This is a genomic window from Mycobacterium sp. (genome assembly GCF_965277065.1).
Taxonomy (GTDB): domain Bacteria; phylum Actinomycetota; class Actinomycetes; order Mycobacteriales; family Mycobacteriaceae; genus Mycobacterium.
Window position 1 is genome coordinate 1 of record NZ_CBDIBT010000015.1, and the last position, 57,671, is coordinate 57,671.

The 57,671-nt window shown below is 66.0% G+C and carries 48 protein-coding genes and 4 riboswitches (1 of these 52 running past the window's edge); of the genes, 39 read left to right on the forward strand and 9 right to left on the reverse strand.

The features are described from left to right. On the reverse strand, positions 1 to 864 hold an 864-nt coding region (locus tag ACQY5A_RS04155), incomplete at its 3' end, for an LLM class F420-dependent oxidoreductase (RefSeq protein ID WP_428339397.1). A 21-nt stretch (positions 865 to 885) separates the two neighbouring features. Continuing rightward, complete coding sequence (malQ, locus tag ACQY5A_RS04160) at positions 886 to 3,045, reverse strand: 4-alpha-glucanotransferase (protein WP_428339125.1); 2,160 nt, start codon at positions 3,043 to 3,045, stop codon at positions 886 to 888. 303 nt (positions 3,046 to 3,348) lie between these two features. Between malQ and eccB the strand changes: the two genes are divergently transcribed. The 8 genes from eccB (at position 3,349) to ACQY5A_RS04200 (ending at position 15,287) form a co-directional block, all read left to right on the forward strand. Then, positions 3,349 to 4,863, forward strand: a complete 1,515-nt coding sequence (eccB, locus tag ACQY5A_RS04165) for a type VII secretion protein EccB (RefSeq protein WP_428338427.1) — start codon at positions 3,349 to 3,351, stop codon at positions 4,861 to 4,863. Continuing rightward, the gene (gene eccCa, locus ACQY5A_RS04170) at positions 4,860 to 9,035 is read left to right on the forward strand and encodes a type VII secretion protein EccCa (protein WP_428339126.1); all 4,176 of its coding nucleotides are present in this window, start codon (positions 4,860 to 4,862) and stop codon (positions 9,033 to 9,035) included. Before eccB ends, eccCa begins: the two co-directional genes overlap by 4 nt. Positions 9,036 to 9,236: 201 nt before the next feature. Beyond that, complete coding sequence (locus ACQY5A_RS04175; RefSeq protein ID WP_428339127.1) at positions 9,237 to 9,536, forward strand: PE family protein; 300 nt, start codon at positions 9,237 to 9,239, stop codon at positions 9,534 to 9,536. A 14-nt stretch (positions 9,537 to 9,550) separates the two neighbouring features. Continuing rightward, positions 9,551 to 10,750 carry a PPE family protein gene (locus ACQY5A_RS04180; protein WP_428339398.1) on the forward strand — a complete coding sequence of 400 codons (1,200 nt, stop codon included), beginning with the start codon at positions 9,551 to 9,553 and terminating at the stop codon, positions 10,748 to 10,750. A 379-nt stretch (positions 10,751 to 11,129) separates the two neighbouring features. After that, a complete protein-coding gene (locus ACQY5A_RS04185; protein ID WP_428339128.1) occupies positions 11,130 to 12,410 on the forward strand; it encodes a PPE family protein in 1,281 nt (426 codons plus the stop codon). Positions 12,411 to 13,127: 717 nt separating this feature from the next. Continuing rightward, positions 13,128 to 13,427, forward strand: a complete 300-nt coding sequence (locus ACQY5A_RS04190) for a PE family protein (RefSeq protein WP_428338423.1) — start codon at positions 13,128 to 13,130, stop codon at positions 13,425 to 13,427. Positions 13,428 to 13,442: 15 nt separating this feature from the next. Continuing rightward, a complete protein-coding gene (locus tag ACQY5A_RS04195; RefSeq protein ID WP_428338502.1) occupies positions 13,443 to 14,687 on the forward strand; it encodes a PPE family protein, SVP subgroup in 1,245 nt (414 codons plus the stop codon). A gap of 447 nt (positions 14,688 to 15,134) precedes the next feature. Beyond that, positions 15,135 to 15,287, forward strand: coding sequence for a hypothetical protein (locus ACQY5A_RS04200; protein ID WP_428339129.1), 153 nt, complete (start codon positions 15,135 to 15,137; stop codon positions 15,285 to 15,287). A 27-nt stretch (positions 15,288 to 15,314) separates the two neighbouring features. Here the strand turns inward: ACQY5A_RS04200 and ACQY5A_RS04205 are convergent, their stop codons facing one another. After that, on the reverse strand, positions 15,315 to 15,509 hold the full coding sequence (locus ACQY5A_RS04205; protein ID WP_428338421.1) for a ferredoxin: 195 nt from the start codon (positions 15,507 to 15,509) through the stop codon (positions 15,315 to 15,317). Positions 15,510 to 15,653: 144 nt separating this feature from the next. On the opposite strand from ACQY5A_RS04205, the gene ACQY5A_RS04210 reads away from it, so the two are divergent. The 16 genes from ACQY5A_RS04210 (at position 15,654) to ACQY5A_RS04285 (ending at position 33,184) form a co-directional block, all read left to right on the forward strand. Beyond that, positions 15,654 to 16,835, forward strand: coding sequence for a cytochrome P450 (locus tag ACQY5A_RS04210; protein ID WP_428339130.1), 1,182 nt, complete (start codon positions 15,654 to 15,656; stop codon positions 16,833 to 16,835). Between the two features lie 461 nt (positions 16,836 to 17,296). Then, positions 17,297 to 17,596 carry a PE family protein gene (locus tag ACQY5A_RS04215; protein WP_428339131.1) on the forward strand — a complete coding sequence of 100 codons (300 nt, stop codon included), beginning with the start codon at positions 17,297 to 17,299 and terminating at the stop codon, positions 17,594 to 17,596. Positions 17,597 to 17,764: 168 nt separating this feature from the next. Beyond that, positions 17,765 to 18,061 carry a WXG100 family type VII secretion target gene (locus tag ACQY5A_RS04220; protein WP_428339132.1) on the forward strand — a complete coding sequence of 99 codons (297 nt, stop codon included), beginning with the start codon at positions 17,765 to 17,767 and terminating at the stop codon, positions 18,059 to 18,061. 43 nt (positions 18,062 to 18,104) lie between these two features. After that, positions 18,105 to 18,389 carry a WXG100 family type VII secretion target gene (locus tag ACQY5A_RS04225; RefSeq protein WP_428338374.1) on the forward strand — a complete coding sequence of 95 codons (285 nt, stop codon included), beginning with the start codon at positions 18,105 to 18,107 and terminating at the stop codon, positions 18,387 to 18,389. Positions 18,390 to 18,479: 90 nt separating this feature from the next. Next, on the forward strand, positions 18,480 to 19,391 hold the full coding sequence (locus ACQY5A_RS04230) for an ESX secretion-associated protein EspG (protein ID WP_428339133.1): 912 nt from the start codon (positions 18,480 to 18,482) through the stop codon (positions 19,389 to 19,391). Between the two features lie 175 nt (positions 19,392 to 19,566). Next, positions 19,567 to 21,081 (forward strand): type VII secretion integral membrane protein EccD, encoded by a 1,515-nt coding sequence (eccD, locus tag ACQY5A_RS04235; protein WP_428339134.1) that lies wholly within the window; start codon positions 19,567 to 19,569, stop codon positions 21,079 to 21,081. Then, a complete protein-coding gene (gene mycP, locus ACQY5A_RS04240; RefSeq protein WP_428339135.1) occupies positions 21,059 to 22,825 on the forward strand; it encodes a type VII secretion-associated serine protease mycosin in 1,767 nt (588 codons plus the stop codon). The genes eccD and mycP overlap by 23 nt, the downstream gene beginning before the upstream one ends. Beyond that, on the forward strand, positions 22,822 to 23,994 hold the full coding sequence (eccE, locus tag ACQY5A_RS04245; RefSeq protein WP_428339136.1) for a type VII secretion protein EccE: 1,173 nt from the start codon (positions 22,822 to 22,824) through the stop codon (positions 23,992 to 23,994). The genes mycP and eccE overlap by 4 nt, the downstream gene beginning before the upstream one ends. 4 nt (positions 23,995 to 23,998) lie before the next feature. Continuing rightward, on the forward strand, positions 23,999 to 25,831 hold the full coding sequence (gene eccA, locus ACQY5A_RS04250) for a type VII secretion AAA-ATPase EccA (RefSeq protein ID WP_428339137.1): 1,833 nt from the start codon (positions 23,999 to 24,001) through the stop codon (positions 25,829 to 25,831). Positions 25,832 to 25,937: 106 nt separating this feature from the next. Next, positions 25,938 to 26,122, forward strand: a riboswitch (M-box (ykoK) riboswitch). A gap of 197 nt (positions 26,123 to 26,319) precedes the next feature. Beyond that, positions 26,320 to 27,504: a PPE family protein gene (locus ACQY5A_RS04255; RefSeq protein WP_428339138.1), complete on the forward strand. Its 1,185-nt coding sequence runs from the start codon at positions 26,320 to 26,322 to the stop codon at positions 27,502 to 27,504. Between the two features lie 269 nt (positions 27,505 to 27,773). Continuing rightward, a riboswitch (M-box (ykoK) riboswitch) is annotated at positions 27,774 to 27,958 on the forward strand. A 281-nt stretch (positions 27,959 to 28,239) separates the two neighbouring features. Further along, entirely contained in the window at positions 28,240 to 28,539 is a 300-nt protein-coding gene (locus ACQY5A_RS04260) for a PE family protein (protein ID WP_428339139.1), read from the forward strand. Positions 28,540 to 28,552: 13 nt separating this feature from the next. Next, the gene (locus ACQY5A_RS04265; protein ID WP_428339140.1) at positions 28,553 to 29,806 is read left to right on the forward strand and encodes a PPE family protein; all 1,254 of its coding nucleotides are present in this window, start codon (positions 28,553 to 28,555) and stop codon (positions 29,804 to 29,806) included. Between the two features lie 94 nt (positions 29,807 to 29,900). Then, the gene (locus ACQY5A_RS04270; protein WP_428339141.1) at positions 29,901 to 30,638 is read left to right on the forward strand and encodes an MgtC/SapB family protein; all 738 of its coding nucleotides are present in this window, start codon (positions 29,901 to 29,903) and stop codon (positions 30,636 to 30,638) included. A 47-nt stretch (positions 30,639 to 30,685) separates the two neighbouring features. Further along, the gene (locus ACQY5A_RS04275) at positions 30,686 to 31,633 is read left to right on the forward strand and encodes a sterol desaturase family protein (RefSeq protein ID WP_428339142.1); all 948 of its coding nucleotides are present in this window, start codon (positions 30,686 to 30,688) and stop codon (positions 31,631 to 31,633) included. Between the two features lie 139 nt (positions 31,634 to 31,772). Continuing rightward, positions 31,773 to 32,369, forward strand: coding sequence for a LysM peptidoglycan-binding domain-containing protein (locus ACQY5A_RS04280; RefSeq protein WP_428339143.1), 597 nt, complete (start codon positions 31,773 to 31,775; stop codon positions 32,367 to 32,369). 143 nt (positions 32,370 to 32,512) lie between these two features. Beyond that, positions 32,513 to 33,184 carry a hypothetical protein gene (locus ACQY5A_RS04285; protein WP_428339144.1) on the forward strand — a complete coding sequence of 224 codons (672 nt, stop codon included), beginning with the start codon at positions 32,513 to 32,515 and terminating at the stop codon, positions 33,182 to 33,184. On the opposite strand, the gene ACQY5A_RS04290 is transcribed toward ACQY5A_RS04285, so the two are convergent. Further along, positions 33,181 to 33,627: a nitroreductase/quinone reductase family protein gene (locus ACQY5A_RS04290; protein ID WP_428339145.1), complete on the reverse strand. Its 447-nt coding sequence runs from the start codon at positions 33,625 to 33,627 to the stop codon at positions 33,181 to 33,183. The genes ACQY5A_RS04285 and ACQY5A_RS04290 overlap by 4 nt on opposite strands. Before the next feature lie 109 nt (positions 33,628 to 33,736). On the opposite strand from ACQY5A_RS04290, the gene ACQY5A_RS04295 reads away from it, so the two are divergent. From ACQY5A_RS04295 to ACQY5A_RS04305, 3 genes are all read left to right on the forward strand, one after another. Beyond that, positions 33,737 to 34,459, forward strand: a complete 723-nt coding sequence (locus ACQY5A_RS04295) for a TetR/AcrR family transcriptional regulator (RefSeq protein WP_428339146.1) — start codon at positions 33,737 to 33,739, stop codon at positions 34,457 to 34,459. A gap of 100 nt (positions 34,460 to 34,559) precedes the next feature. Further along, positions 34,560 to 35,063 (forward strand): VOC family protein, encoded by a 504-nt coding sequence (locus tag ACQY5A_RS04300; RefSeq protein ID WP_428339147.1) that lies wholly within the window; start codon positions 34,560 to 34,562, stop codon positions 35,061 to 35,063. 61 nt (positions 35,064 to 35,124) lie between these two features. Further along, positions 35,125 to 36,609: an FAD-binding protein gene (locus tag ACQY5A_RS04305; protein ID WP_428339148.1), complete on the forward strand. Its 1,485-nt coding sequence runs from the start codon at positions 35,125 to 35,127 to the stop codon at positions 36,607 to 36,609. On the opposite strand, the gene ACQY5A_RS04310 is transcribed toward ACQY5A_RS04305, so the two are convergent. Beyond that, entirely contained in the window at positions 36,606 to 38,525 is a 1,920-nt protein-coding gene (locus ACQY5A_RS04310; protein ID WP_428339149.1) for an ABC transporter ATP-binding protein/permease, read from the reverse strand. The two genes, ACQY5A_RS04305 and ACQY5A_RS04310, sit on opposite strands and share 4 nt — an antisense overlap. 91 nt (positions 38,526 to 38,616) lie before the next feature. Between ACQY5A_RS04310 and ACQY5A_RS04315 the strand changes: the two genes are divergently transcribed. From ACQY5A_RS04315 to gcvP, 12 genes are all read left to right on the forward strand, one after another. Then, the gene (locus ACQY5A_RS04315; protein ID WP_428339150.1) at positions 38,617 to 40,263 is read left to right on the forward strand and encodes an acetolactate synthase; all 1,647 of its coding nucleotides are present in this window, start codon (positions 38,617 to 38,619) and stop codon (positions 40,261 to 40,263) included. 16 nt (positions 40,264 to 40,279) lie between these two features. Continuing rightward, entirely contained in the window at positions 40,280 to 42,625 is a 2,346-nt protein-coding gene (gene secA2, locus ACQY5A_RS04320; protein WP_428339152.1) for an accessory Sec system translocase SecA2, read from the forward strand. Positions 42,626 to 42,636: 11 nt separating this feature from the next. After that, a complete protein-coding gene (locus ACQY5A_RS04325) occupies positions 42,637 to 43,233 on the forward strand; it encodes a CDP-alcohol phosphatidyltransferase family protein (protein ID WP_428339153.1) in 597 nt (198 codons plus the stop codon). Further along, positions 43,226 to 44,143: a DUF881 domain-containing protein gene (locus ACQY5A_RS04330; RefSeq protein ID WP_428339154.1), complete on the forward strand. Its 918-nt coding sequence runs from the start codon at positions 43,226 to 43,228 to the stop codon at positions 44,141 to 44,143. Before ACQY5A_RS04325 ends, ACQY5A_RS04330 begins: the two co-directional genes overlap by 8 nt. A gap of 79 nt (positions 44,144 to 44,222) precedes the next feature. Next, positions 44,223 to 44,555, forward strand: a complete 333-nt coding sequence (locus ACQY5A_RS04335; RefSeq protein WP_428339155.1) for a small basic family protein — start codon at positions 44,223 to 44,225, stop codon at positions 44,553 to 44,555. A gap of 16 nt (positions 44,556 to 44,571) precedes the next feature. Beyond that, on the forward strand, positions 44,572 to 45,450 hold the full coding sequence (locus tag ACQY5A_RS04340) for a DUF881 domain-containing protein (protein WP_428339156.1): 879 nt from the start codon (positions 44,572 to 44,574) through the stop codon (positions 45,448 to 45,450). A gap of 23 nt (positions 45,451 to 45,473) precedes the next feature. Further along, positions 45,474 to 45,869, forward strand: a complete 396-nt coding sequence (gcvH, locus tag ACQY5A_RS04345) for a glycine cleavage system protein GcvH (RefSeq protein ID WP_428339157.1) — start codon at positions 45,474 to 45,476, stop codon at positions 45,867 to 45,869. A 200-nt stretch (positions 45,870 to 46,069) separates the two neighbouring features. Further along, positions 46,070 to 46,540, forward strand: coding sequence for a glycogen accumulation regulator GarA (garA, locus tag ACQY5A_RS04350; protein WP_428339158.1), 471 nt, complete (start codon positions 46,070 to 46,072; stop codon positions 46,538 to 46,540). Continuing rightward, positions 46,540 to 47,277 carry a MerR family transcriptional regulator gene (locus ACQY5A_RS04355; RefSeq protein WP_428339159.1) on the forward strand — a complete coding sequence of 246 codons (738 nt, stop codon included), beginning with the start codon at positions 46,540 to 46,542 and terminating at the stop codon, positions 47,275 to 47,277. Before garA ends, ACQY5A_RS04355 begins: the two co-directional genes overlap by 1 nt. 108 nt (positions 47,278 to 47,385) lie before the next feature. Next, positions 47,386 to 47,877 carry a bifunctional nuclease family protein gene (locus ACQY5A_RS04360; protein WP_428339160.1) on the forward strand — a complete coding sequence of 164 codons (492 nt, stop codon included), beginning with the start codon at positions 47,386 to 47,388 and terminating at the stop codon, positions 47,875 to 47,877. Positions 47,878 to 48,204: 327 nt separating this feature from the next. Further along, complete coding sequence (locus ACQY5A_RS04365; protein ID WP_428339161.1) at positions 48,205 to 48,849, forward strand: MerR family transcriptional regulator; 645 nt, start codon at positions 48,205 to 48,207, stop codon at positions 48,847 to 48,849. Positions 48,850 to 48,917: 68 nt separating this feature from the next. After that, positions 48,918 to 49,015: riboswitch (glycine riboswitch) on the forward strand. Beyond that, positions 49,016 to 49,122, forward strand: a riboswitch (glycine riboswitch). Positions 49,123 to 49,152: 30 nt separating this feature from the next. Beyond that, on the forward strand, positions 49,153 to 51,984 hold the full coding sequence (gcvP, locus tag ACQY5A_RS04370) for an aminomethyl-transferring glycine dehydrogenase (RefSeq protein WP_428339162.1): 2,832 nt from the start codon (positions 49,153 to 49,155) through the stop codon (positions 51,982 to 51,984). A 192-nt stretch (positions 51,985 to 52,176) separates the two neighbouring features. Here the strand turns inward: gcvP and ACQY5A_RS04375 are convergent, their stop codons facing one another. From ACQY5A_RS04375 to ACQY5A_RS04390, 4 genes are all read right to left on the reverse strand, one after another. Then, complete coding sequence (locus ACQY5A_RS04375; protein WP_428339163.1) at positions 52,177 to 54,297, reverse strand: hypothetical protein; 2,121 nt, start codon at positions 54,295 to 54,297, stop codon at positions 52,177 to 52,179. Positions 54,298 to 54,376: 79 nt separating this feature from the next. Further along, complete coding sequence (locus ACQY5A_RS04380; RefSeq protein WP_428339164.1) at positions 54,377 to 56,620, reverse strand: malate synthase G; 2,244 nt, start codon at positions 56,618 to 56,620, stop codon at positions 54,377 to 54,379. 59 nt (positions 56,621 to 56,679) lie between these two features. Then, positions 56,680 to 57,573 carry a 3-methyladenine DNA glycosylase gene (locus ACQY5A_RS04385; RefSeq protein ID WP_428339165.1) on the reverse strand — a complete coding sequence of 298 codons (894 nt, stop codon included), beginning with the start codon at positions 57,571 to 57,573 and terminating at the stop codon, positions 56,680 to 56,682. Beyond that, positions 57,566 to 57,671, reverse strand: the 3' portion of a protein-coding gene (locus tag ACQY5A_RS04390; RefSeq protein WP_428339166.1) for a hemolysin family protein. 950 nt of this gene lie beyond the right edge of the window; only the last 106 of its 1,056 coding nucleotides appear in the window; its start codon lies beyond the right edge, outside the window; its stop codon occupies positions 57,566 to 57,568. Before ACQY5A_RS04390 ends, ACQY5A_RS04385 begins: the two co-directional genes overlap by 8 nt.

Genomic DNA, 57,671 nt, shown 5'->3' on the forward strand with positions numbered 1-57,671 from the left:
TCGTTGGGCGCAGGCCGACAGCTCATCCTTGGCCTGATCGAGATCGGCGATCGGCGGCATCGCCAAGGCCACCCGGTCCGCCCCATGGGCGGCGAGCCGCTCTGCCCGTTCGGGATCGATCTTGCTGACCGAATGACCCAGGGTCAGTTCGATATCGGCCGGATCACGTCCCGCAGCCGTCGCCTCGTCGCGCATCACGTTAAGCAGCTCTGCCAGCTGCGCGCCGGCCACGCCCAACGGCTGGAACCCGTCACCGATCCGCCCGGCCCGTCGAGCCGCCGCCTTGCTGTGCCCGCCGATGTGCAGCGGAAGATGCTTTCCCAGAGCAGGTTTGGGGCTGCAGACCATATCGTCGAACTGGAAGAACTCGCCGCGATGGGTGACGCCGTGGAATTGCTGATCCCACAGTGCCCGCAGAACCGTCAACTGTTCGTCAGCGCGGCGGCCCCGGCTGGTGAACTCGGTGCCACAGGCCTCGATTTCTTCTCGCAGCCAGCCGACCCCGATGCACAGCCGTAGCCTGCCGAGCGACAACGCATCCACCGTCGCTGCCCGTTTGGCGAGCACTACCGGATGATGATTGGGCAGCACCAGCACCCCGGTCGCCAACCCGAGCCGTTCGGTGTGAGCGGCCAGAAACGACAGCAGGTCAAGGGGATCGGGCACCGGACAGTCCGACCCCAACTCCACGCGCCCGGAAGGGTCGTAGGGGTAGACACTTTCGTACCGCGTCGCGAGAACGGTGTGCTCGACGGCGACGATCGACTCGAAACCGCAAGACTCGAGGTGCCGCGCGAAGGCCGCCATCCACAGCGGGTCCGCGGTGACGCCGGCGGCAACCGGCGCGACCACGCCGAACTTCAATGACGTCATGGCACGTCGAAGCTAACAGGTGGTCTCGCCGGCACCGCCGGCCGTCTGCGCTCGGAGCGCCTCGGCTAATGCGATCGCCCGGTGATCGGTGAACACATCTTCCAGCGGGATGGGTCGACCGTCGGGTCCACTGAGCGGGACCCGCCAGTTGGGATATTCATCGGTGGTCCCCGGCTGATTTTGGGTGCGCTTGTCGCCAACCGCGTCGGTGAGTGCCAATCCAAGCAGTCGCGACGGTGTGCGGCCCAGGTACTGGTGCAGGGCCAGCACGGTCTGCTCGTTCTCGTCGGAGTCGGCTGCCTCTGACAGCAGGCCGACCCGACGCAACTCGGCCAACCACGAGGCCCGCTCCGCCTCGGCGGCCGCGAATTGCTCGCCGACTGGACGTGTCAACAGTCCAAGCGAATCCCGTAGCCGCACATGCTCATTCGCCAGATACCCGGCGGTCGGGGGCAGGTCGTGGGTGGTCACCGATGACAGGCAGTATTCGCGCCACCGTTCGGCCGGCAGCGGGCCACCGGAACCGTCGCGGTCGAGTTCGAACCACAGAATCGAGGTGCCCAATACTCCACGCGCACGCAGATAGTCGCGGACCCACGGCTCGACCGTGCCGAGATCTTCGCCGACCACCAGTGCCGTCGCGCGATACGCCTCGAGCGCAACGATTCCGATCATCGCCTCATGGCTGTAGCGCACATAGGTGCCCTGGGTCGGCAACTCGCCCTGCGGAATCCACCACAGCCGGAACAAGCCGATGATGTGGTCGATCCGCACGCCGCCGGCGTGCCGCAGAACGCTGCGGATGAGGGCGCGAAACGGCCCGTACTCCAGCTCTTCCAGCCGATCCGGACGCCACGGCGGCTGCGACCAGTCCTGGCCCAACTGATTGAACTCGTCCGGCGGCGCACCCGCCGAAACGCCGGACGCCAGCGCGTCCTGTAGGGCCCAGGAATCGGCTCCATCGGGATGCACGCCGACGGCGAGATCATGCACGATGCCCAACGACATCCCGACCGACACCGCCTGGGTCTGCGCAGCAGCGAGTTGCTCATCGAGCTGCCATTGCAACCAGCAATGGAAATCAACTGCTGCCGAATGCTTTTCGACGAACTTCGGCACGCCGTCGGCGCCGGGATGGCGCACCGATTCGGGCCACTGATGCCAATCGCTGCCGTACTTTTCGGCCAACGCGCACCAGGTGGCGAAGTCATCGAGCGCTGAACCCTCCCGCGCGCGGTAGGCCGCAAACGCCAGGTCGCGACCCGCCGTGCGCGCGACGGCGTAAACCAGCTGCAGCGCTTCCCGTTTGGCCGCCCATGCGCCGTCGCGATCGATCGAGTCCAGCGAGGCCGACCGGTTCTGGACGCTGTCGCGCAGCCGCCGAACCCGGCCGCGTTTGGATAGTTGCGCGTACTCCGGGATGGCCTCTACTCGTAGGTACAACGGGTTGACGAACCGGCGCGACGTCGGCAGATAGGGCGACGGCTCCATCGGCGAGGTCGGCTCCGCCGCGTGCAACGGGTTGACCAGGATGTAGCCCGCTCCGTGCAGCGACGCCGACCAGACCGCGAGGTCGACGAGGTCGGTGAGGTCGCCGACGCCCCAGGACTGCCGCGAGCGGACGCTGTACAGCTGGGTGGCCAACCCCCAGGTTCGCCGGGCGCCGAGGCGTTCGGGCACCCCGAGCCAGGTCGGCGTCACGATCAGCGCGGCGCTGGCTTCGTCACCCCCGGAGCGCAGGTGCACCCGGTGATAGCCCAGCGGCAAATCGTCGGGCAGCACGAAGCTGGCCTCTCCTACTCGGCGTCCGTCCAGGTCGAACGGTGGGGTGAAGTTGTCGACCTGCCGCACTCCGGTGCGGACGGTTCCGTCTTCCAGCTCCACCGACACGTCGGCGGGCTGTCCATGCGTCACATGCACCCAGAACTTCGTCTGCGTGCCGGCTTGACCCACGATGGTCGGCGGCAGCGCGCGCGACCAGTGGGCCTGCTGGTACGCGGCCAGGGCCACATTGCGTTCGGCCTCGTCGGCGGCGGCGACGCCGAGTGCGGCCAAGACGGCCACCAGAGTGGTTTCCGGGACGTTGATCCGGCGACCACTCCAGTCGTCGTACGAGGTGGAGATCCCGAATCGACCCGCGAGTTCGACCAGGGACGTCGCCATGTGGCTCATGCCGTCATCTTGCTTGGCCAGAGGATGTGAATGCGACCCGACTGTCCACTTCGACGTCGTCGTTTCGGCGGGCTCGGTTAACTGGTGGCCGTACGATGCGCAGTGACGATTCTTCGAGTCTCCCCACTATCTAATCGGCAGGTGACAGCACTGTGGCGCAAACCACAGCTGGCGCGGACGTGAACTCCGGCCGTGCTCGAACGTTCGCGTGGCGCGGTCGCGCGGGGTGCCCTACCGTTAGCGCTGTGAATAGTGGGACTACACCGCAGCTTGTCGCTGCGTCTGCCTGGAGTGTGACCAAACATGGCCGGTGACCAGCAGCGGGGTTCGGGCTACGGCCTCGGGCTGTCCACCCGGACCCAGGTAACGGGGTATCAGTTCCTGGCCCGCCGTACCGCGATGGCGTTGACTCGCTGGCGGGTGCGGATGGAGATCGAACCCGGTCGTCGCCAAACGCTGGCCGTGGTGGCTTCGGTCTCCGCCGCCCTGGTGTGCTGCCTCGGCGCGTTGCTCTACTCATTCATCAGCCCATCGGGCCAGCTCAACGAGTCGCCCATCATCGCCGACCGGGATTCCGGCGCGTTGTACGTCAAAGTCGGCGACAAGATCTATCCCGCGCTCAACCTGGCGTCGGCGCGACTGATCGCCGGACGCGCGGATAACCCGCACAAGGTGCGCGGAAGCCAGATCGCCCAGCAGCCGCACGGGCCGCTGGTGGGCATCCCGGGCGCACCCTCGGAGTTTTCCCCGTCCACACCGGCGACGTCGTCGTGGCTGGTGTGCGACTCCGTGACGCCGACGGCCGGCGTGGGCGTGGTCTCGCCGGTAACGGTCACCGTCATCGATGGCACGCCCGACCTCTCCAACCGCCGCCGGGTGCTCAACGGCTCCGACGCCGTGGTGCTCAGATACGAGAAGGACACCTACATAATCCGGCAGAGCCGTCGGTCGCGGATCGATGCGTCGAACCGCGCGGTGTTGCTGCCGCTGGGCTTGACCCCGGAGAACGTGAGCCAGGCGCATCCGATGAGCCGGGCGCTGTACGACTCGTTGCCCGTCGGTCCCGAGCTGACGGTGCCGAGGGTGCCGGACGCCGGCAAGCCCGCCGAGTTCGCTGGTGCACCCGGTCCGGTCGGAACCGTGATCGTGACTCCACAAATCAGCGGGCCGCAACAGTATTCAGTGGTGTTGGGCGACGGTGTGCAGACGGTCAACCCGGTGGTCGCCCAGATTCTGCAGAACGCCGGCACCCCGGCGGGCAACTCACCGGTGGTGGTGGCCCCCGCGTCGCTGGCGAAGATGCCGGTGGTCAATGGCCTGGACCTGTCGGCCTACCCCGACGCGCCGCTGAGCCCGGTGGATCTGAAGGAGAATCCCGCGACGTGCTGGTGGTGGCAGAAGACCGCCGGTGAGGAACGCGCCCGCATTCAGGTGATCTCCGGGCCGACCATCCCGGTTCCCACCGGCTCTGCCGACAAGGTCGTGTCGCTGGTGAAGTCCGACACGTCCGGCCGGGAAGCCGACCACGTCTTTTTCGGCCCTGAGTCCGGCAACTGGGTCGTCGTCACCGGCAACGACCCCGGATCCAGCACCGCCGAATCGCTGTGGTGGCTCACCAGTTCCGGTGCGCGCTTCGGCGTCGAGAACACTCGCGATTCCCGTTCGGCACTGGGGCTGACCACCGAGCCCTCTCCGGCCCCGTGGGTTGCCCTGCGTCTGCTGGCGCCGGGTCCCGCGCTGTCCCGCGCAGATGCGCTGGTGCGTCACGACACCCTTCCGACCGATATGAACCCCGCAGAGTTAGTGGTGCCCAAGTGAAGCAAGGTTTCGCACGCCCGACGCCCGAGCGGGCACCTGCCGTCAGGCCGGAGAACATCGTCCTTCCGACACCGCTGAGTGTCCCGCCGCCCGAAGGCAAGCCGTGGTGGCTGATCGTGGTCGGCGTTTTGGTCGTCGGACTGCTGGTCGGTATGGTCGGCATGACCGTGGCCAACGGCTCGCGGATGTTCCTGGGCGCCGGTTCGATCTTCCCGATCTTCATGATCGGCGGCGTGGCCATGATGATGTTCGGTGGCCGTTTCGGTGGTCAGCAGCAGATGAGCCGGCCGAAGCTGGACGCGATGCGCGCCCAGTTCATGCTGATGCTGGACATGCTGCGGGAGACCGCGAACGAGTCCGCCGACAGCATGGACGCCAACTACCGGTGGTTCCACCCGTCGCCGACGACGCTCGCTGCCGCGGTCGGCTCGCCCCGGATGTGGGAGCGCAAGCCGGACGGCAAGGATCTCAACTTCGGTATCGCCCGTATCGGCGTCGGCATGACCCGCCCCGAGGTGACCTGGGGCGAGCCGCAGAACATGCCGACCGACATCGAGCTCGAGCCGGTAACCGGTAAGGCGCTGCAGGAATTCGGCCGCTACCAGAGCGTCGTCTACAACCTGCCCAAGATGGTGTCGCTGCTCGTCGAGCCGTGGTACGCGCTCATCGGTAACCGCGAGCAGACGCTGGGCATGATGCGGGCCCTCATCTTGCAGCTGGCTTTCTCGCACGGCCCCGACCACCTGCAGATGATCGTGGTCACGTCCGACATGAGTAAGTGGGACTGGGTCAAGTGGCTGCCCCACTTCGGCGACCCGCGGCGCCGCGACGCCGCCGGCAACGCGCGGATGGTCTACGGGTCGGTGCGTGAGTTCGCCGCCGACCAGGCTGAATTGTTCGCTGGCCGTGGATCTTTCACGCCTCGCCACGCAAGCTCGTCGGCCGAGACGCCGACACCACATCACGTGATCATCGCCGACGTCGACGACCCGCAGTGGGAGTACGTCATCAGCGTCGACGGTGTCGACGGTGTGACGTTCTTCGACCTGACCGGTTCTGCGCTGTGGACCGGCAACCCCGAGCGGGTGCTGAAGTTCACCAACGACATCGGCGTGATCGAGGCGTTGCCCCGCGACCGCGACACCTGGATGGTGATCGATGACAACCGGTGGTTCTTCGCTCTCGCCGACGAAGTCACCGAGGTCGAGGCCGAGCAGTTCGCGCAGCGGGTGGCCCGTTGGCGTTTGGCTGAGGCCTACGAGGAGATCGGGCAGCGGGTCGCCCAGATCGGTGCGCGAGACATCCTGTCCTACTACGGAATCGACGATCCTTCGGAGATCGATTTCGAGAGCCTCTGGAGTAGCCGGCGCGACGCGCTGACCAGCCGCTCCCGGCTGCGGATCCCGTTCGGTAACCGCTCCGACAACGGCGAACTGCTGTTCCTGGACATGAAGTCCCTCGACGAAGGCGGCGACGGCCCCCACGGCGTCATGTCGGGAACGACCGGTTCCGGTAAGTCGACCCTGGTGCGTACCGTGCTCGAGTCGCTGATGTTGTCGCATCCGCCGGACGAGCTGCAATTCGTGCTGGCCGACCTCAAGGGTGGTTCGGCGGTCAAGCCGTTCTCCGGTGTGCCGCACGTGTCGCGGATCATCACTGACCTCGAGGAAGACCAGGCGCTCATGGAGCGATTCCTGGACGCGCTGTGGGGTGAGATCGCGCGGCGAAAGACCGTCTGCGACAACGCCGGTGTTGACGACGCCAAGGAATACAACGAGATGCGCTCCCGGATGCGCGCACGGGGTCAGGACATTCCGCCGCTGCCGATGCTGGTGGTCGTCATCGACGAGTTCTACGAGTGGTTCCGCATCATGCCGACCGCGGTCGACGTGCTGGACTCCATCGGCCGGCAGGGTCGTGCCTACTGGATCCACCTGATGATGGCTTCGCAGACTATCGAGAGCCGGGCCGAGAAACTCATGGAGAACATGGGATACCGGCTGGTGCTGAAGGCCCGTACCGCCGGTGCGGCACAGGCCGCCGGTGTGCCCAATGCCGTCAACCTGCCTGCGCAGGCCGGTCTGGGCTACTTCCGGAAGAGCCTCGACGAGATCGTCCGATTCCAGGCTGAGTTCCTGTGGCGTGACTACCGTCGCGGCGTCTCGCTCGACGACACCGGGCCGGCGATGCTGACCCACTCCGTCGATTACATTCGGCCGCAACTGTTTACGACCGGATTCACGCCGATCGAGGTCGCCGTGACCGGGCCGGACGATTTCGACGCCCTGACCAACGGTGACAACGGCGAGGCCTTCACCGGCTTCGCCGACGTGGTGGAGGAAGAAGAGGAAGAACAAGCGATCAGGACGCCGAAGGTCGGCACCGTGATCATCGATCAGCTCCGACGGATCGATTTCCAGCCGTACCGGTTGTGGCAGCCTCCGCTGGAGAAGCCGGTGTCGATCGAGGACCTGGTCAACCGCTTCCTGGATCACCCGTGGCAGGAGCAGTACGGCACGAGAACCGACCTGGTGTTCCCGGTCGGGATCATCGACCGGCCGTTCAAGCACGACCAGCCGCCGTGGACGGTCGACACCTCGGGAGCCGGTTCCAACGTGTTGATTCTGGGTGCCGGTGGATCGGGCAAGACCACCGCACTGCAGACGCTGATCACCTCGGCCGCCCTGACCCACACGCCGGAGCAGGTGCAGTTCTACGTGCTGGCCTACAGCAGCACCGCGCTGACGACGGTGTCCGCTCTGCCGCACGTCGGTGAGGTCGTCGGTCCGACCGACCCGTATGGCGTTCGCCGCACGGTGGCCGAGCTGCTGGCGCTGCTCCGCGAACGCAAGCACACCTTCCTCGAGTTCGACGTGCCGTCGATGGAGGTTTTCCGGCGACGCAAATTCGGTGGGGAAGCGGGCCGCGTACCCAACGACGGCTTCGGCGACGTCTTCTTGGTGATCGACAACTACCGGGCGCTCGCCGAAGAAAACGAAGTGCTGATCGAGCAGATCAACCTGATCATCAACCAGGGTCCGTCGTTCGGCATCCACGTGATGGCCACCGCCGACCGCGAATCGGAATTGCGGCCGCCGGTGCGTAGCGGTTTCGGATCCCGGATCGAGCTGCGCCTGGCCGCGGTCGAAGACGCCAAGCTGGTGCGTTCACGATTCGCCAAGGATGTTCCGGTCAAGCCGGGGCGCGGCATGGTCGCGGTGAACTATGTGCGACTGGACAGCGACCCGCAATCCGGCCTGCACACCTTGGTGGCCAGGCCGGCGTTGGCCGACACCCCGGACAACGTCTTCTCCTCGGACAGCCTGGCGGCGGCGATCAGCCAGATCGCGGTCGGCCACGCACCTCCGGTGCGCCGCCTTCCCGCGAAGTTCGGCCTGGAACAGGTGCGGACGCTGGCGCAGGCAGATCGGCGCCAGAACGTCGGAGCCGGTGGAATTGCGTGGGCCATCAACGAATTGGACCTGCAACCGGTGTACCTCAACTTCGCCGAGAACGCGCACCTGATGGTGACCGGTCGACGCGAATGTGGTCGTACCACCACGCTGGCAACAGTCATGGCCGAAATCGGGCGGGTATACGAGCCGGGAGCGAGCATTGCACAGCCGACCACACGGCCGTCGGCGCAGGTATGGCTCGTCGACCCGCGTCGCCAACTGCTGACCACGCTGGGCACCGACTATGTCGAGAAGTTCGCCTACAACCTCGACGGCGTCTCAGCGATGATGAACGAGCTGGGCCAGGTGCTGACCCAGCGTGAGCCACCGCCGGGCTTGTCGGCCGAAGAGCTGCTGTCCCGTGCTTGGTGGACCGGGCCGGAGATCTTCCTGATCATCGACGACGTTCAGCAACTGCCGCCGGGCTTCGATTCGCCGCTGCAGAAGGCCGCGCCGTGGGTGACCAGGGCTGCCGACGTCGGCCTGCACGTGATCGTCACCCGCACCTTCGGTGGATGGTCTTCGGCGGGCAGCGACCCGATGCTGCGCGCGCTGGCCCAGGCCAACGCACCACTGCTGGTGATGGACGCGGACCCCGACGAGGGCTTCATCCGCGGCAAGATGAAGGGTGGACCGCTGCCCCGCGGTCGTGGTCTGCTGATGGCCGAGGACACCGGCGTATTCGTCCAAGTGGCCGCCACAGAGCTGCGTCGATAGCAGCATCTCGAAAAAGTCTCCCTCCCGATCTGGGCAGGGGGACTTTTTTGTGCCCGGGGGCGGCGCACGTTCGCGGGCCGCTCGAAGGCGCTGCCAGCCGTTTCATAGCGGGCGCATAGCTTCGGCATGCCAGCGGCCCATCTTTCCTAGTTAACGTCTCTAACTAGTGACAGGTGGGTCGGATTGTGAGGGGAGTGCCAAATGTCGTTTGTGAGTGCGCAGCCGGTCGAATTGACCTCGGCCGCAGATAATCTGCAGGTCATCGGTTCAAGTCTGGCGGCGCAGAATGCCGTCGCCGCCGCTCCGATCACGGGCGTGATGCCCGCGGCCGCGGACGAAGTCTCCGCGCTGACCGCTGCCCAGTTCACCACTCATGCCGAGATGTACCAGGCGATCAGCGCGCAAGCCGCGGCCATCCACGACATGTTCGTCAACGCGCTGGGCGTCAGCGCCAGCTCGTACGCGGCCACCGAGGCCGCGAACGCCGTCGCTACCGGTTAAGGCGTTGCACCATGTTGGATTTCGGAGCTTTACCACCAGAGATCAACTCGGCGCGCATGTACGCCGGCCCCGGGCCGGGCTCAATGTTGGCCGCCGCAGCAGCCTGGCAGTCGCTGGCCGACGAGCTGACCTACGCGGCATCCGGGTACGGCTCGGTCGTCTCGACCCTGGCCGGCAGGGCATGGACCGGTACTAGTTCGACGTCGATGGCCGCGGCCGCCGCCCCGTACGTCACGTGGCTCAGCGCTACCGGCGATCAGGCCCAGCAGACGGCCGCACAGGCCACCGCCGCAGCCAGCGCCTACGAAAGTGCCTTTGCCGCAACCGTTCCGCCGCCGATGATCGACGCCAACCGGAGCCTGCTGGCGGCGCTGGTGGCCACGAACGTCCTCGGGCAGAACACCCCGGCGATCGCTGCGACGGAGGCGCTCTACGCGGAGATGTGGGCGCAGGACGCCGCCGCGATGTACGGCTACGCCGGCACCTCGGCAACCGCATCGCAAGTGGACCCGTTCACCGCACCGCCGCAGACCACCAATTCCAGCGCAATGCTGAGCCAGTCGGTCACTGCCGCTCAGTCCGCCGGGACGTCCAGTGGAACCGACCTCGACACGATCATGTCCTCTGGCCCGCAAATGATTTCGGGCATGCCGCAGGCGCTGCAGTCCCTCGCTTCGCCGCAAGCCCTGGACAGCGTCGCCTCGACGACCGGTTCGTCGACGTCCTCGACGTCGGCAAGCTCGCTGCTCAACGAACTCAGCACGCCGATGAAGTTCGCGTCGATGCCGATGAGCATGCTGTCCAGGCTGTTCACGGCGGGCAGCACGGCCACCGCGGCCAAGGCCGCGACGACGGCCGCCAACGAGCTGGGCGCGGCCCACGCGGTCGGGCTCGTGTCGAGTCCCAGCGCGCTCGGTTCGACGGGCATCGGCGCCGGCCTCCCATCGCTCTCGGCGGGCATGGGGCAGGCCACCTCGGTCGGCCCGCTGTCGGTGCCGTCCGCCTGGACCGGTGCGATGCCATCGGCGACCAGCGCCGGAACGGCGATGCACCTCAGCGGCGCCCCGTCCCTCGCGGCCGCGCCGGCAGGTACTCAATCCGCCATGCCGCCGATGATGCCGGTCGCCAACATGGGTGGGCGCGGCGGCGCTGCGACACCGACGCGATTCGAGCTTCGCTCGACTGTGATCCCCTTCACGCCGGCCGCCGGATAGCGGCGCCATTGCGGCCATCCGGTAGCCCGGAACCGAACATTGGCTGAACAACAGTCGATCGCGGATGAACACTGCTTGATCAGGAATGAATAGTCGGCTTCGTCGTCGCGGATCGCCCGCGCGGCCATCTAATGTCTCAGCCAGCGACTGTTCAGTGATGAACATCGACGCTCAATGTTGTTGACGCTGAGGGTTACCGAGGAAAGAAAGCGCATTTCGTCTGTGGCCACACACCGCGTTCCGCACATCGACATCGATCAGGCGGTCATCCACCAGGGCCCGCCGATTGCTGACCAGTTCATGACCGCGCCGCGCACCGCCGCTTCCATGCGGCTGGTGCCAGGCAGACACAATCTTGGCATTTTGACGGAGGTTTCTAGTGCTTGACTTCGCCCTACTGCCGCCGGAGGTCAATTCGGGTCGGATGTACTCGGGCCCCGGACCCGGACCGCTGTTGGCCGCCTCTGAGGCCTGGGACAGCCTGGCTGCTGAGCTGGGCTTCGCGGCCAGCGGTTACGGATCGGCGCTCGCGGAGTTGACGAGCAATGCGTGGGTGGGCCCGACGTCGGTGGCGATGATGTCGGCCGTCACGCCGTACATCAACTGGTTGACCTCAACCGGCGCGCAAGCCGAGGAGACCGCCAACCACGCGCGCGCAGCCGTCGCCGCATACGAGGCGGCGTTCACGATGACGGTGCCGCCGCCGGTGATCGCGGCGAACCGGGCCTTGCTCGCCGCTTTGGTCGCCACCAACTTCTTCGGGCAGAACACCCCCGCGATCATGATCACCGAAGCCCTGTACGCCGAAATGTGGGCGCAGGATGCGGCCGCCATGTACGGCTACGCCGGGGCCACGCAGGTCGCTCTGCAAGTGACGCCGTTCGTGGTGCCTCCAAAGACGACCACCGATGACGGGACGAGTAGCCAGAGCAACGCGGTGGCCAACGCCGCTGCCACTCCGGCCAGCCAAGCCGCGTCAGCGGTCCAGAACGCGGTCGCGGCCGCGCCGTCGACCAGCTCTCAGACGACCGCGGCGGCACCGGCGGCGACCTCCGGTGCGACAACCGCCGCGACGCCGCCCACCTTCACCGGGCCGTTCGCCTGGATCGAGCAGCTGATCTACAACACCTACAACGCGTATCCCACCGGCGGTCTGGGTTTGGGCTTTTCGAACGCCAACCTGAACGCGTTGAGGCAGATCTTCCAGGCCTATTTCGCGGTCGGTCTCGCGAACTTCGGCTTCGGTATCGGCCAGCAGCTGATTACTCCCTCTCAGGCAGCGGCATTGTTCAACCCAGCTGGTGCCGCTGGTGCAGGCTTGATACCGACGCCGGCCCTTGCGCCCATTGGCGGCACTGCGGGCGTCAGCGGCGCACCGTTCACGGCCAGCAGCGTGTCGGCCAGTTTGGGCGATTCCGGCAGTCTCGGACGGCTATCGGTGCCCGCGAGTTGGCAAGGGGCATCGCCCGCGGTGGTCGAAGAGGCCAAGCTGGTCAGCGCCGCGCGCGCTACCGGGCCGGTGTCGAATGGAGTGCTCAACGGTGTTCCGATGTCGCCCAACGCCGGCCTGGGGGCCGGCGCTGGACGCCGCGGCAGCGGGTACATCGTGAAGTACGGAATTAAGCACTCCGTGATGCCCAAGCCACCCGCAGGGGGCTAGCCGCCGACCAATCGGCGGATCGATCACCGCCCTTGTCGCAGCGCGGCGCCAGGGGTACGCTCCGGCGCCCGTTCACCCGGCGAGTGAGCTCACCGATGAGGTGCTCGCCGGCAGTACTGCGTGTGACCGTCCAGCCCCATCCCACGCGCGTGATGGGGACGTCAGCGCGGAAATCCACCGTCCACACCCGATTGGGCGCATCGCGATCACGGGCGTTGGTGCGGATGAGCGCACTGGAGGCGCCGTGCGACCCGCGGCCCTTCTATACGTCAAAAGCATTGTGTTTGAACGTGCTTGACTACCCGGCGTTCGATGTGAGCGTTCCTTGGGCGTCGTGAGGCAGCCAGATCGCAGTGTCTTTGACCGATGTCGGGGGCGGCCGCGACCGGCTCGTCGGGCCGGCGGGTCACGGTGCACCGAAAGTACGTGCGGCGACGGCACGCACGGGCGATCTTCGGCACAGCGACACCGTGGTTCGACGCCAATCGAGGGGCTGCGCTTCCTGAGTTCGAAAGACCGGTCGAGTCACAGCATTACCGCAGGCGGAACGTCTGTCGAATTCAAAATGAACAGCCGATATCGCGGGGTGAATACTCTCCGTCCAGGCGTGAACAGTTAGGTCGGCAGGGGCTTTATCCGAGCGTGACCATCTAACCTTTCAACCGAACGGCCTTGCCCAAGGTCGTAGACGCGCAAGCTTATTGAGGAGGAGACCGGATGTCGTTCGTGACCACCCAGCCGGAAGCATTGTCGGCAGCGGCCACCAGCCTGCAAGGGATCGGCTCGGGTTTGAACGCCCAGAATGCTGCAGCAGTAGCCCCCACGACGGGAGTGGTTCCCGCTGCCGCCGATGAGGTTTCGGCGTTGACGGCAGCCCAGTTCGTCGCGCAGGGCCAGCTCTACCAGGCGGTCAGCGCCCAAGCCGCGGCCATCCACGAAATGTTCGTGAACACGCTGGGCACCAGCGCCGGTTCGTACGCCGCCACCGAGGCCGCCAACGCGGCTGCGGCGGGCTAGGGAGGCTTTTACATGGTGGATTTTGGGGCCTTACCGCCCGAGATCAATTCGGCCCGGATGTACTCGGGTCCGGGTTCGTCGTCGCTGCAGGCTGCCGCGTCGGCGTGGAACGGTCTTGCCGCCGAGTTGCAATCGGCCGCGCAGGGCTACGAGACAACGATCACGCAGCTGTCCAGTGACGAGTGGACCGGGCCGGCGGCGGCGTCGATGGCCAGCGCCGCACAGCCGTACATCTCATGGCTGCAGGAGTCGGCCACCCAGGCCGAGCAGTCCGCGACACAAGCGCAGGCTGCCGCCGCGGCATACGAGCAGGCGTTTGCGGCGACGGTGCCGCCGCCGCTGATCGCTGCCAACCGTGCCGAGACACAGGCGGCGGTGCAGGCCAATGTTTTCGGTCAGTACACGGCACTGATCGCGCAACTCGAGGCCCAGTACGCACAGATGTGGGCTCAAGACACCGGCGCGATGTACGGCTATGCGGGCCAGGCGGCGGCCGCCTCGAAGGTGACCCCGTTTGCCACCCCGGCTGCAACTACCAATCCGGCCGGGACGGCTAACCAAGCCGCCGCGGTCAGTTCGGCAACCGGCACTTCGGCCGCCACGAGCTCTCAGACGTTCCTGCAACAGCTGATCTCGTTGCTCCCGAGCAACATCCAGTCGCTGTTGACGCCGGCTGGCTTCCAGTCGGCGTTCGGGACACCGTCATCGGCCGAGGGCACGCTGTTCGGCTACCTCTTCGGTACGACGGTTCTGCCGACGAACCTGGCGGCGTTGGTCACCGACTACAACCCCTACGCCAGCTTGTTCTACAACACTGAGGGTCTGCCGTACTTCAGCGTTGGTATGGGCAACTTCGGCGTTCAGATCGCGAAGAGCGCGGGCTTGCTGGGCGGTGCCGCTCCTGCGGCTGCCGCCCCGGCACTCCCGGGTTTGGGTGGCCTGGGAGCCGGGCTCGGCGGCGGCGCTGCCGGCGCGGGTGCGGGCGCGCACGCGGTGTCGGCAATTACCGGCGGCGCCAACTCGGTTGGCAAACTCGCGGTTCCGGCGTCGTGGGTCGGTGCGACTCCGCAGGCGGCTCCGCAGGGCGTGCAGATGGTCAGCCACGTGGTCGCTGCGCCGGAGGCCGCGGGCGCCGGAAACGGGAACGGGAACCTGATGGGCGGTATGCCGCTGGCCGGTTCACGAGCCGGTGGCTTCGGCTCGGGCCCACGTTATGGTTTCAAACCCACGGTGATGCCCCGCCCGCCGTCAGCCGGTTAAAGGCCGATTCGCTTCACACCTCTTGGGGTGTCACGTCGTGGCGTGACACCCCAAGAGCGCTGTGCTCGCAAAAGCGAAAGCCGCGGACCCTCGGCTCCAGGGGAGGTGAAGCGCGGATGTCTCGATCATGGCTTGAATATGAACAGTTGGGGGATATTCGGAAGCGCCGGGAACGGTGGCGTAGGTTTCCGCTAGGTGAACAAGCGCGGTCTGGGGCTGGAGGGTACGTGGCACAACATGCTGAGTCATCCGGCTCGCTGGCCCTCTCACAGCGACCCCGGGGCGCCACCCGCACGCACCCGAGGAGCGTGGACGGATCGCCGTCGCTCACTGCAGCAGGTGTTCTGCCGCAGCGCCCCCCGCAGCCCGCCGAAATAGCTCAGGCACGTGTGTTCGAGCGGCTCCTCAAGGCCGAAGGCGCTGAACTACAGGAGCTCGCGAATCGCGTTGCCGCAGACAGACTACCAGCAATCCGGGACTGACGACTCCCGGGCGTCCGACGAGTTGGCGCTGCTCAACGCGCGCATCGACGAGGTCCACGGTCTGCTGCACACATTGCAACAGCGTTTCCCGCACTCCGCGCCGGACGGTGACCGTTAGCCGGCGTGAACTAGCCTGCCTGTTCGGTCAATCCTCGTCCAGGATCAGCGCCATCTCCGGACAGGACGCCACCCCGTCGCGCGTGGCTTGCGCGTCCTCCGCCGAAACCTCGTGCTCTTCAAGAGTGGAGTAACCAGAATCATCGATCGGGAAGATCTCGGGGTCAACCGCATAACACTGGGCGTGACCAACGCACCTCGACTGCTCGACTCGAACCTTCACGACGGCCAGTCTATAAAGACATGTCGGACATCGTCGCTCGAATCGGCACCCGCCAGCGCGGCCGAGCCACATACCATGTCTACCGGCGCCGACCCGGCACGTTACCGACGTCACTGAACGAACCGACAACGAGAGATCAGGTGCATGAGCTCCATCGATGAAAGCCTGTACGGCAAGGGCTTTCACCTTCCCCGGCTCGATTACTTCTCCCTGCCGATGGCCGCTGACCGTGGTGCCGGCTGGAAGGTCCTGCGCGATGCCGGGCCGGTGGTGTTCATGAACGGCTACTACTACCTCACCCGCCGTGAGGACGTGTTGGCGGCATTGCGTAGTCCCAATGTTTTTTCCGCTCGACTGGCGCTTCAACCGCCGGGAAGCCCAATTCCGGTGATCCCGTTGGGGTTCGACCCGCCCGAGCACACGCGGTACCGCAAAGTCCTGCAGCCGTTTTTCAGCCCGCACGGGTTGAGTAAGTCACGACCGGTGCTGGTTCGTCACGCCGGCGACATGATCGACGCCATCGCCGGCCGCGGCGAATGCGAGGCGATGGCAGACCTCGCGAAGACGTACCCCTACCAGGTTTTTATGGACCTCTACGGTCTCCCGTTGGAGGACCGGGACCAATTGATCGCCTGGAAAGACGCCGTGCTCTCCGACGACCTCTATGCGTCCATGGAGGACATCGCCCCGGCGGCGCAGGCCATGTACAAGTACCTGACCGACGCGATCCAGTACCGCCGGGAAAATCCGGGCTCGGACATGTTGTCCACCGTGATGCGCAGCAAAGGCAACTTCACCGATCTCGAGTTGCTGGGCATGAGCCACCTGCTGATCCTGGCGGGGCTGGACACCGTGACTGCGGCGATCGGCTTTGCCCTGTTGGAGTTGGCGCGCAGACCGCAGTTGCGCGAACAGCTCCGCGACAATCCGAAGCAGATCAGGGTCTTCATCGAAGAGATCGTGCGCCTGGAGCCGTCGGCGCCGGTCGCGCCCCGGGTACTCACCGAGACCGTCGTCGTCGGTGGCATGACGTTGCCCGCGGGCTCGTCGGTGTTTCTGTGCATGGCTTTGATCAACCGGGACGGCAGCGACGCGATCTCCACCGACGAGCTCACCATGGACGGTAAGGTGCACCGGCACTGGGGATTCGGCGGGGGACCGCACCGCTGCCTGGGTTCTCATCTCGCGCGCATGGAGCTGACCGTGATCGTCGACGAGTGGCTGAAGCGAATCCCCGATTTCGAGCCGGCGCCCGACTATCAGCCCGAAATCAAGTTCCCCAGTAAGACTTTCGCGCTCAAAGAGTTGCCGCTGCGTTTCGGCTGAGCCATATCCCGCACCCGCGATCAGCCGGGTGCTTCGCCGGTGCCGGCTCGGTCGGCCACCTGGTGGTCGCTGTGCTCCGCTCTGCGCGATCGGCTCGTCGAGCACGACCCTCGGTGGCCGCGCGGCAAGAAGGCGCGTGCGCGGCGTTATCCGCGTTTAGATTTTTTCGCCCTATCGGAGTGCGGTGCCCTCCACAGCTCCGCGACCTGCTATAGCGCCGACCAGAATGCGGGGGCCGATGCCTGACCGTGATAACGACGTTTCAGCACTTCAGGAGACCTTTCGAGCTGCCGATCGGCGCCCGCGGTGTGAGGCCTGTTACTTAGCTGTTACCGCAGATGAACAGTTGTTGCTCCCGGGTGAACAGTTGCAAACACCTGGTCTTGACCGCAGCGCCGGGCGAAACCCGCGTCTATTCTCATGCACGGATAGATTGGCAAACCAACCTGGAGGATGCCGACATGTCGTTCGTGACCACCCAGCCGGAGGCCCTGTCGGCGGCAGCCACCAGCCTCCAGGGGATCGGCGCCGGACTGAACGCTCAGAACGCGGCCGCGGCGGCCCCCACCACGGGCGTGATTCCGGCTGCGGCCGATGAGGTTTCAGCTCTGACCGCGGCTCAGTTCGCGGCGCATGCGCAGCTCTACCAGGCGGTCAGCGCCCAAGCAGCGGCTATTCACGAAGCCTTCGTCAACACGTTGGGAACCAGCGCTGGTTCCTACTCAGCCACCGAGGCTGCCAACGCAGCCGCCGCCGGCTAGGCGTGTCGTCGATGAAGACCGTCCCACTGTGGTGCCACCTCCAGTGGTTACCAGTTAGCGGGAAAGGGGGGTTCAGCCGTGTGTTCCAAGTCGGCGGTTACCTCCGGTAACCCGTCCGACTAGCACGTTCGTACCAATCAATCACTACACAAGCAAGGAGATACGTAAGTGCCTACTCGTTTTATGACTGACCCGCACGAGATGCGGTCGATGGCGGGCCGTTTCGACGTGCACGCGCAGACGGTGGAGGACGAGGCCCGCAAGATGTGGGCGTCTTCGCAGAACATCGCCGGCGCCGGCTGGAGCGGTACCGCTCAGATGACGTCGCACGACACTATGGGCCAGATGAACACCGCGTTCCGCAACATCGTCAACATGCTGCACGGTGTGCGTGACGGGCTGATCCGCGACGCCAACAACTACGAGGCCCAAGAGCAGGGCTCGCAGCAGATCCTGAGCAGCTAACTCCGCTCGCAGCGTAAACTCTTACAACCAGGAGGACAGATACATGTCGATCAGTTACCAGTTCGGTGATGTCGACGCCCACGGCGCGATGATCCGTTCCCAGGCCGCTTCCCTGGAGGCCGAGCACCAGTCCATCGTTCGCGATGTGCTGGCTGCCGGTGACTTCTGGGGCGGCTCGGGTTCCGTAGCTTGCCAGGAGTTCATCACCCAGTTGGGTCGGAACTTCCAGACGATCTACGAGCAGGCCAACAGCCACGGCCAGAAGGTGCAGACCGCCGGCAACAACATGTCGAGCACCGACTCCGCCGTCGGCTCCAGCTGGGCCTGACAGCAGTCAACGCAGGGCGCGGCAGCACACCGATACAGGTGTGCTGCCGCGTCGTGCAATAACAGCGAAACACCTAGATGAGAGAAGCGAATGGACCAGAGCACACGCACAGACATCACCGTCAATGTCGAGGGATTCTGGATGCTGCAGGCCTTACTGGACATTCGCCACGTCGCACCCGAATTGCGCTGCCGACCATTCGTCTCCACGGATTCCATGGACTGGCTCAACGAGCATCCGGGTATGGCGGTGATGCGGGAACAGGGCATCGTGGACGGCGAGACGGTTAATGAGGCGGTGGCCGCCCGGATGCGCGTTCTGGCCGCGCCGGACCTAGAACTCGTCGCATTACTGTCCCGCGGCAAACTGCTCTACGGGGTCAAGGAAAAAGAAGAGGGAAGCCCCGAGGAGCAGGTCGGTTCGCGCGACATCCCGGACAACGAATTCCGCGTGCTGCTGGCGCGTCGCGGCCAGCACTGGGTCTCGGCCGTTCGAGTCGGCGACGAGATCACCGTCGACGACGTTGCCATCGCGGACACCACCTCGATCGCGACCCTGGTGTTCGATGCGCTCGAGTCGATCCACCACGCCGAGCCGGCCGCGATCAACGCGGTCAACGTGCCGCTTGACGAAATGCTCGAAATCACGAAAGCCTGGCAGAGTTCCGGATTCAACGTCTTCTCCGGCGGAGATCTGCGCCGGCTCGGAATCAGCGCAGCAACCGTGGCCGCTCTCGGCCAAGCACTGTCGGACCCGGCTGCCGAGGCTGCGGTCTATGCCCGCCAATATCGCGACGACGACAAGGCGCCCAGCGCCTCGGTGCTTTCACTCAAAGACGGTTCGGGCGGCCGGATCGCCATGTATCAGCAGGCGCGCACCGCAGGCTCAAACGAGGCCTGGCTCGCGATCTGCCCGGCCACCCCTCAGCTGGTGCAGGTCGGGGTGAAGACCGTGCTGGAAACCCTCCCCTATGGAGAGTGGAAGACGCACAGCAGAGTTTAACTATTCGTTACGCAGTTAGCGCGCACGCCAAAGATTTTCAGGGCAGCATTTACCAAAGATGCGGATGCCGCCAAATGCTCTTAGGATTTGCTCAACAATTGTGACGCGATGTCACAATTCCACCTAGCGAGGCAACACAGATGGACCCACAATTCGTCGACAGAGGGGTGCAGCGATGACCGCAGTAGCTGAGGCTCAACAGCCTGGCACAGAGGCACTTTCGTCGCCGCAATCGGCCGTGATCGGCATCATCGCCGGCGAGGGCGTGCAGATCGGTGTCCTGCTGGACGCCAACGCCCCGGTTTCGGTAATGGTCGACCCACTGCTGAAGGTCGTCAACGTCCGACTGCGGGAATTGGGTCTTGCGGCACTGGAAGCCAAGCAGCGTGGCCGGTGGGCCCTGTGCCTGGTCGACGGCTCGCCACTGCGCGCCACCCAGTCGCTCTCCGAGCAGGACGTCTTCGACGGCGACCGATTGTGGCTGCGGTTCGTCGATGACACCGAGCACCGCTCGCAGGTCATCGAGCACATCTCGACGGCCGTTTCGGTCAACCTCAGCAGGCGCTTCTCCTCGATCAACCCGACGGTGGCCATTCAGGTCGGCGCAGGGATGGTCGGGTCCGGAGTCGTGTTGGCCTCGCTGTTGCTCGGCTGGTTCCGGTGGCACCACGACTCATGGGTCCCGGCGCCGTACGCCGCGGTGATCTCGGTCCTCGTGTTCACCGTCGCCATGCTCATCCTCGGCCGCTCCCACACGGTGCAGAACCGGCGCGCCGGCGACATCCTGCTCTGGAGCGGACTCGCGCCGCTGGCGGTGTCGGCGGCATCGGCGCCTCCCGGCCCGGTCGGCTCGCCGCACGCGCTGATGGGTTTTGCCGTCACCACTGTCGCCGCGCTGCTGATCATGCGCTTCACCGGTCGCCGACTGGGCACCGGAACGGCGATCGTCACCGTCACGTTGGTCGCGACTTTCGCCGGCCTCGCCCGGATGGCGTTCGACACCGGCGCGGTCACCATGCTCACCACGATCCTGCTGGTCTGCGTCTTCGGTTACCACAGCGCTCCGGCGCTGTCTCGCTGGCTGTCCGGCATCCGGTTGCCGGTCTTTCCCTCGGCCACCAGCCGCTGGGTGTTCGAGGCCCGTCCCGACCTGCCGACCACGGTGGCGCACGGCGTCGACGGCGGTCGTCCGACCTTGGAAGGCCCCGCCTCCATCCAGGATGTGGTCCTGCGGGCAGAGCGTGCGCGCTCATTCCTGACCGGGCTTCTGGTCGGTCTCGGTGTGCTGACGCTCGTCTCGCTGGGCGGAGTTGCCGATCCCCGCACTCACGACCGCTGGCTGCCTCTGCTGCTGGTCGCCAGCACCGCCGGATTCCTGATGCTGCGCGGGCGGTCCTACGTAGACCGTTGGCAGGCCATCATCCTCGCGGTCACCTCGATCCTGATCGTCGGCGCGGTCGTGGTGCGCTACTCACTGGTGCTGTCCTCGACCGCCGCTGTGGCGGTGACCGCCGGCGTGGCAGTGCTGCTGCCCGCGGCGGGACTCATCGCCGCGGCGACGGTGCCGAACACGATCTACAGCCCGCTGTTCCGCAAGCTCGTGGAATGGGTCGAATACCTCTGCCTGATGCCGATCTTCCCGCTGGCATTGTGGCTGATGAACGTCTATGCAGCGATTCGCTATCGGTAGTCGTCGACTGCGGCCGCTTCGCGCGGCCGCAGTCGCCGGCACCACACTGATCGTCGCGACGATCGCGCTGTCCGGTTCACCGGCCTACGCGATCAACCCGCCGGCGATCGACCCAGGCGCTGTCCCGTCGGACAGTCCGCCCGGCCCGGGCGCCGCCACGAAGCAGAATTCGTACTGCACCGAGGTCGGGGTGCTACCCGGATCCGACTTCCGGGTGCAGCCGAAGTACATGGACATGCTGAACCTGTCCGAAGCGTGGAAATTCGGCCGCGGTGCCGGGGTGCGGGTCGCTGTCATCGACACCGGCGTGACCCCGCACCCACGGCTGCCACACCTGATTCCCGGTGGCGATTACGTGATGGGCGGTGGAGACGGACTTTCCGACTGCGATGCTCACGGAACGCTCGTGGCGTCGATGATCGCTGCTTCGCCAGGAAGTGATGGGGCACCCGGCGCGCCGGCACCCCGGCGGCCACCACCGGTTCCCACCAAGGAACCGCCGCCGGTGGCGCCGCCACCGCAGACGATCAGCGTGGCCCCGCCGCCACCGCAGACCATCACCTTGGTTCCGCAGGCGCCGCCGTCGGAGAATGGTGAGCCTGCTCCGGCTTGTCCGTGGTGCCCACCGGGGCAGAAAGCGGGTGGAGCCGCCAGCCACGACCGCGGCAAGACCGTGCTGCCGAGTTTGCCCGGCAATGGCCATGGGCAAGTCGTCTCGGTGGATTACCCCCGACCGGCCGCGCCGCAGCCTCCGCTGGATCCGCCACCGCCGCCGGCGCCGAGTGACGCGTACAGCGGCATTGCCCCCGACGTCGACCTCATCTCAATTCGCCAGTCGAGCCAGGCCTTTGGGCTCAAGGATGCTTACACCGGCGACGAGGATCCGCAGACTCGGCAAAAGCGGGACACCATCTTCACGATGGCGCATGCGATTGTGCATGCCGCGAACATGGGTGCCCAGGTGATCAACATCTCGCAGGTGTTGTGCATGAGCGCACGCAGCCTCATCGACCAACCCGACCTCGGCGCGGCGGTCCGGTACGCGGCGGTCGACAAGGACGCCGTCATCGTCGCGGCCGCGGGTGACACCAGTCAGCGTGACTGCAAAGAGAACCCGCTAGTCGATCCGTTGCATCCCAACGACACTCGTGACTGGAACGGCGTGACCACCGTGGTGACTCCGTCGTGGTTCAGCGACTACGTCCTGACCGTCGGTGCGGTGGACTCCTCCGGCCAGCCGATGGACAAGCTGAGCGTCGCCGGGCCGTGGGTGTCGATCGCAGCGCCCGGTACCGATGTGATCGGTCTCTCGCCTCGAGATGACAACCTGATCAACGCAATCGACGGTCCGGACAATTCGCTGCTGGTGCCGTCCGGGACCAGCTTCTCGACCGCGATCGTGTCCGGTGTGGCTGCTCTGGTGCGGGCGAAGTACCCGACGCTCTCCGCACACCAGATCATCAACCGGTTGACGCGCACCGCGCGAGCACCTGCTCGCGGCGTCGACAACCAGATCGGCTACGGGATCGTCGACCCGGTGGCCGCGCTGACCTGGGATGTGCCCGAAGGGTCTGTCCTGCCGAAGGATTCGGCGAAGCCGTTGAAGCTGCCCCCAGCTCCTCCTCCGCGCAACATGGCACCGGTGTGGGTCGCTGCCGGCGGGTTGGGTGGAGCGCTGCTGCTGGCCGGTCTCGTCTTCGGCGGAGCCGTCCTGATGAGAAAAACAGCCGGGAGACAAGAATGAAGGCACAACGCGAGTACGGGCTGTCGCTTTCCTGGGCGCGAGTCACCACAGTGTTCTTGATTGACGTCGCGCTGCTGGTGGTTGCGAGTCACCTTCCCGATAACTGGCAGGCCGACCGCAACCTCACGCTGTGGATCGGTGTCGGCTTGGTGGTGATCCTGACCGTCGCCGCACTGCTGACCAACGGGGGAGTGCCCGTCTCGTCGGCTCCGATCGCCCGGGTCCGTAACTGGTACGCGGACCCGGAGGCACTGACCGTCGGTTGCACGCCCGCGGTCGACCACCGCCGGCAGTACAGCCGGGACACAGTGGGCATCCGCGAGTACGAGGGCCAGCTGATCGCGGTGATCGCCGTCGATGGTGTGGGAGAGGCCGGCCGGCATCGCCACCGCGACGCACTGGCGACCACCATTCCGTTGGAAGCCGTGGTGACGTCGTTGCGGCAGTTCGACGTTCGTCTTGAGAGCGTCGACATCATCTCGGTCGGCACCCGTCATGCCGCCAAGGGCGTCAAGTCAGCGGTCAGCGATGACTTCGGCGGCGACCGGCGCCCCATCGAAGAGCGCAACACCTGGCTCGTGCTCCGGATGGACCCGCAGCACAACGTCAGCGCCGTCGCTGCCCGCGACTCGGTGGCCTGCACCCTGGCCGCCGCCACCGAGCGACTGGCCAACGACCTCGACGGTCGTAGCTGCGTGGCGCGGCCGCTGACCGCCGACGAGATCGTGAACGTCGACGAAGCTGTCCTGGCCGGGCTCCAGCCCGCACACGTCCGGCCGTTCTGGCGCTATCTGAAGACACCGGACGGTTTCGTGACCAGCTTCTGGGTTTCGCCCGGCGACATCACCAGCGAGACGCTTGAAGAACTGTGGCTCACCGACGCCGACACCACCGTCATGACAATCCGCATCATCGCGGAGGGTCATGAGGCAGACGTGTCGGTGTGGGTCCGCTACCACAGCGACAAGCGCCTGCGGAAAGAAGCTTTCAGCGGCCTGAACCGGCTTACCGGGCGTCAGCTCGGTGCGGTGGCCGCCAGCCTGCCGGCGCCGACGTCACGCCGCCCACTGCCGATGCCGAGCCGCACATTGGGCCACAGCGAGGACATCTTGGTCCCGGTTGGCGCGGTGGCTGGGCAACAGGTGAGCGGTTTGGAAGCCCTACGATAAAAGGATGACGCGACCGCAAACCAACGCGACGGACTCCCGCAACGCAATGGTCGCGGGGCTGTTGGCGTCCGGGATATCGGTCAACGGCCTTCAGCCCAGCCATAATCCGCAGGTGGCGCTGCGGATGTTCACGGCGGCCACCAGCCTCGACCCGCAGATGTGCGACGCCTGGCTCGCCCGCTTGCTGGCTGGCGACCAAGGCATCGATGTGCTGACCGGGGCATGGCTATCGGTGAAGACGTTCGGCTGGGAGATGCGCCGCTTGGGCTTGACGGAACTGGAGTTTCGCCCTGAGGTCTCCGACGGGATGTTCCTCAAGCTCGCAGTCACCAGCGTCGAGTCGCTGACCGCCAGCTACGCGGCCGCCCTGACCGAGGCAAAGCACTTCGCCGAAGCGGCCGAGCTGCTGGATTCGATCACGCCACGGCACGCCTCCGACGAGGAACTGGTCAAGTACGTACGGGGGCTGCTGTACTTCCGCACCGGCCGTTGGCCGGACGTGCTGAGCCAATTTCCGCCGGGCGCGGGCTGGCGTCATCCTGAGCTCAAGGCTGCCGGGGCCGCGATGGCCACCACCGCACTGGCGTCGCTGGGGGTGTTCGAGGAGGCAACCCGTCGCGCGCTGGAAGCGATCGAGGGGGATCGGGTGCCCAGCGCGGCCAACGTCGCGATGTACACCCAGGGCATGTGCTTCCGCCACCTCGGCCGCGAAGAAGAGGCCGTTGAGTGCCTGCGCCGGGTCTACTCACGCGACGCCAGATTCACCCCGGCACGCGAGGCCCTCGACAATCCCAGTTTCCGCTTGGTGCTGACCGACCCGGAAACCATCGAGGCCCGGACGGATCCGTGGGACGTGGACAGTGCCCCCACCCGCCAGGAGGCCGAGGCCGCCCGGCATTCGGAAATGGCCAAGAAGTATCTCGACGAGGGCGATGCCGAGCTCAACGCGATGCTCGGGATGGATCAGGCCAAGCGGGAAATCAAGCTGATCAAGTCGACAACCAAGGTCAACCTGGCCCGCGCGAAAATGGGTCTACCCGTGCCGGTGACGTCGCGCCACACGCTGCTACTCGGGCCTCCCGGTACCGGCAAAACGTCCGTGGCGCGGGCTTTTTCAAAGCAGCTGTGTGGTCTGACCGTGCTGCGTAAGCCGTTGGTGGTGGAGACGAGCCGCGCGAAGTTGTTGGGCCGCTACATGGCCGACGCGGAGAAGAACACCGAGGAGATGCTCGAGGAGGCGCTGGGCGGAGCCGTCTTCTTCGACGAGATGCACAACCTGCACGAGAGCGGCTACTCCACCGGCGACGCATACGGCAACGCGATCATCAACACCTTGCTGCTCTACATGGAAAACCACCGCGACGAACTGGTGGTCTTCGGAGCCGGCTACGCCAAGGCGATGGACAAGATGCTGGAGGTCAACCAGGGTCTGCGACGCCGGTTCTCCACCGTCATCGAGTTCTTCAGCTACAACCCCAAGGAGCTGGTCGCGCTGACCCAGCTGATGGGCAAGGAAAACGAGGACGTCATCACCGACGACGCCGTCGAAGGTTTGCTGCCGGCCTACACCAGGTTCTACGACGACGAGACCATCTCGCCGGAGGGCGATCTGATCCGCGGCATCGACACATTAGGCAACGCCGGGTTCGTCCGCAACGTGGTGGAAAAGGCCCGTGACCACCGCAGCTTCCGCCTCGACGACGAAGACCTCGACGCGGTGTTGCATAGTGATTTCGACGAGTTCAGCGATGACCAGCTGCGCCGGTTCAAAGAATTGACCCGCGACGACCTCGCCGAGGGGCTGAGCGCAGCGGTGGCCGAAAAGAAAATCGACTAACGCCGCCGTATTTCGGCGGAGGCGTGGATAAGTCTTTACAACATCCTGACGGCCGTCTCTTGACCAGGCGGGACGCCACTGCAAGTATCAGTTCACACAGACGTTACATGCACCTCGCTAGGTGAGGCGTCTGCACGGACATAGGCCACTGACCTCGAACGTCGAAAGACGCCCAGGGTCAGGACAGCTCCTCCCGGCTTAAGGGTTGAGCCCAAGTGGCTTCCGGCCTTTGATTTGTTGAGGGCCCGGATACGCCGTGCAGTGCCAAAGCTCCGGCGAGAGGGGTGCTCTCCGGCCATTGAGTCGGGCAATGCTCCTCTTCTTTGAGCCTCCGCACCGGTGCACTTGCCGGAGGAGGTGGATCACCGGACATCGGTTCACATCGGGGACAGGTCATGTCCTCCGCGAGGACACAGCCGGGTGTTCGCCCGCAACGGCGACCGGCATTCAATTTATCGCAGGTCTGCGAGTTAAGAGGTTTTGCTGCAATGGATTTCGGAGCTCTATCACCAGAAATCAACTCGGGCCGGATGTACTCCGGTCCTGGCTCGACACCGATGCTGGCCGCAGCGTCAGCGTGGGACGCACTGGCCGCCGAGCTGAGTTCAACGGCAACCACGTACGGTGCGGTGATCAACAGCCTGACCGAGGGTCCCTGGCTGGGACCGGCCTCGGCAGCAATGACGGTCGCCGCGTCACCATATATTCGATGGATGAGCGTTACCGCCGCTGAGGCCGAGCAAACCGCTGACCAGGCCAGGGCTGCCGCGGCGGCGTACGAGGCAGCTTTTGCAGGGACGGTGCCACCCGGGATCGTCGCGGTCAATCGCACGCAACTCGCGGCGTTGGTGGCAACCAATGTCTTGGGCCAGAACACCGCCGCGATTGCGGCCACCGAGGCGCTGTATGGCGAAATGTGGGCTCAAGACGCCGCGGCGATGTACGGATACGCGGGCTCATCGGCGGTCGCGTCTACCGTGACACCGTTCAGATCGCCGCCGGAGACCACCAACGCGGCCGGCGCAGCCAGCCAGGGCGGCGCCGTCAACCAAGCCGCGGGTGCGTCGTCGAGCGTGGGTGCGCAGTCCGCGCTGTCTCAACTGGTTTCTACCGTGCCACCTGCGCTGCAGAGCCTCGCATCGCCAGTGCAGTCCGCGGCTCTCCCGGCTCTGCAGCCCGGAGATGTAACGAACCTGTTGTCCAACCTTGCCAGCAGCTCGTTCACACCGATGTCGGTGGCCGGTATAACCCAGGTCGGCGCGGATCTATCCGTCATCCGCGCCCTCAGTGCGACCGCGGTTCCGGGTGCAGGTGCCTCCGGTGTGGCCGCTGAAGGAGTAGCCGCTATGGGCGCGGTTGGGCCGTCGGGCGCAGCGAGTTTGGGCAGCGCGCCGGTGTCGGCGGGCATCGGTCGAGCGACTCTCGTCGGGACGATGTCGGTGCCGCAGAGCTGGGCTGCGGCCGCCCCCGCCGCCAGCCCCGCAGCTGCGGCGTCGCCGACGGAAGGCTGGTACAACCCGCCGGGAATCGAGGAGGTGTCTGGCACCGCGGGAGCTCCCGGCATGCCGGGAATGCCGATGGCCGGTGCCCCCGGCGGACGCGGCTGGGGTTTTGCCGCCCCCCGCTACGGGTTCAAACCCACCGTCGTTGGCCGTCCACCAGCTGCCGGGTGAAAGAGGGGAGCTGTGCCACCACGACCGGAATGAGACACCGAGGCTGGCATCGCGTTCGACGCGCCATCCCCAGTGTGCAGAACCCAGTCCGCGGTAACCTTCTGGGAGCCGCTTGCTTTGAGGTGCTTATGCCTTGGTGAAAGATGATTTCTCACAACTGATTTCGACCGCGGAATAGGTCAGGCAACCACATGTAACACGCTGATGCCGAAGCTCATTTGCGCGCGCGCAATTGACTCCCGCCGATCTTGGTGGAACTATGACCGAAGCAAGCACCTCGCTAGGTGAGGCGTCTGCACGGATATAGGCCACTGACCTCAAATGTCGAAAGACGCCCAGGGTCAGGACAGCTCCTCCCGGCTTAAGGGTTGAGCCCAAGTGGCTTCCGGCCTTTGATTTGATGTAGGCCCGGATACGCCGTGCAGTGCCAAAGCTCTGTCGAGAGGGGTGCAGCGACCGGCTCGTCTGGCCGGACTCGCTCCGTCCCGCGTGCACCGTGTCGGCACCCCTGTGTGCCCTGACCGCGAGGAGGTGTGGCGAAGTGAATCGCAGTGACAGTCCGTATCCGAGACCGGTGATCGTTTCGTCCGGACCCGGCCTCGGCGTCCTCTACTCCTACTGAAACGGCGCTCGCCGCTTCAATTACTCACGCGCGCTGAGTTTTTCATACGCGTGTTCGCTTGTTGTGCCAAGGCACAGGTGCCGCTTCAGCCTGCCCTCGCTAAGGAGAATCCAATGACTTTCGTAACGACGCAGCCCGACCTGCTCGCGGCAACAGCCGGCCAGCTGACCGGTATCGGCTCAGAACTGGCGGCACAGAACGCTGCCGCGATGGCACCAACGAGGGGCGTGGTGCCCGCAGCAGCCGACGAGGTATCGGCGTTGACCGCTGCACAATTCGTATCGCAGGCCGCGATGTATCAGGCGGTGAGCGCCCAGGCTGCCGCGGTGCACGAGCTGTTCGTCAGCACTCTCGGCGTCAGCGCCGATTCTTACGGCGCCACCGAGGCCGCCAACGCGACCTCGGCGAGCTGAAAGGAGTGCCACGATGACTGCATCGTTCGACTTCGGCGCATCCCCGCCGGAAGTCAACTCCGCCAAGATGTATGCCGGACCGGGATCGTCGTCGATGCTGTTCGCCGCGTCGGCGTGGAACGGCTTGGCATCGGAATTGCGCTCGCAGGCAGCCAATTACAGCTCGATCATTTCGAATCTGATCGGCGAAGGCTGGCAGGGTCAGGCATCGACGGCGATGGCGGCTGCGGCCGCGCCGTACACGGCCTGGATGAAGACGACCGCCGCACAGGCCGAGCAGACCGCCGGTCAGGCGACGGCGGCCGCGGCGGCCTACGAGGCGGCGTACGGGATGACCGTGCCACCGCCGCTGATTGCGGCCAACCGGACTCAGCTGGCGTCGTTGGTGGCGACAAACGTGCTGGGGCAGAACGCTCCGGCGATCGCGGCCACCGAGGCCCACTACGGCCAGATGTGGGCTCAAGACGCAGCGGCGATGTACGGCTATGCCGCGCAGTCATTTTCGGCGACCAAGGTGCCGTCGTTCAGCACTGTGCCACAAACCACGGCGCCCGGGGCACTCGCCGGGCAGGCGGCCGCGACGTCTGAGGCCACCAACACCAGCACGCAGGCGGCCTTGTCGCAGATGACCGCAGCGGTACCCACCGCGCTCCAGGGCATGGCCTCCCCGGCGGCAACCACTTCGTCGTCGACCTCCGCGCTGTCGGAGCTCGAGGGCCTGCTGAGCGGCGGCTCGTCAGGCAACTCCCAGCTCGACAGCTTCTGGAGTGCCTGGGGACCCAACGCCAATGTCTGGAACACGTTGACCTCCACCGGTGCCATCAATCCGTTGCAGGCAGCGCAGATCGTCACCAGCGCCGGCTTCATGAATCCGGGTGCGATAGCGGGAAATGAAGCGGTGAAAGCATTTTCACCGTTGGGCGTGGCAGCAGGCCCGGGCTCGGGCACGTCAGGGATGTCGGGCACAGCCGGGCTCGGCGCGGCTGGCTCCTCGATGTCGGCGGCCGCCGGCCAGGCCGGATCCATCGGGGCGTTGTCGGTGCCGCCGAACTGGACCGCGGCGGCACCGTCTTCCGCGACCCCGATCGCGCCGGGACTGGGAAGCACCCCGTCGGCGGCGGCGCCGCCGGAGGTCGCGGCGGGCGTGCCGGGGGTCGCCCCGAGTGGTGCCGCCGTCGGCGCCCGCGCCGGTGCGACCGGCGGAATCTTGGACAACCGGTTCCTGATCCGGCCGCCGATGGTCCCGTCCTGGGCCGCGGTCGGGTAAGTACCACAACGTGTTTGAAAGCAATGAACGCTAATCGGGTCGGCGTCGGCCACACTGGTAAGCGCCCCGGCCCGGGGGAAAGGAAGGCCGCGTCATGCAGACGTTGACTATCGCGGAGTTCACCGTACGGCTGGGGGTGGGCCTTGGCTGCGGCGCTCTGATCGGAATCGAACGGCAATGGCAGGCACGACGAGCGGGCCTGCGCACCAACGCGCTGGTGGCCACGGGCGCGACGCTGTTCGTGCTGTATGCGGTCGCGACCGGCGACAGCAGCCCCACCCGCGTGGCGTCCTACGTCGTCTCCGGAGTCGGCTTCCTCGGTGGTGGCGTGATCCTGCGCGAGGGCTTCAACGTGCGCGGGCTCAACACCGCGGCGACCTTGTGGTGTTCGGCCGCGGTCGGCGTGCTCGCGGCCGGCGGGCATCTGGTGTTCGCGCTGATAGCCACCGGCACCATCGTGGCGATCCACCTGTTGGGGCGGCCCCTGGGCCACCTGATCGACCACGGCGACAGCGTGGTGGAAGAGGACGAGGACGACCAGCCGTATCAACTGCAGGTGATTTGTCGGCCCAAGTCCGCGAAGTATGCCCGGGCTCACATTGTCCAACACACCGGTGGCGGGGGAGATCGCCTGGTGTTGCGCGGCATTCGCACGGGGCAAACCAGTGACGACAGCGTTGCGCTGACCGCGTACCTGCTCAGCGATGGCCACGCGCCGGCTCGGCTCGAGCAGCTCGTTGCGGAATTGTCACTGCAGGAAGGTGTTCAAGCGGTGCATTGGTACGCCGGCGATGGGGACGAGCCGATGCCACGGGCGCCCCTCACGGACTAGGCGGCGATTTTCGCTAGACCGGTCGGCGACGTCGTAAAGTGTTCGACGTGAATGCGATCGCCGGGTTTCTATCCGTGCTGCCGGATCAGATGCGTGACCCGGTTTTGTTCGCAATTCCGTTCTTCCTTCTGCTGTTGATTCTGGAGTGGACGGCGGCGCGCAAGCTCGAAAGCATCGAACGAGAAATGGGCGCCCACACCGATCGTCCCGGCTCGGGTGCCTACCTGGCCGCCGACTCGTGGGCCAGCATCCGGATGGGACTGATTTCGGTGGCCACCACTGCGGCGTGGAAATTCCTTGCCGTACTCGGCTACGCCGCGATCTACGCCTACGTAGCTCCCGTGCACCTGGCGGCGACGCGGTGGTACACCTGGGTGATCGCGATCCTCGGTGTCGACCTGCTCTACTACTGCTATCACCGCAGCGCACACCGGATTCGGCTGATCTGGGCGACCCACCAGGCGCACCACTCCAGCCAGTACTTCAACTTCGCCACTGCGCTGCGTCAGAAGTGGAACAACAGCGGCGAAATTCTGATGTGGATTCCGTTGCCGCTCATAGGAATTCCACCTTGGATAGTTTTCTGCAGCTTCTCGGTCAATTTGATTTACCAGTTCTGGGTACACACCGAGCGAATCGGCAAAATGTGGGCGCCTTTCGAATTCATCTTCAACACGCCCGCGCATCATCGTGTGCACCACGGCATGGACGCCGAGTACCTCGACAGGAACTACGGCGGGATTTTCATCGTCTGGGACCGCCTGTTCGGGACCTTCCGGCAGGAGACGTTCCGGCCGCATTACGGGCTCACCAAGCAGGTGAACACGTTCAACGTCTGGAAACTGCAAACCCACGAATATCTCGCTATCGCCCGGGATTTCCGCTCAGCGGCGCGTCTGCGCGACCGGCTCGGCTACGTGTTCGGGCCGCCTGGTTGGCAGCCCCCGTCTGCCGTCCGGCGTGACGCCTCGGCTCCCTCGTCACCGTCACGCTAGGCGCAGGCGCGATGGTGAGCGCTTGTTCATTCTGCGTTTTGATTAGAGCGAGCCGAAAGCCCCCGAGGCTAAGCCAAGATCAGTAAGTTCGACAGTGAGGCCGGTATCCGCCTGCCGTGACCAGGAGAAGGGAATTGCTGTGGGAGACACTCTCACCGAGGGGCAAAAGCTTGTCAAAGGTGAATCGCTCACCTCGAGCAACGGGGCCTACACGCTGACGTTGCAAGACGACGGGAACCTGGTCCTGGCCGCGCGCGGCCACGCGATCTGGTCGTCGGGCACCAATGGCGAAGACGTGGTCCGTGCCGAGGTTCAGAGCGACGGCAACTTCGTTCTCTACACGGGCGACAAGCCGGTGTGGCACACCGACACCAAGGGCAAGAAGAACGTTCGTCTTGTCCTGCAGGACGACCGCAACGTGGTGCTCTACTCGGCCGACGGAGCCGCGTGGTCGACCAAGACCGAGACCGACGCTCCGCCTCCGCCCGAGCCGGAAGCCGCCGCGCCTGCCGCTGAAGAAGTGCACGTCGACAACGCGGCCGAGCAAGACCCGGCCCCGGCCCCCGAGCCCGAGGCCCCGGCCGCCCGGACCTACACCGTGGAGTCCGGCGACACGTTGTGGGCCATCGCCGAGCAGTTCTACGGCGACGGCAACAAGTACCAGATCATCGCTGACGCCAGCGGCATCCCCAACCCGGACCTGATCCAGCCGGGACAGGTTCTGACCATTCCTTGATCGCGAGAGGGAGCGCGTCGGCCGCTAACACGGCCGGCGTGCTCTTAACCGATCCCTTCAAAACGCTTACCTCGCCCAACGTTGGCTAGGTAGCCTAAAAGTTGGCCGGTGGGGCGCTGGCCGCGAAGGATCGGAGCAAACGGGTGGGGGGTCCGGCAATTCGTGCTTTTGGCGCGCTGGTCAGCGCTGTGGCCGTGACGGTGTGTGCTCCCGTCACTGCCCACGCCGATCCGGTTCCGGTTTTCCCCGGGATGGAGATCCATCAAGGCACCCACCTGTGCACCCTGGGTTACGTGGATCCCCGCCTGCGGGTGGCTTTCAGCGCGGGGCATTGCCACAGCGACGGCCCGGTGTTCGACAAGGACAACAAGGTCATCGGCAACGTGGCCACGTTTCGCGACAACACGCCCAACGGTGCGTTCGTCAACACCGACCAGGAAATCGCCGACTACGAGTCGATCGTGCTGGCTCCCGACGTGACGGTGAACAACATCTTGCTCGGCGGACGCATCTTGGTGTCCGATCCGGGATTGGTTGTCACGCCCGGCGAACCGATCTGCCACTTCGGCGTCGTCACGGGCGAAAGTTGCGGGACCGTCGAAGCCGTCAACAACGGCTGGTTCACCATGGGACACGGCGCGATCAGCCAGCAGGGCGACTCCGGCGGGCCGGTCTACCTCACCAGTGGCCCCGGGCCCGCCCGGATCGTAGGCCTCTTCAACAGCGTCTGGGGCGCCTTCCCGGCGGCGGTGTCGTGGCAGTCGACGACCCAACAGATCCGCCAGGACGTCGGCGTCGGCGGTCCAGCGATCTAGGCGTCGGCCGTCAGCGCGAACACCGGTATCGACGGCGCCGCGGCCCTGAGCTGGTCCTCGTCGGAATCAGGAGTCAGCCCGGCGATATGGCCTTTAACCTCCCAGTACCACCTGCTCAGGTAGCGCGTGAGTAGCTCCGGCTTCGCGGCGTCGGCCACCTCGGTCGCCCGCAGGCTGCGACGACGCCAGATCGGTCCGACCTCGACCACGCCGGCTGCCCGAACGTTGCGCGCCCACTGCGTGTTGCCCCGCGTTGCGACCAGATAGTCGACATCACCGACCGTCAAGACGTTGACTACCACGCTGCGAACCCGGCCTGACGTGCGGCCGCGCACTCGCAAGGCCCGAGTTCCGGCGATGCTGATGCCGGCATCGGCCAGCCAGCGGATCAGGGTACTGGCGGTCTTCGCCGCACCGTGGGGTTCGTCGTATCTCACCGGCATGACATGTCCTTTCTCATCGTTTAGAGAGCGCTGCTCTCTTGAAGCTGAGCCTGACACAGCGCAGCCCGGAAAACAAGAGCACTGATCTCATTCGTGCGAGACTTGGACGATGCCGAAACGACGCGACTCGCGCGAGCGCATGGAAGCGCAGATCATCGAGCTCGGTCGGCGTCATCTGGTGGCGCACGGCGCGGCCGGTCTGTCACTGCGCGCGATCGCGCGCGATCTAGGCATGGTGTCCTCGGCGGTCTATCGCTACGTCGCCAGCCGCGACGAGTTGCTGACGCTGCTGGTTGTCGACGCCTACTCCGAGTTGGCCGACGCGGTGGATCGCGCCCGCGACGACGTGCCGGACGCGTGGAGTGACGATGTTGGCGCGATCGCCCGCGCAGCACATGGCTGGGCCATCGCCCACCCGGCCAGCTGGGCACTGTTGTACGGCAGCCCGGTGCCGGGGTATCACGCGCCGGCCGAGCGAACGGTCGGCCCGGGGACGCGGGTGATCGGTGCGATGTTCGACGCCGTCGCAGCCGGCATCGCGACCGGTGACATCAAGCTGACCAATCACCATGCGCCGCAACCGATATCAGGTGACTTCGAGCGGCTACGGCAGGAATTCGGTTTCGCCGGCGACGACGCCGTTATCGCCAAATGTTTCACGATCTGGGCCGGTGTGATCGGCGCGATCAGCCTCGAGGTGTTCGGACAGTTCGGCGCCGACACTCTGAGCGACCCGCAGACCGTGTTCGACACCCAGGTCCGACTACTGATCGAACTGTTGACCCACACCGATGCCGACCCGGCTCCGTTCAGCGTCGCGCCGCAGAATTAGAACGTGTTCATCGGTCTCCTTGGGCGACCACGCACCCGGGAACGGCAACATCAAACCGCTGGTTCCGGCAGCGGCAGAGGCTGGGTTATTCTGCGTGACGATGAGCCACACCTTCGGATCGCCGGTCCAAACCGCCTGGGTGACGCACAGCCTGGACACCACCGAAAAGGCTCTCACCGGCCTGTTAGGGGTGAAGAAGTGGGTGCGCCTGCCCGACGTCCACTTCACTCCGGACGCTTGCAGCTACCGCGGCGCGCCCGCCGATTTCATCGCCAGCATTTCGCTGAGCTATCTCGGCGACATGCAGCTCGAACTTATCGAGCCGGTCAGCGGGCCTAATATCTATAGTGACTTTTTGCACGACAGCGGACCGGGTCTGCACCACATCTGCGTGGAGGCCGACACCTTGGAGAGCTTCGAAGCCGCACTGGTCTCAGCCGCCGAGCAAGGAGCCTCTGTGCCGCAGCAGGGCGTGATGCCTGGCGGTTTGCGATTCGCGTATCTGTCCGCCCCGCAATACGGGGTTCCGTTCGTGGAGATCGCGCACGTCTCACCCGAGATGCGCCAGTTCTTCGACTACATCAAGCAGGAGCAGCGCCAATGAGTCGCGCTGACGACGATAGACAGAGCAGTGCGATTCGAATAGGGCAGGAGGAGTAGCGCCAATGGGCACTGACATCCCAGCAACGTTGAGCGTTGACGGCGTCAGGTCGTGGTCGGATGAGGTGGACGTCGTGGTCCTCGGCTTCGGCATCGGGGGCGGATGCGCGGCGGTGAGCGCCGCCGCGGCGGGCGCACGGGTGCTAGTGCTCGAGCGAGCAGCCGCGGCCGGTGGCACGACGTCGCTGGCCGGCGGGCACTTCTATCTCGGCGGCGGCACCGCGGTTCAGGAAGCGACCGGCCATCCCGACTCGGCCGAGGAAATGTACAAGTATCTCGTTGCGGTGTCGCGCGAACCGGATCACCAGAAGATCCGCGCCTACAGCGATGGCAGCGTCGAACACTTCAATTGGTTGGAAGACTTGGGCTTTCAGTTCGAGCGAAGTTTCCACCCGGGCAAGGTGGTGGTCCCGCCCGGCACCGAAGGCTTGAGCTACACCGGCAACGAGAAGGTGTGGCCCTTCTGTGAGCAGGCCGTCCCGTCGCCGCGCGGCCATTCCGTGCCGGTGCCAGGGGAGCTGGGCGGCGCGTCCATGGTGATCGATCTCCTGGTCAAACGCGCCGATGAGCTGGGCGTCCAATTCCGCTACGAGACCGGCGCAACCAACCTGATCCTGGACGCGGACGGCGCCGTGGTCGGCGTCGCGTGGAAGCACTTCACCGAAACCGGTGCGGTGAAAGCCAATTCGTTCATCATCGCGGCCGGCGGTTTCGCGATGAACCCCGACATGGTCGCCGAACACACTCCCGAGCTCGGCCAGCCGCGGCGCACGAAACACCACGGGCTTGTCGCGCCGTACATCTTGGGCAACCCAAACGACGACGGGTTGGGCCTGCGGATGGGTATATCAGCGGGAGGCGTTGCCGAAAACATGACCGAGAAGTTCATCACCGCGGCCGCGTATCCGCCCGAAGTGCTGCTGACGGGTGTGATCGTCAACAAGGAGGGCAAGCGCTTCGTCGCCGAAGACTCCTACCATTCGCGCACATCGGCTTTCGTGCTCGAGCAGCCGGAGCAGACCGCGTATCTGATCGTCGACGAGGCGCACACCGAGATGCCGGCGATGCCACTGATCAAGTTCCTCGACGGCTACGAGACGATCGCCGAACTGGAGCAAGCACTCGAGATTCCCGCGGGCGGTGTCGCGGCAACGCTGGAGCGCTACAACAAGTTTGCCGCCAACGGTGAAGACCCTGACTTTCACAAGCAATCGGAATACGTTGCGCCGCAAGATAACGGACCGTGGGCCGTGTTCGACCTGTCTCTTGGCCGGGCGATGTACTCCGGGTTCACGATGGGTGGCCTGTCGGTCACCGTCGATGGCCAGGTGCAGCGGAGCGACAACACCGTCGTCCCGGGCTTGTACGCGGTCGGCGCGTGTGTGTCCAACATCGCCCAGGACGGCAAGGGTTACGCCAGCGGCACCCAGCTCGGGGAGGGGTCTTTCTTTGGTCGCCGCGCCGGAGCGCACGCGGCCGCCACAAGTTAAACGGGCGCTGGTAGCTTGTTCACCTCACCCAGCCGCCACGGACCGCCGCCGAGCAGCTGGAGGTGTCGATCGTGGAACTGCTCGACCGCGGGCCGGTGACTGACGCTGACCACGACGCAGTCCGGCAATTCGTTGTGCAGCAACTGATATAGCGCGTGCTCGAGCCCTTCGTCGAGTGCTGAGGTGCTCTCGTCGAGGAAGACCGCTTTGGGCTTGGTCAGCAAAATACGCGCGAAAGCCGCGCGTTGCTGCTCACCCGGGGAAAGCACCTTGGCCCAGTCGCGCACCTCGTCGAGCCGTTGTGTCAACGGTGCGAGGGCGACCTTGGTCAGCGTCTCGCGCAGCGTCTGGTCCGAGATGTCAGCCGGTGGATTCGGGTAACACACCACCGTCCGCAACGTGCCCAGCGGCACGTAGGGCAGTTGCGAGAGGAACAACGTCGCGTTGTCGCCCTCGGGGCAGCGCAACGTCCCTGACGCGTACGGCCAGAGTTCAGCCAGGCTGCGCAGCAGCGTGGTCTTGCCGGCGCCCGATTGCCCCGTAATCACCAGCGACTGACCGGATTCCAGCCGCACGTCCAGCGCGTCGACCAGCGGGTCGCCATCGGGTGTGCGCACCTCGACGCCGTCGAATTCGACCGAGCCGTCGGCGGTGGGCCGGGTCAGCACCGCAGGCAGGTCGCGCCCCTTGGCGTTGGCGTCGACCAGTCCGTGCAAACGGATGATCGCCGCGCGGAAGGCGGCGAAGGCGTCATAGTTGTTGCGGAAGAACGACAGCGAGTCGTGGATCTCACCGAAGGCCGTCGCCGTCTGCCCGACGTCACCGAACGCGATCTGCCCGGCGAACAGCCGGGGCGCCTGAATGATCCACGGCAGCGGGACAATTGCCTGCGACATCGACCAGTTCCACCCGTTGAACACAATCGTCCGGCGGACGAAGCCCCGGTAGTTGCCGATGATCGGGTTGAAACGGCTCGTCAGCTGGGCCCGCTCGACCTGCTCGCCGCGGTAGAAACCGACGGCCTCGGCTGCATCCCGCAGCCGGACCAGTGCGTAACGGAATGCGGCGTTGAGCTTTTCGTTGTTGAAGCTCAACCAGATCAGTGGACGCCCGAGCTTGAACGCGACGCCGGTGGCGATCAGCACGTAGATCACGACGATCCAGAACATCGCGCGGGGAACATCGAGGCCGAAGATGTCCAGCCGGCCAGACAAATGCCACAGGATCGCGGCGAACGAGACCACCGACACCACCGCGCGCACGGCGCCGAACAGTAGAGTGTTGGCGGTCTCATTGGACGGGATGTTCGGTGTACCGCCGGCGCCGGTGGTGAAGATGTCGACGTCCTGCTGGATTCGCTGGTCGGGGTTGTCGATGGTGTTGTCGATGAACAGGTCTCGGTAGTAGGCCCGCCCGGCCAGCCAGTCGTCGGTGAGGTGACCGGTCAGCCAGATACGCCAGGAGATGATGAACCGCTGCGTTAGGTAGATGTCGACCAGAAGCCGCACGATGAACAGCGTTGCCAGCACACTGAAGTGCGCAAGTGACATCCAAAAGCCATGAATCCCAGAATCTTTGACGCGCTCGTTGCCCAAAGCGGTCCCCTCGAAGGCCGTTTGCAGCGAGCTGTAGAGGTCATTGCTCTGATAACTGAGCAGCACCGTCAAGCGCACTGAGAGCAGGACCAGCAACAGCAAGGCCGCCAACTGCAGCCAGGTCGGCACTGCGTGGCGTCCGGTGAAGTAGCCACCGGTGATCCGCCAGTACTGGCGGCCCCAGCCGGTCAGGTAGCGCAGCAAGACCAGCACCACCAGCACGCACACCGCGGCGATCACCCAGCCCTTGGCCAGCCACCACAGTGACTCGGTCGTCGCCGTGGACCAATCGATCGACGGCTTGAATGGCTTGGGGTCCAAAATCGCGTCTCCTTGCCGACGAGGCGTCAGCCAACGTCCCTGTGGGTGCTTCACCGCGAAAGTACCCCAGGTCGGTCGATAGGCTGCGCCCATGGGCAACGACGCCGACAACTCGTTTCATGCTGGACAACTCATCGCCCGCCGCCTGAAGGCCAGCGGGATCGACACCGTCTTCACGCTGTCCGGCGGCCATCTGTTCTCGATTTACGACGGTTGCCGCAGCGAGGGCATCCGGTTGATCGACACCCGCCACGAGCAGACCGCGGCGTTCGCGGCCGAGGGCTGGTCGAAGGTGACCCGTCAGCCGGGGGTGGCCGCGTTGACCGCCGGGCCCGGCGTGACCAACGGCATGAGCGCCATGGCCGCCGCCCAGCAGAACTCGTCGCCGCTGCTGATCCTCGGCGGCCGCGCGCCTGCCGGTCGATGGGGCATGGGCTCACTGCAGGAGATCGATCATGTGCCGTTCGTGTCGCCGCTCACTCGATTCGCGGCGACGGCGCCGTCGGCCGACGCCGTCAGCGAGCTGATCGACGAGGCACTACGGGCCACGGTCACCGCCCCGTCGGGAGTGGCCTTCATCGATTTCCCTATGGATCACGTCTTCTCGGTGGCCGCCGACGGTGGACAGCCCGGCGCTCTCACAACCCCGCCTGCCCCGGTACTACCCGACGGCAACGCCCTCGATCGCGCCGTCAGCCTGCTTGCCAACGCCCACCGGCCGGTGATCATGGCGGGTACCAACGTGTGGTGGGGACATGCTGAGGGCGCGTTGTTGCGGTTGGCCGAGCAGCGCCGGATACCAGTGCTGATGAACGGCATGGCCCGCGGCACGGTGCCCGCTGACCATCCGCTGGCGTTTTCCCGAGCACGCTCGAAAGCTCTGGGGGAGGCCGACGTTGCGCTGGTCGTGGGAGTGCCGATGGATTTCCGGCTGGGGTTCGGCGCGGTATTCGGGCCGGACACCCAGCTGATCGTCGCCGACCGCGTGCAGCCCGAACGCGAGCATCCCCGACCGATCGCGGCCGGGCTGTACGGCGACCTGTCGGCGACCCTGACCGTGATGAGCGAAACACCGCGCGCCGAGCCGACCGGCCACCAGGAGTGGGTCGCCGATCTGCGCGCGACCGAGATCGCCGCCCGTGAGCGCGAACAGGGCGAGTTGGCCGACGACCGCAGCCCCCTGCACCCCATGCGCGTCTACGCCGAACTCGCACCGATGCTGGACCGCGACGCGATCATCGTCGTCGACGCAGGCGATTTCGGCTCCTACGCCGGCCGGGTCATCGACAGCCACGTCCCGGGCGCGTGGCTGGACAGCGGCCCGTTCGGGTGCCTGGGCTCAGGACCGGGTTACGCGCTGGCGGCCAAGCTGGCCCACCCGAACCGGCAGGTGGTGCTACTGCAAGGCGACGGCGCGTTCGGATTCAGCGGCATGGAATGGGACACGCTGGTGCGCCATGACGTTCCCGTTGTTTCGGTGATCGGCAACAACGGAATCTGGGCCCTGGAGCACCACCCGATGAAGGCACTGTACGGGTATTCGGTGGTGGCCGAGCTGCGGCCGAACACCCGTTACGACGAGGTGGTTCGCGCACTCGGCGGCCACGGAGAGCTGGTCTCGACGTCGGCCGAGCTGCGTCCGGCACTGACACGAGCCATGGGCAGCGGGTTACCCGCCGTGGTCAACGTGCTGACCGATCCCGATGTCGCCTATCCGCGCCGGTCGAACCTGGCGTGACCGGTACCGTTGACCTGTGCCAAAGACCACCAGCTCAACGTCGCGCCGCCTGAGCGGCCGCTTCTGGCGACTGCTCGGCGCCAGCACCGAGAAGAACCAGGGCCGCTCGCTGGCCCAGGTGACCGCATCGGCCAAGTATGACGACAAAGCCGCGGGGCTCGACGACGACCAGCTGCGCAAGGCCGCCGGCCTGCTCGACCTCGACGACCTGGCCGAGGCAGACGACATTCCGCAGTTCCTGGCCATCGCCAGAGAAGCCGGTGAACGGGCCACGGCGTTGCGGCCGTTCGACGTGCAGCTGCTCGGCGCGCTGCGGATGCTGGCCGGCGACGTCGTCGAGATGGCGACCGGTGAGGGTAAGACCCTGGCCGGGGCCATCGCCGCCGCGGGTTATGCGCTGGGTGGACGGCACGTTCACGTCGTCACGATCAACGACTACCTGGCCCGCCGCGATGCCGAATGGATGGGTCCGCTGCTGGAGTCGCTGGGCGTCACCGTCGGCTGGGTGACCGGCGAGTCGACCGCCGACGAGCGCCGCGCGGCCTACAAGTGCAACGTCACCTACGCGTCGATCAACGAGATCGGCTTCGACGTGCTGCGCGATCAGCTGGTCACCGACGCCGACGACCTGGTGTCACCCAACCCGGACGTGGCCCTGATCGACGAGGCCGACTCGGTGCTGGTCGACGAGGCGCTGGTGCCGCTGGTGCTGGCCGGGACCAGCCACCGGGAGCAGCCGCGGCTGGAGGTCATCCGGCTCGTCGGTGAGTTGCACGCCGGCGACGATTACGACACCGACTCCGACAGCCGCAACGTCCACCTGACCGATGCCGGCGCGCACAAACTCGAAAAGCAGCTTGGCGGAATCGATCTCTATTCCGAAGAGCACGTCGGCACCACGCTCACCGAGGTCAACGTCGCACTGCACGCGCACGTCCTGCTGCACCGCGACGTGCACTACATCGTCCGCGACGACGCCGTGCACCTGATCAACTCGTCCCGCGGCCGGATCGCCCAGCTGCAACGCTGGCCGGACGGGCTGCAGGCGGCGGTCGAGGCCAAAGAAGGCATCGAGACGACCGAAACCGGCGAGGTGCTGGACACCATCACCGTGCAGGCACTGGTCAATCGGTACCCGACGGTCTGCGGCATGACCGGAACCGCTTTGGCCGCAGGCGAACAGCTGCGCCAGTTCTACAAGCTCGGTGTGTCCCCGATCCCGCCGAACACGCCCAATATCCGCGCGGACGAGACGGACCGCGTCTACATCACTGGGGCGGCCAAGATCGACGCAATCCTCGCCCACGTCATCGACGTGCACGAGACCGGACAGCCCGTCCTGGTCGGCACCCACGACGTCGCCGAATCCGAAGAGCTGCACGAGCGGCTGCAACGCCGTGGCGTTCCCGCCGTCGTGCTCAACGCCAAGAACGATGCCGAAGAAGCCGCGGTGATCGCCGAGGCCGGCAAGCTCGGCGCGGTCACGGTGTCGACCCAGATGGCCGGGCGCGGCACCGACATCCGGCTCGGCGGTTCCGATATAGGCGACAATGCCCCTGAGAAAAAAGAGGTGGTCGAACTCGGCGGACTGCACGTGGTCGGCACCGGGCGGCACCACACCGAACGCCTCGACAACCAGCTGCGTGGCCGCGCAGGCCGTCAGGGCGATCCCGGTTCGTCGGTGTTCTTCTCCAGTTGGGAAGACGACGTCGCCTCGGCCAACCTCGAGCCCAACAAGCTGCCAGTACAAACCGACTTGAAAAAGGGGGACGGCCGCATCGTCAGCTCCAAGGTCGCCGGGCTGCTCGAACACGCCCAGCGGGTCGCCGAGGGACGCTTACTCGACGTCCACGCCAACACCTGGCGGTACAACCAGCTGACCGCCCAGCAGCGCGCCATCATCGTCGAGCGGCGCAACACGCTGCTCAGCACCGCCGCCGCCCGCGAAGAGCTGGCCGAGCTGGCACCCGACCGTTATGACGAACTGTCCGAAGATCTTTCCGAAGAGCAGCTGGAGAAAATCTGCCGGCTGATCATGCTGTTCCATCTCGACCGCGGCTGGGCCGACCACCTGGCCTACCTGGCCGACATCCGGGAGAGCATCCACCTGCGCGCCCTGGGCCGGCAGAACCCGCTCGACGAATTCCACCGAATGGCCGTCGACGCGTTCGCATCGCTGGCCGCGGACGCGATCGAAGCGGCCCAGCAGACCTTCGAGACCTCAGCGGCGATCGAAAACGAGCCGGGCGTCGATCTGTCGAAGTTGGCCCGTCCGACGTCGACGTGGACTTACATGGTGCACGACAACCCGCTGTCCGACGACTCCCTCTCCGCGCTGAGCCTGCCCGGCATCTTCAGATAAGGTCACCGCACATGAACCGGCCGCCCGCCCACGACCGGCTCCTGACGGTGCCCAACCTGCTCAGCGGACTCCGCCTGGCACTGATACCGGTCTTCGTCTACCTGCTGCTGTTCAAGCACGCTGACGCGTGGGCGGTGGCGATCCTGATGTTCAGCGGCGCGTCGGACTGGGCGGACGGCAAGATCGCCCGGCTGATGAACCAGTCCTCGAAACTCGGTGCGTACCTCGATCCGTTCGTCGACCGCCTGTACATGGTGACCACGCCGATCGTCTTCGGTATTGCCCACATCCTGCCGTGGTGGATCATCGCCGTCCTACTGGTTCGCGACGTGCTACTGGCCGCCGAGCTGCCGCTGCTGCGCACGCGGGGCATCACGGCGCTGCCGGTGATCTACGTCGGCAAGGCCGCGACGTTCGCCCTGATGTCGGCCTTCCCGCTGATCCTGCTGGGCCAGTGGGACGCGCTGTGGAGTCGCGTCGTATTGGCTTGCGGCTGGGCGTTTTTGATCTGGGGCACCTACATGTACCTGTGGTCGTTCATGGTGTACGCCTGGCAGGTGGTCATAGTGCTGCGCCGGATGCCTCCGGTGAAGGTCCGCCATGCCTGACCAGGCACTGGGTGGCTACGAGCCATATTCGGGTCTGAGCGCACACGAGGCCGCGCGGGTGCAGCGGATCCCGGTGCCGTCGCTGCTGCGTGCTCTGCTCTCCGAGCACCTCGATCCCGGCTACGCGGCGGCTGCCGCGAAGCGCGACCAGAGCGACGAGCCACCCGGGCGCGCCCGCATCCAGGGCTGGTTCTGGCAAGCGCTGGCCGCGCTGCTGGTGGCCGCGGTGTTCGCCGCCGCCGTCGCGCAGGCCCGCCTCGTCGCGCCGGGCGTCAGCGCCGCCCAGCGGGTGCTGGCCACCGGCGTGCGCTCGGAGGAGAAGACGACAGCGCAGCTGACCAAGGAGCGCAATTCGCTTGCCACGCAACGCGATGACGTTCAGCGACGGGCGTTGGCCGAGGACGCCGCGGGACGGCGGCTGCTCGTCAGCCTCGATCGGCTCGCACTGGCGGCCGCGAGCACGCAGGTGACCGGCCCGGGTTTGAGCGTGACCGTAACCGATCCCGGGGTGGGACCGAACCTGTCGGATGTTTCCAAGCAGCGGGTCGCCGGCAGCCGACAGATCATCCTCGATCGCGACCTCCAGTTGGTGGTCAACTCGTTGTGGGCCAGCGGCGCCGAGGCGATCTCCGTCGACGGCGTTCGGATCGGGCCGAATGTCACCATCCGGCAGGCAGGCGGCGCGATACTCGTCGACAACAACCCGACCAGCAGCCCCTACTCGGTGCTGGCAGTCGGGCCGCCGCACGCCATGCGGGACGTGTTCGACAACAGCCCCGGTTTGCGCAGACTGCGGCTCCTGGAGGCTTCGTATGGCGTCGCCGTCAACGTCAGCGCCAAGGACAACCTCACGCTGCCGGCCGGCGCGGTACGAGATGTCAAGTTCGCCAAAGAGATTGGTCCGTCGTAGTGCGACAAGACGTAGTGCGACAAGATGTAGTGCGGAATCACGACATGCGAAAGGTTCGAGTAGTGGGAGCAGAGCACCGATGATCGGTATCGCAGCGCTAGCCGCTGGTATCGTGCTGGGCCTGGTCTTCCATCCCAACGTGCCGGAAATCGTCCAGCCTTACCTGCCGATCGCGGTGGTCGCCGCGCTCGACGCGGTGTTCGGGGGGTTACGGGCTTATCTGGAAAGGATTTTCGACCCGAAGGTCTTCGTGGTCTCGTTCGTCTTCAATGTGTTGGTCGCGGCGCTGGTCGTCTACGTCGGCGACCAGTTGGGGGTGGGCACACAGCTGTCGACCGCGATCATCGTCGTCCTGGGTATCCGCATCTTCGGCAACGCCGCCGCCCTGCGCCGCAGGCTGTTCGGGGCCTAGCGGGTGTGAGGCCGACATGAGCGACACCGATCCCGACCCGGACGAGACCGCGACGCGGAAGCTCGAGCACGTTGCCGACGATGCCGCCACCCAGAAGCTCGAGCAGGTCCCCGACGACGAGGCGGACCACCAAGGCCGACACGAGCTCGGGCCACACGAGCCGCGACCGGCGATCGGCGACCTGCAGCCCCGCGGGTTCCTGCGGCGCGGCCGCACCGCTTTCGGCACGCTGGCGGTGCTGCTCTGCCTGCTGCTGGGCGTGGCCATCGCCACCCAGGTGCACCAGACCACGTCCGGCGACTCCCTGGACACCGCCCGCCCCGCAGACCTATTGGTGCTCCTGGACTCGCTGCGCCAACGCGAAGCCACTCTGAGCACCGAAGTCACCGAATTGCAGCGCTCTTTGACCGCCCTGCAGGCCTCAGGCAGCAGCGACCAGACCGCCATTCAGAACGCCCAGGCCCGATTGGCGGCGCTGTCGATCCTGATCGGCACGGTCGGGGCCACCGGGCCCGGCGTGACCGTCCGCATCGACGACCCAGGGCCCGGAGTGGCGCCGCAGGCGATGCTCGACGTCCTCGACGAGTTGCGCGCGGCCGGCGCCGAGGCCATCCAGATCGGCGACCGCCACCAGGCGGTCCGAACCGGCGTCGACACCTGGATCGTCGGGGCCCCTGGCGCACTGACCGTCGACGGTAAGACCTTGATGCCGCCGTATTCGGTTGCCGCCATTGGTGATCCGCCGACACTCGCGGCGGCGATGAACATTCCCGGCGGCGCGGTCGACAGCGTCAAGCGCGTCGGGGGCACCATGTCGGTGCAGCAGGCCGACAAGGTGGACATCACCACCTTGCGGCAACCAAAACCGCGCCAATACGCTCAGCCCGTCAAGTAGCCACCGACCAGAACAGGAACACCGTGAGCGAAATCCCACCAGATTTGCACTACACCACCGACCACGAGTGGGTTCGGCGAACCGGTGACGACTCCGTCCGGGTGGGAATCACGGACTTCGCCCAGTCGGCCCTCGGCGACGTGGTGTTCGTCCGGCTGCCTGAGGTGGGTGACGAGCTGACCGCGGGGGAGGCGTTCGGGGAGGTCGAGTCGACCAAATCTGTGTCGGACCTCTACGCCCCGGTCTCGGCGAAAGTTGTTGCCGTCAATCAGGATCTGGACGGCACTCCTGAATTGGTCAACTCCGAGCCGTACGGCGGTGGCTGGCTGCTCGACCTTCAGGTCGACGGCGAAGAGCTCGAGAAGAGTTTCGGCGAGCTACTGGACGCCGAGACCTACCGCGCCTCGCTGGCCGAATGACCCTTGTTATCGTTTGCTGCGCTCGGCGACTACAGGCGCCGGACCAACGGACCAGCAGATGTCGCCGCCGATCCGGCGGGGGACGGCACATTGGGCTCCTGTGCGCGGTACGGTCGTCACATCGACGGTCACAGCGGGTGGGGAAGCCGATCGGCCGGATCCAACCAGACAACGCAGCAGCGGCCAGTGAGGAGCAGCGGGTGACGGACAAGGACAACGACTTGACTTCTGATGAGGTCACCGTGGAGACGACGTCAGTCTTTCGCGCTGATTTCCTCAACGAGCTGGACGCCCCCGCACAGACGGGCACCGAGACCACGGTGTCCGGCGTGGAGGGGCTGCCGGCCGGTTCAGCGTTGCTGGTCGTCAAACGGGGACCGAACGCCGGTTCCCGCTTCCTGCTCGATCAACCGACCACGTCGGCCGGCCGTCATCCCGACAGCGACATCTTTCTCGACGATGTCACCGTCAGCCGGCGTCACGCTGAATTCCGTTTGGAAGCAGACGAGTTCCACGTCGTGGACGTCGGCAGCCTGAACGGCACCTACGTCAATCGCGAACCGGTCGACTCGGCCGTGCTGGCCAACGGCGACGAAGTCCAGATCGGCAAATTCCGTTTGGTCTTTCTGACTGGACCCAAGGTCGGTGAAGACGGAGGGCCCGGAAGCTAGTGACCGCGCCCGAGACCCCCGCACTGAGCGGGATGTCGATCGGAGCGGTCCTCGACCTGCTACGGCCAGACTTCCCGGACGTGACGATCTCCAAGATTCGATTTTTGGAGGCGGAGGGTCTTGTAACGCCGCAACGCGCGGCGTCAGGCTATCGCCGGTTCACTGCCTACGACTGCGCCCGCCTGCGCTTCATCTTGACCGCGCAGCGTGATCAGTACCTCCCGCTGAAGGTGATCAAGGCCCAGCTGGACGCTCAGCCCGATGGCGAGCTGCCGCTCACCGGATCGCCTTACGGTGTACCGCGATTGGTGACGGTGGGCGACGTGGCGTCGGCCGAAGCGGACTCGGTGGCCGTTGTCGCCAGCCGCGTCCGGCTCAGCCGCGAGGATCTGCTCGATCGTTCCGGTGTGGACGACGACCTGCTGACGGCGCTGCTCAAGGCGGGAGTGATCACCACCGGGCCGGGCGGATTCTTCGACGAGCACGCGGTGGTGATCCTGCAGTGTGCCCGCGCACTCGCCGACTACGGCGTCGAACCACGCCACCTACGGGCATTTCGCTCGGCCGCCGACCGGCAATCCGACCTGATCGCGCAAATCGCCGGGCCCCTCGTCAAGGGCGGCAAAACCGGTTCCCGCGACCGCGCTGACGACTTGGCGCGCGAGGTGGCCGCCCTCGCCATCACGCTGCACACGTCGTTGATCAAGTCCGCAGTGCGCGACGTTCTCCACCGCTGAAGGACTAGACTTCGAAACCACAGCTTGTGTACGGCGGCTTGGTGTTCCACCGCGACGTCGGGGCAGGTCTGATTCGACAGCGGCGGCACGTGCGGAGGGCAGACACAGATGGGCGAAGTTCGCGTCGTCGGCATTCGCGTCGAGCAGCCGCAGAACCAGCCGGTCCTGTTGCTGCGCGAGGCCAACGGTGATCGTTACCTCCCCATCTGGATCGGCCAGTCCGAAGCCGCCGCGATCGCCCTCGAACAGCAGGGAGTCGAGCCTCCTCGCCCGCTGACCCACGACCTGATTCGTGATCTCATTGGTGCCCTTGGCCATTCGCTCAAAGAGGTGCGAATCGTCGACCTGCAAGAAGGCACCTTCTACGCCGACTTGATCTTCGACCGCAATATCACCGTCTCGGCGCGGCCATCGGATTCGGTGGCTATCGCCCTACGGGTGGGCGTACCGATCTACGTCGAAGAGGCGGTGCTCGCCGAAGCCGGCCTGCTGATTCCGGATGAGAACGACGACGAGCCCACCGCCGTCCGCGAAGACGAGGTGGAGAAGTTCAAGGAGTTCCTGGACAGCGTCTCACCCGACGATTTCAAAGCCACCTAGCCCGCCGACGATGCGCGCCGCAGCGGCGCGGTGAGGAGGCGGGCAATCCAGCACGAGCCCGCCGACGATGCGCGCCGCTGCGGCGCGCCGTAATCGAGCAATGCAGATCTGAATCGGCGATATCACGGATGCGTCTCATCTGCGAGTTCGACCTCGACACGCCCGTTGGATAGCGTGGAGTCATCCCTGTGACCGCCATACTTTGCTCGATTGATCAGTTCTACAAACGCGACATCGAGTCGAAAAGCGTATGCTCACAGGCACTCGATTGAGCAAACGCGGAAACCTGCATCCCGTAACGAGCGCGATCGGCGAGAGGAAGCCCCCGTGGGAGATCAGCCACGTCAGGATCAACTGGATCTCGAGTCCGCGACCGCGCTCGATGACAGTTCGGCACCTCAGCCCGAGCAAGCGATCCACGTGTCGGCCGAACCAGTCCAGGGCGGCTTGTTCCCCGACGACTCGGTGCCCGACGAATTGGTCGGCTACCGCGGACCGAGCGCCTGCCAGATCGCCGGAATCACGTACCGCCAGTTGGACTACTGGGCACGCACGTCGCTGGTGGTGCCGTCGATTCGCAGTGCGGCCGGGTCCGGCAGCCAGCGGTTGTATTCGTTCAAAGACATCCTGGTGCTCAAGATCGTCAAGCGACTGCTCGACACCGGCATCTCGCTGCACAACATTCGCGTCGCGGTCGACCATTTGCGCCAGCGCGGTGTGCAGGACCTGGCCAACATCACCCTGTTCTCCGACGGCACCACGGTGTACGAGTGCACCTCGGCCGAAGAAGTCGTCGACCTGCTGCAGGGCGGTCAGGGCGTATTCGGCATCGCCGTCTCCGGCGCGATGCGCGAACTGACCGGCGCCATCGCCGATTTCCCCGGTGAACGCGCCGACGGAGGCGAGTCGATCGCCGCGCCGGAAGACGAGCTGGCATCGCGGCGTAAGCACCGCGACCGCAAGATCGGCTGACCCAGCCTCTTGTTATCGGAGCCGCGGGCTGTGCCCGCGGCATCTAGCCGGTAAACTCGACCACGCATCGTTCTTGCGCGGGAGAGTTCCGTGGCCGCCAGCCACGGGCGCCGAAGGAGCAACACCTCTCCGTCAACCTCTCAGGCACCCGGACCGCGACAGACCCCGATGCCTCTGGAAAGCGGCGACTATCGGTCGCCCGCCCATGGGGAAAGACATTTCGATGTCGAATCTCTCAGGCGCCCGGTCCGGGTAGACGACAGAGGGGGAGGACCTGCCTTCCTCGCTGTCAGGAGATCATTGATGTCCGACTACACCAATCCGCTTTTCGCCGACCGGCACATCGGTCCGGACACCGTCGCCATCGCGGCGATGCTCGAGGTCATCGGAGTCGACTCACTCGACGATCTCGCGTGCCGCGCGCTGCCTGCGGGAATTCTCGACGGATTGACCGACTCCGGCGTCGCACCGGGGCTCGATCAGCTGCCGCCGGCGGCCAGCGAAGCCGAGGCGCTGGCCGAGCTGCGGGCACTGGCCGACGAGAACACCGTCGCGGTGTCGATGATCGGGCAGGGATACTACGACTCGTACACGCCACCGGTGCTGCTGCGAAACATCTTGGAGAACCCGGCCTGGTACACCGCGTACACGCCGTATCAGCCGGAGATCAGCCAGGGGCGGCTCGAGGCGTTGCTGAACTTCCAGACCATGGTCGCTGATCTGACCGGGCTCGAGGTGGCCAACGCGTCGATGCTCGACGAGGGCACCGCAGCCGCCGAGGCGATGACGCTGATGCACCGCGCCGTCAAAGGTAACGCCAACCGGTTGGTCGTCGACGTGGACGTGTTTGCCCAGACCGCCGCCGTGCTGGCCACCCGCGCCGAGCCGCTGGGCATCGAGATCGTCACCGCCGACCTGCGGGATGGCCTACCCGACGGGGAGTTCTTCGGCGTGATCGCGCAGCTGCCCGGCGCCAGCGGCCGGGTCACCGACTGGTCGGCCCTTGTTTCCGAGGCACACGACCGCGGCGCGCTGGTGGCCATCGGCGCCGACCTGCTGGCGCTCACATTGGTCGCGCCGCCGGGGGAGATCGACGCCGACGTGGCATTCGGTACGACCCAACGTTTCGGTGTGCCAATGGGATTCGGCGGACCACACGCCGGATATCTGGTGGTGCACGCCAAGCACGCCCGCCAGCTCCCGGGCCGGCTGGTCGGCGTGTCTCTGGACGCCGACGGTTCGCCCGCCTACCGGCTGGCGCTGCAGACGCGTGAGCAGCACATCCGCCGCGACAAAGCGACCAGCAACATCTGCACCGCTCAGGTGTTGTTGTCGGTGATGGCCGCGATGTACGCGAGCTACCACGGCGCCGACGGGCTGACCGGCATCGCCCGGCGGGTGCACGGCCACGCCGAGGCCATCGCCGCTGCGCTGGGCGACAAGGTGGTGCACGACAACTACTTTGACACGGTCTTGGCGCACGTCCCGGGCCGTGCGGACGAGGTCATCGCCGCGGCCAAAGCCAACGGCATCAACCTCTGGCGGGTCGACGACGACCACGTCTCGGCGACTTGTGACGAAGTGACGACCGACGCCCACGTGGCCGCGGTGTTGGACGCGTTCGGTGTGGCGCCCGCGAAGCGTGGATCCGCCGACGTCGCGACCCGCACGTCGGAATTCCTGACTCATCCGGCGTTCATCAAGTACCGCACCGAGACGTCGATGATGCGATACCTGCGAGCCTTGGCCGACAAGGACCTCGCATTGGACCGCACCATGATTCCGCTCGGCTCGTGCACGATGAAGCTCAACGCCGCTGCTGAGATGGAGTCGATCACCTGGCCGGAGTTCGCGCGCCAGCACCCGTTCGCGCCGGCGTCGGACAGCACGGGCCTGCGACGACTGATCGCCGACCTAGAGACCTGGCTGGTGCAGATGACCGGCTACGACTCCGTCTCGCTGCAACCCAACGCCGGTTCGCAAGGGGAGTACGCCGGCCTGCTGGCCATTCACGCCTACCACGCCAGCCGCGGTGAGTCAGAGCGCAACATCTGCCTGATCCCGTCCAGCGCGCACGGCACCAACGCCGCATCCGCGGCGCTGGCCGGCATGAAAGTGGTCGTGGTGGCCTGCCGGTCCAACGGCGACGTCGACCTCGACGACCTGCGGGCCAAGGTCAGCGAGCACGCCGACCGGTTGTCGACGTTGATGATCACCTACCCGTCTACGCACGGTGTGTACGAGCAGGACGTCGAAGAGGTCTGCGCGGCGGTGCACGAGGCAGGCGGCCAGGTCTACATCGACGGCGCGAACTTGAACGCACTGGTCGGTCTCGCTCGGCCGGGCAAGTTCGGCGGCGACGTCAGCCACCTGAACCTGCACAAAACGTTCTGTATCCCGCACGGCGGCGGCGGTCCCGGTGTCGGCCCGGTGGCAGCGCGATCGCACCTGGCGCCTTTCCTACCCGGCCACCCGTACGCACCCGAACTGCCGGCCGGTCCGGCAGTGTCGGCCGCGCCGTACGGTTCGGCGTCGATCTTGCCGATCAGCTGGGCCTACATCCGGATGATGGGCGCTCCCGGGTTGCGGGCCGCGTCGCTGACGGCGATCGCGTCGGCCAACTACATCGCTCGCCGACTCGACGAGTACTACCCGGTGCTCTACACCGGCGAGCACGGCATGGTCGCCCACGAGTGCATCCTGGATCTGCGACCGATCACCAAGTCGACCGGCGTGACCGTCGACGATGTCGCAAAACGCTTGGCGGACTACGGATTCCACGCACCGACGATGAGCTTCCCGGTCGCGGGCACCCTGATGGTCGAGCCGACCGAAAGTGAGAGCCTCGACGAGATCGACGCGTTCTGCGACGCGATGATTGCCATCCGCGACGAGATCGACAAGGTTGGCGCAGGCGAGTGGACGGTGGAGGACAACCCGCTGCGTGGCGCGCCGCACACCGCCGAGTGCCTGCTGGTCGACAAGTGGGAGCACCCGTACACCCGCGAGGTCGCCGCCTACCCATTGGGCAAGGGCTTCCGGCCCAAGGTGTGGCCGCCGGTGCGTCGCATCGACGGCGCCTACGGCGACCGTAACCTGGTGTGCTCCTGCCCGCCGGTGGAGTCCTACGCCTGACTTTGAGTCCCCGGGTTCACGTTGTCCAGCGCGCTGCCGAGCCCGAAATCGTCCCAGTTCGCCCCGAGCAAGCTGGACACATATTCCTCACAGGTTGCAACCGCATGTGTGTTCGATTTACGCAAAAAATATCGAAAACCAGCTGAGCGCCGTATGAGTCTTCGGCCGGGTGGCCAGCGCGTCATCACCGGCTCAGCTCAGAAAGTTGGTCATCGCGGTGGCGAGATCCGGCGACGCCGACGTGGCGAGGTTCTGATAGCTACCGCCGGAGAGCTTGGCGACGGCCTCCCAGGTAGCCCGGTCGGAGTCAGACCCGAAATCGATGACGTTGACCGCGACCGGCTTAGCCGGGTCGGCAGCCTGCTTGATGAAGTCCTGCAGACCCTGGCCGCCCAGACTCTGATCGGTGTGCGGCCCGGACGTGATCACCAGAACCGAGTTCGTTTGCCCAGCGCGGAAATTGGCTTGGGCGTTCTGGTAGAGCAGGCGCAGCGTGGTGAACGACACCGCGCCGCCAGCGGTTGCATGCTGCTTGTCCAGCGCCGCCGCCAGGGCCTCGGCACGCGGCTTGCCGTCGACCTGATCGGCCAGCGGGCCCGCCGGCACCTCGGAGCGGCCCTCCTTGCCGTCGAACGTCCACAGTCCGATCACCGCGTTCGGCGCCAGTGCCTTGATCCGGTCGTCGAGGGCGTTGACCACGTTGCCCAGCCGCGTCTTGCCGCCTTCGTCGGTGGTCATCGACTGCTCGAGCATGATGGTTGCCGCCGGCGCGCTGGCCGGAGCTGACACGGTGTTGGCCAGCGCGGCCCGCGTCCCGTCGTCCCCGACCGAAAGCGTCGACGTCAGCGCGGGGAAGTCGGTGACATCGCTCTTCGGCGGCTTCGTGCCTTCGGCGCGAAAACCGGCCTTGGCCAACTCGCCCAACTGGTCGGGCTTGTGCATGAACCGGGCGAACTCGCTGGCCGCCGTCACCTGTTCCTGCGACAGCCAGGATCCGCTGAGCAGCACGGTGGGGTAGTCGGCGACCGCGGCGGCACCCGGTGGCAACCACGAGCTCAGGGTGCTGCCGGCGTCGGATTGAGATTGCCCGCGGGCGAACAGCTGCTGCTCAGTGGTGACCACCGCATGCACTGGAGCGGTCGCGGCGTCACTGGACTTGAGCAGAGCATTCATCGCCTCGCCCAGCGAGTTGTCGGCCAGCTTGGGCTGCCCGCCGATCAGCGTGCGCACCGCGCCGTTGCCGTCGGTCGGCGGCGCGCCCGGCGGCACCGAGGCGGCGGCCACCGCTTCTCCGGCGAGGTAGGCGGCGTCGCTGTTGCCGCTGAGCGGCAGTGCCAGACGCAGCGATCCCCACGACGGCAGCTTCAGACCGGCCAGTGAGTCGGGCTTGATCTGTAGATCGGGCAGTGTCGACCATTTTTGATCGCCCAGTTCCTTATGCAGCTCGGGTCGGACCGCAAGTACGACCGGCGAGGTGACCAGCGATCGGCTGTCGGTGACCGTTTCCTTACCGACCGCGGCGGTCAATCGTGCAGCTGACACCGAGCTGCCCGGGATCCACAGCGCCGGCCGCTGGCCCAGATCTGCGGGCCAGTTTCCGATGAACCCGTCGACGACCGCGTCGGAGCCCGCAGATTTGACCCCGATCGAGACGCAGTGGTCGCCGACCGGCGCGGCAATGCCGTTGAATCGTTCCGCCAAATGCTGCACCTGATCGGAGATCGACGGGTCGGCGATCACGGCGATCGGCTGCTTGTCGCCGACGCATCGCGCACTGTAAGAGCGGTTGGACAGCGCGTCGCCGAAGAAACGCCACAGAATGACCACGCCCACCACCACGACGACCGAGATCAGCGCGGCGACCACTCCGATGCTGACCCCGCGGCGTCCCGCCTCGTTGCGGTGACCGCCGCTGAAATCGGGGAGAACACGGTGGCCGCCGGTCGGCGGACCCGAGGGCGGAGCCGGTGGGACCGGGTCACGTCGTGGAAAGTCAGGAAAGTCGTCCGGCGCGTCGATCTCGGCGGGGGGCTGGTCCGGCTCCGGGGTCGCGAACTCGTCCCGCGAATCGTCTGCTGGCTCGTCGAAGCCGAAAAAGCCTGCATCGCCGGCAAAGTCGTCGGAGAATTCTTCCGGCGGACGGCTCGGATAACGCGGCGCCTCGAAGGAACCGGGGAAAGATGGTTCGTCGGCCGGTGGACCCGGAGGCTCGCGGTATCCGCTGGCATCTCCGAAGTCCTGCGACTCGGGATAGTCATCTGACGGGTCGTCGATCGGTTCTTCGTCGTCATCGGGAGCTCTGTGCCTACCCATGCCGGTCCTCTCCTGAGCGCCAGAGGTGCCTGCGGCCGTTAGTCATCGGGGTGGTCGAGATTCCCCCAACCAACGGCGCTCATGAACTGGCGCGGGCCTTGAACTCGCGTCGGCGCCGATGCAGGATCGGCTCGGTGTAGCCGCTGGGCTGCTGGGTGCCTTGCAGGATCAGCTCTTGGGCGGCCAGGAACGCGATGCTGTCGTCGAAGTTGGGAGCCATCGGCAAATACCCGGAGTCACCAGCGTTCTGCTCGTCCACCAGCGGAGCCATCCGCTCCAGGCTAGCGCGCACATCCTCTTCGGTGATGACGCCATGCCGGAGCCAATTCGCCAGAAGCTGGCTGGAAATCCGCAGCGTGGCGCGGTCTTCCATCAGCGCGACGTTGTGAATGTCGGGCACCTTCGAGCAGCCGACACCCGCGTCGATCCACCGCACCACGTAGCCGAGGATCGACTGACAGTTGTTGTCGACCTCCTCACGGATCTCCTCCGGCGCCCAGGCCAGTTCCTTGGCCAGCGGGACCGTCAGCAGCTCGTCGATGGTGGCCCGCTTCTTGCCTTCAAGCTCGTCCTGCACCGACGCCACGTCCACGTAGTGGTAGTGCATCGCGTGCAGCGTGGCCGCCGTCGGCGAGGGCACCCATGCGGTGGTGGCACCGGCCTTCGGCTGGCCGATCTTCTGCTCCATCATGTCGGCCATCAACTCGGTCATCGCCCACATGCCCTTGCCGATCTGCGCCTTGCCCTTGAAGCCGGCCGCGAGACCGGCGTCGACGTTGTTGTCCTCGTAGGCCTTGATCCAGGTGGTGCTCTTCATCGCACCCTTGCGGATCATCGGGCCGGCCTCCATCGAGGTGTGGATCTCGTCGCCGGTGCGATCCAGGAAGCCGGTGTTGATGAACACCACCCGGTCGGCGGCGGCCTTGATGCACGCCTTGAGGTTGACGGTGGTGCGACGCTCCTCGTCCATGATGCCGACCTTCATGGTGCCCTGCGGAAGGCCGAGAACGTCCTCGACGCGGCTGAACAGCTCGCAGGTGAACGCGACCTCGTCCGGGCCGTGCATCTTCGGCTTGACGATGTAGATCGACCCGGTGCGGCTGTTGGTCAGCGGTCCGTTGGCCCCTCCGTTGTCCGAGCCGGACCGCAATCCGTGAATCGCGGTCAGACCGGTGAACAGCGCATCCTGGATGCCCTCGAACACCTCGGCTTCCGCTCCGTTGCCGTCGCTCACGACGATGGCGTCGTTGGTCATCAGGTGGCCGACGTTGCGGACGAACAGCAGGCTGCGACCGGGCAGGGTAAAGGTTTGGGCGCCTTCCGGAGCCGCGGAGCCGGCGACCTCGGGCCGAGCTGTTTTGTAGGTGCGGTCCTGGTTGAGCACGCGGTGGATGGTCTTGCCGCCCTTGTCGACCTCTTCCGACAGATCGCCCCGGTTCAGGCCGAGCCAGTTGCGGTAGCCCAGCACCTTGTCGTCGGCGTCGACCGCAGCGACCGAGTCCTCGAAGTCCATGATCGTGGTGATCGCCGACTCCAGGACGACGTCCTTGATGCCGGCGGCGTCGGTCTTGCCGACCGGCGACTCGGGGTCGATCAGGATCTCGAGGTGCAAACCGTGGTTGACCAGCAGCACCGACCAGCTGGGGGAGCCAAGCTCGCCGGTGTAACCGACGAACTTCTCCGGGCCGGCCAGATCGACGGATCCGTCGGCGGTCGCCACCTTCAGGTGGCCGTCCTCGACGCTGAGCCCGGTGATGTCGGCCCACGAGCCGGACGACAGTGGGACGGCCTCGTCGAGGAACTTGCGGGCGTAGGCGATGACCTTGTCGCCGCGGACCCGGTTGTAGCTGGTGCCCTTCTCGGCGCCGTCGTCTTCCGGAATCACGTCGGTGCCGTAGAGCGCGTCGTACAGCGAGCCCCACCGGGCGTTGGAAGCGTTCAGCGCGAACCGCGCGTTGAGCACCGGGACCACCAACTGCGGGCCGGCCGTCGTGGTGATCTCGTCATCGACACCTGCGGTGGTGATGATGAAATCGGCGGGTTCGGGTTGCAGATAACCGATCTCGGTGAGGAACTCGCGATACCCGTCGGGGTCCAGCGGCTCGATGACGTGCTGGCGGTGGTACTTGTCGATCTGCGCCTGTAATTGGTCGCGCCGCTCCAACAGGTCCTGGTTCTGCGGCTGCAGGTCGGTGACGACCTTGTCCACCCCGGCCCAGAAGCTGTCGGGGTCGATGCTGGTGCCGGGCAGAGCCTCGTTGTTGACGAAGTCGTACAGCACCTGGGCGACGCGCAGATTCCCCACCGACACGCGATCAGTCATCATTTCCCTCCGCACTGGCCTACCGAAATCAGAACTCAGCCTACCGGCCGACAGCCCGACTACTGGTAACCGGCAACCTTGAGCAGCAGGTCACACCGTGCCAGCAGCGCCGCCCGCAACGGCTCGGCGCGGGTGGCGATGGCTTTCTGGCAGCGCACGTACTCGGCGCGGCCCGCCGCGTCCTCGACGGTGATCGGCGCATATCCGTAGCCTCGGAGGTCGTACGGGCTGGCACGCATGTCGATCTCACGCGCCGCCGCAGCCAGCTCCAAGAAGTCGAGCAGCATCTCGGAATCGATCAGCGGGCTCAATTTGTAGGACCATTTGTACAGGTCCATATTCGCGTGAAGGCAGCCGGACTGTTCCCAATCCTGTTGGGTGGCGCGACTGGGCGAACCCGCGTTTCGCGGCACCGCCTCGGCGCTGAAAAATCGAAATGCGTCAAAGTGGCTGCAGCGCAACGGTCCTGCGATCTCGGCTTCGATGACCGTGTCGGTGCCCGCGGCACCGAGTCGCAACGGGACCCGCTCGTGGCGGATGTCACCGCTGCGATAGACCATCGCCCATTCGTGCAGCCCGAAACAGTTGAACTGAGCCGGCCGCTGCGTGGTCGCGCGCAACAACCGTGCCACGAACGAGATCGTCTCCAGCCGGCTGAGCAGATGCGCGCGGTCGACGGTGACTCCGTCCGCGCCGACGGCGTAGCCCCGACGGTCCCGGTATCGGCGGACGGCTTCGTCGCCCGCGAGCACCACTCCGTAGCCGGGATGCCAGCAACGCAGCTGCCTCGGCCGCAGGCTGTAGTAGCTGAACAGGAAGTCCCACACCGGATGCGGCTCACCGACTCGTGCCCGCGCCGCGTGCGGGCCGATGAATCCCTCGACGCGCACGGCGTGCTCGTCGGCGCGCGCCGTCCACTGCTCGGCATCCAAGCGGTGGCAGGTGTCAGGCACGCCCTGTCCCGTCGCGCACCAGGCCGACCAGGTCACGCACCAAGTCCTCTAGCGCGACCATCGCCACCAGGTCGCTCCCGCCGCGGGCAGTGACGAGC

Excerpts from the sequence above, each read along its gene's own strand:
- ACQY5A_RS04210 (WP_428339130.1), top strand. The coding sequence starts at position 15,654 with ATGAGCTCCATCGATGAAAGCCTGTACGGCAAGGGCTTTCACCTTCCC.
- gcvP (WP_428339162.1), top strand. The coding sequence starts at position 49,153 with ATGTCCGACTACACCAATCCGCTTTTCGCCGACCGGCACATCGGTCCG.
- ACQY5A_RS04380 (WP_428339164.1), bottom strand. The coding sequence starts at position 56,620 with ATGACTGATCGCGTGTCGGTGGGGAATCTGCGCGTCGCCCAGGTGCTG.
- eccA (WP_428339137.1), top strand. The coding sequence starts at position 23,999 with ATGACGCGACCGCAAACCAACGCGACGGACTCCCGCAACGCAATGGTC.
- ACQY5A_RS04325 (WP_428339153.1), top strand. The coding sequence starts at position 42,637 with ATGAACCGGCCGCCCGCCCACGACCGGCTCCTGACGGTGCCCAACCTG.
- ACQY5A_RS04190 (WP_428338423.1), top strand. The coding sequence starts at position 13,128 with ATGTCGTTCGTGACCACCCAGCCGGAAGCATTGTCGGCAGCGGCCACC.
- mycP (WP_428339135.1), top strand. The coding sequence starts at position 21,059 with ATGCAGCGATTCGCTATCGGTAGTCGTCGACTGCGGCCGCTTCGCGCG.
- ACQY5A_RS04255 (WP_428339138.1), top strand. The coding sequence starts at position 26,320 with ATGGATTTCGGAGCTCTATCACCAGAAATCAACTCGGGCCGGATGTAC.
- ACQY5A_RS04360 (WP_428339160.1), top strand. The coding sequence starts at position 47,386 with ATGGGCGAAGTTCGCGTCGTCGGCATTCGCGTCGAGCAGCCGCAGAAC.
- ACQY5A_RS04330 (WP_428339154.1), top strand. The coding sequence starts at position 43,226 with ATGCCTGACCAGGCACTGGGTGGCTACGAGCCATATTCGGGTCTGAGC.
- eccB (WP_428338427.1), top strand. The coding sequence starts at position 3,349 with ATGGCCGGTGACCAGCAGCGGGGTTCGGGCTACGGCCTCGGGCTGTCC.
- ACQY5A_RS04175 (WP_428339127.1), top strand. The coding sequence starts at position 9,237 with ATGTCGTTTGTGAGTGCGCAGCCGGTCGAATTGACCTCGGCCGCAGAT.
- ACQY5A_RS04290 (WP_428339145.1), bottom strand. The coding sequence starts at position 33,627 with ATGCCGGTGAGATACGACGAACCCCACGGTGCGGCGAAGACCGCCAGT.
- ACQY5A_RS04215 (WP_428339131.1), top strand. The coding sequence starts at position 17,297 with ATGTCGTTCGTGACCACCCAGCCGGAGGCCCTGTCGGCGGCAGCCACC.
- ACQY5A_RS04265 (WP_428339140.1), top strand. The coding sequence starts at position 28,553 with ATGACTGCATCGTTCGACTTCGGCGCATCCCCGCCGGAAGTCAACTCC.
- ACQY5A_RS04315 (WP_428339150.1), top strand. The coding sequence starts at position 38,617 with ATGGGCAACGACGCCGACAACTCGTTTCATGCTGGACAACTCATCGCC.
- eccE (WP_428339136.1), top strand. The coding sequence starts at position 22,822 with ATGAAGGCACAACGCGAGTACGGGCTGTCGCTTTCCTGGGCGCGAGTC.
- ACQY5A_RS04300 (WP_428339147.1), top strand. The coding sequence starts at position 34,560 with ATGAGCCACACCTTCGGATCGCCGGTCCAAACCGCCTGGGTGACGCAC.
- ACQY5A_RS04270 (WP_428339141.1), top strand. The coding sequence starts at position 29,901 with ATGCAGACGTTGACTATCGCGGAGTTCACCGTACGGCTGGGGGTGGGC.
- ACQY5A_RS04295 (WP_428339146.1), top strand. The coding sequence starts at position 33,737 with ATGCCGAAACGACGCGACTCGCGCGAGCGCATGGAAGCGCAGATCATC.
- ACQY5A_RS04375 (WP_428339163.1), bottom strand. The coding sequence starts at position 54,297 with ATGGGTAGGCACAGAGCTCCCGATGACGACGAAGAACCGATCGACGAC.
- ACQY5A_RS04260 (WP_428339139.1), top strand. The coding sequence starts at position 28,240 with ATGACTTTCGTAACGACGCAGCCCGACCTGCTCGCGGCAACAGCCGGC.
- ACQY5A_RS04225 (WP_428338374.1), top strand. The coding sequence starts at position 18,105 with ATGTCGATCAGTTACCAGTTCGGTGATGTCGACGCCCACGGCGCGATG.
- ACQY5A_RS04305 (WP_428339148.1), top strand. The coding sequence starts at position 35,125 with ATGGGCACTGACATCCCAGCAACGTTGAGCGTTGACGGCGTCAGGTCG.
- eccD (WP_428339134.1), top strand. The coding sequence starts at position 19,567 with ATGACCGCAGTAGCTGAGGCTCAACAGCCTGGCACAGAGGCACTTTCG.
- ACQY5A_RS04230 (WP_428339133.1), top strand. The coding sequence starts at position 18,480 with ATGGACCAGAGCACACGCACAGACATCACCGTCAATGTCGAGGGATTC.
- ACQY5A_RS04335 (WP_428339155.1), top strand. The coding sequence starts at position 44,223 with ATGATCGGTATCGCAGCGCTAGCCGCTGGTATCGTGCTGGGCCTGGTC.
- malQ (WP_428339125.1), bottom strand. The coding sequence starts at position 3,045 with ATGAGCCACATGGCGACGTCCCTGGTCGAACTCGCGGGTCGATTCGGG.
- ACQY5A_RS04340 (WP_428339156.1), top strand. The coding sequence starts at position 44,572 with ATGAGCGACACCGATCCCGACCCGGACGAGACCGCGACGCGGAAGCTC.